At 62.4% G+C, this 55,366-nt stretch carries 57 protein-coding genes (1 of these 57 only partly in view); 25 read left to right on the top strand and 32 right to left on the bottom strand.

What is annotated here, in order from left to right:
• Positions 1–219 precede the first annotated feature (219 nt).
• A complete protein-coding gene (locus GR197_RS14125) occupies positions 220–642 on the top strand; it encodes a SufE family protein (RefSeq protein WP_164010490.1) in 423 nt (140 codons plus the stop codon).
• A 203-nt stretch (positions 643–845) separates the two neighbouring features.
• Here GR197_RS14125 and GR197_RS14130 read toward each other — a convergent pair whose 3' ends face one another.
• The 9 genes from GR197_RS14130 to GR197_RS14170 all read right to left on the bottom strand — a co-directional run bounded on the left by GR197_RS14130 (position 846) and on the right by GR197_RS14170 (position 8,222).
• Positions 846–1,277 carry a MucR family transcriptional regulator gene (locus GR197_RS14130; protein ID WP_007626776.1) on the bottom strand — a complete coding sequence of 144 codons (432 nt, stop codon included), beginning with the start codon at positions 1,275–1,277 and terminating at the stop codon, positions 846–848.
• 438 nt (positions 1,278–1,715) lie between these two features.
• Complete coding sequence (gene mnhG, locus GR197_RS14135) at positions 1,716–2,048, bottom strand: monovalent cation/H(+) antiporter subunit G (RefSeq protein WP_164010494.1); 333 nt, start codon at positions 2,046–2,048, stop codon at positions 1,716–1,718.
• Entirely contained in the window at positions 2,045–2,398 is a 354-nt protein-coding gene (locus tag GR197_RS14140; protein ID WP_164010497.1) for a cation:proton antiporter, read from the bottom strand. Before GR197_RS14140 ends, mnhG begins: the two co-directional genes overlap by 4 nt.
• Positions 2,395–2,868: a Na+/H+ antiporter subunit E gene (locus GR197_RS14145; RefSeq protein WP_164010499.1), complete on the bottom strand. Its 474-nt coding sequence runs from the start codon at positions 2,866–2,868 to the stop codon at positions 2,395–2,397. The genes GR197_RS14140 and GR197_RS14145 overlap by 4 nt, the downstream gene beginning before the upstream one ends.
• Positions 2,865–4,439 carry a Na+/H+ antiporter subunit D gene (locus GR197_RS14150; RefSeq protein ID WP_164010502.1) on the bottom strand — a complete coding sequence of 525 codons (1,575 nt, stop codon included), beginning with the start codon at positions 4,437–4,439 and terminating at the stop codon, positions 2,865–2,867. Before GR197_RS14150 ends, GR197_RS14145 begins: the two co-directional genes overlap by 4 nt.
• Positions 4,440–4,698: 259 nt before the next feature.
• Positions 4,699–5,076: a Na+/H+ antiporter subunit C gene (locus tag GR197_RS14155; protein WP_164010504.1), complete on the bottom strand. Its 378-nt coding sequence runs from the start codon at positions 5,074–5,076 to the stop codon at positions 4,699–4,701.
• Entirely contained in the window at positions 5,076–5,516 is a 441-nt protein-coding gene (locus GR197_RS14160) for a Na(+)/H(+) antiporter subunit B (RefSeq protein WP_164010507.1), read from the bottom strand. The genes GR197_RS14155 and GR197_RS14160 overlap by 1 nt, the downstream gene beginning before the upstream one ends.
• Entirely contained in the window at positions 5,513–7,879 is a 2,367-nt protein-coding gene (locus GR197_RS14165; RefSeq protein WP_164010510.1) for a putative monovalent cation/H+ antiporter subunit A, read from the bottom strand. The genes GR197_RS14160 and GR197_RS14165 overlap by 4 nt, the downstream gene beginning before the upstream one ends.
• Positions 7,880–8,006: 127 nt before the next feature.
• Positions 8,007–8,222 (bottom strand): hypothetical protein, encoded by a 216-nt coding sequence (locus GR197_RS14170; protein ID WP_164010513.1) that lies wholly within the window; start codon positions 8,220–8,222, stop codon positions 8,007–8,009.
• A 189-nt stretch (positions 8,223–8,411) separates the two neighbouring features.
• Between GR197_RS14170 and msrB the strand changes: the two genes are divergently transcribed.
• Both msrB and GR197_RS14180 read left to right on the top strand, forming a co-directional pair.
• Positions 8,412–8,825, top strand: coding sequence for a peptide-methionine (R)-S-oxide reductase MsrB (gene msrB / locus GR197_RS14175; RefSeq protein WP_164010515.1), 414 nt, complete (start codon positions 8,412–8,414; stop codon positions 8,823–8,825).
• A gap of 84 nt (positions 8,826–8,909) precedes the next feature.
• Positions 8,910–9,437, top strand: a complete 528-nt coding sequence (locus GR197_RS14180; RefSeq protein ID WP_164010518.1) for a GNAT family N-acetyltransferase — start codon at positions 8,910–8,912, stop codon at positions 9,435–9,437.
• A 316-nt stretch (positions 9,438–9,753) separates the two neighbouring features.
• Here the strand turns inward: GR197_RS14180 and GR197_RS14185 are convergent, their stop codons facing one another.
• The 4 genes from GR197_RS14185 to GR197_RS14200 form a co-directional block, all read right to left on the bottom strand.
• The gene (locus tag GR197_RS14185) at positions 9,754–10,455 is read right to left on the bottom strand and encodes a pentapeptide repeat-containing protein (protein WP_164010521.1); all 702 of its coding nucleotides are present in this window, start codon (positions 10,453–10,455) and stop codon (positions 9,754–9,756) included.
• Positions 10,456–10,584: 129 nt separating this feature from the next.
• Positions 10,585–11,094 carry a GNAT family N-acetyltransferase gene (locus tag GR197_RS14190; RefSeq protein ID WP_164010524.1) on the bottom strand — a complete coding sequence of 170 codons (510 nt, stop codon included), beginning with the start codon at positions 11,092–11,094 and terminating at the stop codon, positions 10,585–10,587.
• 203 nt (positions 11,095–11,297) lie between these two features.
• Positions 11,298–11,966, bottom strand: a complete 669-nt coding sequence (gene trhA, locus GR197_RS14195; RefSeq protein ID WP_164010527.1) for a PAQR family membrane homeostasis protein TrhA — start codon at positions 11,964–11,966, stop codon at positions 11,298–11,300.
• Between the two features lie 127 nt (positions 11,967–12,093).
• The gene (locus tag GR197_RS14200; protein WP_164010529.1) at positions 12,094–12,513 is read right to left on the bottom strand and encodes a universal stress protein; all 420 of its coding nucleotides are present in this window, start codon (positions 12,511–12,513) and stop codon (positions 12,094–12,096) included.
• 186 nt (positions 12,514–12,699) lie between these two features.
• On the opposite strand from GR197_RS14200, the gene GR197_RS14205 reads away from it, so the two are divergent.
• From GR197_RS14205 to GR197_RS14220, 4 genes are all read left to right on the top strand, one after another.
• Positions 12,700–12,786 carry a twin-arginine translocation signal domain-containing protein gene (locus GR197_RS14205; protein WP_246724586.1) on the top strand — a complete coding sequence of 29 codons (87 nt, stop codon included), beginning with the start codon at positions 12,700–12,702 and terminating at the stop codon, positions 12,784–12,786.
• Positions 12,787–12,816: 30 nt separating this feature from the next.
• On the top strand, positions 12,817–13,677 hold the full coding sequence (locus tag GR197_RS14210) for a VOC family protein (RefSeq protein WP_164010535.1): 861 nt from the start codon (positions 12,817–12,819) through the stop codon (positions 13,675–13,677).
• 175 nt (positions 13,678–13,852) lie between these two features.
• Positions 13,853–15,019, top strand: coding sequence for an AI-2E family transporter (locus tag GR197_RS14215; protein WP_164010539.1), 1,167 nt, complete (start codon positions 13,853–13,855; stop codon positions 15,017–15,019).
• A gap of 18 nt (positions 15,020–15,037) precedes the next feature.
• Complete coding sequence (locus GR197_RS14220) at positions 15,038–16,330, top strand: FAD-dependent oxidoreductase (RefSeq protein ID WP_164010555.1); 1,293 nt, start codon at positions 15,038–15,040, stop codon at positions 16,328–16,330.
• A 231-nt stretch (positions 16,331–16,561) separates the two neighbouring features.
• Here the strand turns inward: GR197_RS14220 and GR197_RS14225 are convergent, their stop codons facing one another.
• Positions 16,562–17,359 (bottom strand): polysaccharide deacetylase family protein, encoded by a 798-nt coding sequence (locus GR197_RS14225; protein ID WP_164010558.1) that lies wholly within the window; start codon positions 17,357–17,359, stop codon positions 16,562–16,564.
• Between the two features lie 101 nt (positions 17,360–17,460).
• Positions 17,461–17,850: a DUF930 domain-containing protein gene (locus GR197_RS14230; protein ID WP_007626817.1), complete on the bottom strand. Its 390-nt coding sequence runs from the start codon at positions 17,848–17,850 to the stop codon at positions 17,461–17,463.
• 252 nt (positions 17,851–18,102) lie between these two features.
• Here GR197_RS14230 and GR197_RS14235 point away from each other — a divergent pair, with 252 nt between their 5' ends.
• Together GR197_RS14235 and GR197_RS14240 are read left to right on the top strand one after the other, a co-directional pair.
• Positions 18,103–20,211, top strand: coding sequence for a S9 family peptidase (locus tag GR197_RS14235; protein ID WP_164010561.1), 2,109 nt, complete (start codon positions 18,103–18,105; stop codon positions 20,209–20,211).
• Between the two features lie 229 nt (positions 20,212–20,440).
• Positions 20,441–20,959, top strand: a complete 519-nt coding sequence (locus tag GR197_RS14240) for a DUF1697 domain-containing protein (protein ID WP_164010565.1) — start codon at positions 20,441–20,443, stop codon at positions 20,957–20,959.
• A gap of 62 nt (positions 20,960–21,021) precedes the next feature.
• Here the strand turns inward: GR197_RS14240 and GR197_RS14245 are convergent, their stop codons facing one another.
• On the bottom strand, positions 21,022–22,473 hold the full coding sequence (locus GR197_RS14245) for a DHA2 family efflux MFS transporter permease subunit (RefSeq protein ID WP_164010568.1): 1,452 nt from the start codon (positions 22,471–22,473) through the stop codon (positions 21,022–21,024).
• Between the two features lie 256 nt (positions 22,474–22,729).
• On the opposite strand from GR197_RS14245, the gene GR197_RS14250 reads away from it, so the two are divergent.
• Both GR197_RS14250 and GR197_RS14255 read left to right on the top strand, forming a co-directional pair.
• Positions 22,730–24,232: a protein adenylyltransferase SelO gene (locus GR197_RS14250; protein ID WP_164010571.1), complete on the top strand. Its 1,503-nt coding sequence runs from the start codon at positions 22,730–22,732 to the stop codon at positions 24,230–24,232.
• A gap of 203 nt (positions 24,233–24,435) precedes the next feature.
• Entirely contained in the window at positions 24,436–26,775 is a 2,340-nt protein-coding gene (locus GR197_RS14255) for a glucose/quinate/shikimate family membrane-bound PQQ-dependent dehydrogenase (RefSeq protein WP_164010574.1), read from the top strand.
• Between the two features lie 471 nt (positions 26,776–27,246).
• On the opposite strand, the gene bla is transcribed toward GR197_RS14255, so the two are convergent.
• From bla to dmeR, 3 genes are all read right to left on the bottom strand, one after another.
• Positions 27,247–28,137, bottom strand: coding sequence for a class A beta-lactamase (gene bla, locus GR197_RS14260; RefSeq protein WP_164010577.1), 891 nt, complete (start codon positions 28,135–28,137; stop codon positions 27,247–27,249).
• A gap of 127 nt (positions 28,138–28,264) precedes the next feature.
• Positions 28,265–29,275 (bottom strand): CDF family Co(II)/Ni(II) efflux transporter DmeF, encoded by a 1,011-nt coding sequence (gene dmeF, locus GR197_RS14265; protein WP_164010579.1) that lies wholly within the window; start codon positions 29,273–29,275, stop codon positions 28,265–28,267.
• Positions 29,276–29,298: 23 nt separating this feature from the next.
• Positions 29,299–29,571 (bottom strand): Ni(II)/Co(II)-sensing transcriptional repressor DmeR, encoded by a 273-nt coding sequence (gene dmeR, locus GR197_RS14270; protein ID WP_164010582.1) that lies wholly within the window; start codon positions 29,569–29,571, stop codon positions 29,299–29,301.
• Positions 29,572–29,847: 276 nt separating this feature from the next.
• Between dmeR and GR197_RS14275 the strand changes: the two genes are divergently transcribed.
• The gene (locus GR197_RS14275; RefSeq protein ID WP_164010585.1) at positions 29,848–30,342 is read left to right on the top strand and encodes a GNAT family N-acetyltransferase; all 495 of its coding nucleotides are present in this window, start codon (positions 29,848–29,850) and stop codon (positions 30,340–30,342) included.
• 12 nt (positions 30,343–30,354) lie between these two features.
• Here GR197_RS14275 and GR197_RS14280 read toward each other — a convergent pair whose 3' ends face one another.
• From GR197_RS14280 to GR197_RS14290, 3 genes are all read right to left on the bottom strand, one after another.
• Positions 30,355–31,269 carry a cytochrome c gene (locus GR197_RS14280; protein ID WP_164010588.1) on the bottom strand — a complete coding sequence of 305 codons (915 nt, stop codon included), beginning with the start codon at positions 31,267–31,269 and terminating at the stop codon, positions 30,355–30,357.
• Between the two features lie 141 nt (positions 31,270–31,410).
• Positions 31,411–31,851, bottom strand: a complete 441-nt coding sequence (locus GR197_RS14285; RefSeq protein ID WP_164010591.1) for a c-type cytochrome — start codon at positions 31,849–31,851, stop codon at positions 31,411–31,413.
• A 132-nt stretch (positions 31,852–31,983) separates the two neighbouring features.
• Positions 31,984–32,619, bottom strand: a complete 636-nt coding sequence (locus GR197_RS14290) for a LysE family translocator (RefSeq protein WP_164010593.1) — start codon at positions 32,617–32,619, stop codon at positions 31,984–31,986.
• A gap of 129 nt (positions 32,620–32,748) precedes the next feature.
• Here GR197_RS14290 and GR197_RS14295 point away from each other — a divergent pair, with 129 nt between their 5' ends.
• On the top strand, positions 32,749–33,441 hold the full coding sequence (locus GR197_RS14295) for a helix-turn-helix transcriptional regulator (RefSeq protein ID WP_164010596.1): 693 nt from the start codon (positions 32,749–32,751) through the stop codon (positions 33,439–33,441).
• A 371-nt stretch (positions 33,442–33,812) separates the two neighbouring features.
• On the opposite strand, the gene GR197_RS14300 is transcribed toward GR197_RS14295, so the two are convergent.
• Together GR197_RS14300 and GR197_RS14305 are read right to left on the bottom strand one after the other, a co-directional pair.
• Positions 33,813–34,658 carry a metallophosphoesterase gene (locus tag GR197_RS14300; protein ID WP_164010598.1) on the bottom strand — a complete coding sequence of 282 codons (846 nt, stop codon included), beginning with the start codon at positions 34,656–34,658 and terminating at the stop codon, positions 33,813–33,815.
• A gap of 116 nt (positions 34,659–34,774) precedes the next feature.
• A complete protein-coding gene (locus tag GR197_RS14305) occupies positions 34,775–35,377 on the bottom strand; it encodes a superoxide dismutase (protein ID WP_018484355.1) in 603 nt (200 codons plus the stop codon).
• A 210-nt stretch (positions 35,378–35,587) separates the two neighbouring features.
• Between GR197_RS14305 and GR197_RS14310 the strand changes: the two genes are divergently transcribed.
• Entirely contained in the window at positions 35,588–35,914 is a 327-nt protein-coding gene (locus tag GR197_RS14310; protein WP_164010600.1) for a hypothetical protein, read from the top strand.
• Between the two features lie 162 nt (positions 35,915–36,076).
• Positions 36,077–36,808, top strand: coding sequence for a sulfite exporter TauE/SafE family protein (locus GR197_RS14315; RefSeq protein ID WP_164010601.1), 732 nt, complete (start codon positions 36,077–36,079; stop codon positions 36,806–36,808).
• A 16-nt stretch (positions 36,809–36,824) separates the two neighbouring features.
• Here GR197_RS14315 and GR197_RS14320 read toward each other — a convergent pair whose 3' ends face one another.
• Positions 36,825–37,166 (bottom strand): nuclear transport factor 2 family protein, encoded by a 342-nt coding sequence (locus GR197_RS14320; protein WP_164010602.1) that lies wholly within the window; start codon positions 37,164–37,166, stop codon positions 36,825–36,827.
• Between the two features lie 217 nt (positions 37,167–37,383).
• Here GR197_RS14320 and GR197_RS14325 point away from each other — a divergent pair, with 217 nt between their 5' ends.
• Positions 37,384–38,670 carry an MFS transporter gene (locus tag GR197_RS14325; RefSeq protein ID WP_164010865.1) on the top strand — a complete coding sequence of 429 codons (1,287 nt, stop codon included), beginning with the start codon at positions 37,384–37,386 and terminating at the stop codon, positions 38,668–38,670.
• Here GR197_RS14325 and GR197_RS14330 read toward each other — a convergent pair.
• Positions 38,629–39,249: a TetR/AcrR family transcriptional regulator gene (locus tag GR197_RS14330; RefSeq protein WP_164010603.1), complete on the bottom strand. Its 621-nt coding sequence runs from the start codon at positions 39,247–39,249 to the stop codon at positions 38,629–38,631. The two genes, GR197_RS14325 and GR197_RS14330, sit on opposite strands and share 42 nt — an antisense overlap.
• A gap of 128 nt (positions 39,250–39,377) precedes the next feature.
• On the opposite strand from GR197_RS14330, the gene GR197_RS14335 reads away from it, so the two are divergent.
• From GR197_RS14335 to GR197_RS14345, 3 genes are all read left to right on the top strand, one after another.
• Complete coding sequence (locus tag GR197_RS14335) at positions 39,378–40,061, top strand: glutathione S-transferase N-terminal domain-containing protein (protein WP_164010605.1); 684 nt, start codon at positions 39,378–39,380, stop codon at positions 40,059–40,061.
• Positions 40,058–40,417: a nuclear transport factor 2 family protein gene (locus tag GR197_RS14340; protein WP_164010607.1), complete on the top strand. Its 360-nt coding sequence runs from the start codon at positions 40,058–40,060 to the stop codon at positions 40,415–40,417. The genes GR197_RS14335 and GR197_RS14340 overlap by 4 nt, the downstream gene beginning before the upstream one ends.
• Positions 40,418–40,551: 134 nt before the next feature.
• Positions 40,552–41,502, top strand: coding sequence for an NADP-dependent oxidoreductase (locus GR197_RS14345; protein ID WP_246724570.1), 951 nt, complete (start codon positions 40,552–40,554; stop codon positions 41,500–41,502).
• Between the two features lie 136 nt (positions 41,503–41,638).
• Here the strand turns inward: GR197_RS14345 and nadE are convergent, their stop codons facing one another.
• From nadE to GR197_RS14365, 4 genes are all read right to left on the bottom strand, one after another.
• Positions 41,639–42,472 (bottom strand): ammonia-dependent NAD(+) synthetase, encoded by an 834-nt coding sequence (nadE, locus tag GR197_RS14350; protein ID WP_164010609.1) that lies wholly within the window; start codon positions 42,470–42,472, stop codon positions 41,639–41,641.
• Between the two features lie 81 nt (positions 42,473–42,553).
• Entirely contained in the window at positions 42,554–43,759 is a 1,206-nt protein-coding gene (locus GR197_RS14355; protein ID WP_164010611.1) for an adenylate/guanylate cyclase domain-containing protein, read from the bottom strand.
• 110 nt (positions 43,760–43,869) lie between these two features.
• Entirely contained in the window at positions 43,870–45,483 is a 1,614-nt protein-coding gene (locus GR197_RS14360; protein ID WP_164010613.1) for an MDR family MFS transporter, read from the bottom strand.
• Between the two features lie 78 nt (positions 45,484–45,561).
• Entirely contained in the window at positions 45,562–46,803 is a 1,242-nt protein-coding gene (locus GR197_RS14365) for an HlyD family secretion protein (RefSeq protein ID WP_164010616.1), read from the bottom strand.
• A 138-nt stretch (positions 46,804–46,941) separates the two neighbouring features.
• Here GR197_RS14365 and GR197_RS14370 point away from each other — a divergent pair, with 138 nt between their 5' ends.
• The gene (locus GR197_RS14370; protein WP_164010617.1) at positions 46,942–47,844 is read left to right on the top strand and encodes a LysR family transcriptional regulator; all 903 of its coding nucleotides are present in this window, start codon (positions 46,942–46,944) and stop codon (positions 47,842–47,844) included.
• 299 nt (positions 47,845–48,143) lie between these two features.
• Here the strand turns inward: GR197_RS14370 and GR197_RS14375 are convergent, their stop codons facing one another.
• A complete protein-coding gene (locus GR197_RS14375; protein WP_164010619.1) occupies positions 48,144–49,031 on the bottom strand; it encodes a branched-chain amino acid aminotransferase in 888 nt (295 codons plus the stop codon).
• A gap of 250 nt (positions 49,032–49,281) precedes the next feature.
• Here GR197_RS14375 and GR197_RS14380 point away from each other — a divergent pair, with 250 nt between their 5' ends.
• On the top strand, positions 49,282–50,325 hold the full coding sequence (locus GR197_RS14380; RefSeq protein WP_164010621.1) for a zinc-dependent alcohol dehydrogenase family protein: 1,044 nt from the start codon (positions 49,282–49,284) through the stop codon (positions 50,323–50,325).
• 24 nt (positions 50,326–50,349) lie between these two features.
• Here the strand turns inward: GR197_RS14380 and GR197_RS14385 are convergent, their stop codons facing one another.
• Positions 50,350–51,168 (bottom strand): sugar phosphate isomerase/epimerase family protein, encoded by an 819-nt coding sequence (locus GR197_RS14385; RefSeq protein WP_164010623.1) that lies wholly within the window; start codon positions 51,166–51,168, stop codon positions 50,350–50,352.
• Between the two features lie 341 nt (positions 51,169–51,509).
• Here GR197_RS14385 and GR197_RS14390 point away from each other — a divergent pair, with 341 nt between their 5' ends.
• The 4 genes from GR197_RS14390 to zwf all read left to right on the top strand — a co-directional run.
• Positions 51,510–51,974 (top strand): cupin domain-containing protein, encoded by a 465-nt coding sequence (locus GR197_RS14390; protein WP_164010625.1) that lies wholly within the window; start codon positions 51,510–51,512, stop codon positions 51,972–51,974.
• A gap of 567 nt (positions 51,975–52,541) precedes the next feature.
• Positions 52,542–53,816 carry a CNNM domain-containing protein gene (locus tag GR197_RS14395; protein WP_164010627.1) on the top strand — a complete coding sequence of 425 codons (1,275 nt, stop codon included), beginning with the start codon at positions 52,542–52,544 and terminating at the stop codon, positions 53,814–53,816.
• 56 nt (positions 53,817–53,872) lie between these two features.
• Positions 53,873–54,643, top strand: a complete 771-nt coding sequence (tam, locus tag GR197_RS14400; RefSeq protein WP_164010629.1) for a trans-aconitate 2-methyltransferase — start codon at positions 53,873–53,875, stop codon at positions 54,641–54,643.
• 286 nt (positions 54,644–54,929) lie between these two features.
• Positions 54,930–55,366, top strand: partial view of a glucose-6-phosphate dehydrogenase gene (gene zwf, locus GR197_RS14405; RefSeq protein WP_164010631.1) — the start only. Its footprint extends 1,078 nt past the window's final position; 437 of the gene's 1,515 nt are visible here — the first part of the coding sequence; it begins with the start codon at positions 54,930–54,932; its stop codon lies off the right edge, out of view.

The following is a 55,366-nucleotide window of genomic DNA, read 5'->3' on the forward strand; positions in this document are numbered from 1 at the left end:
TAATTCAGCATTTGCTGCGCCGTGAGGATGCCCATCCCTCACGGCGTTTCTTTTTAATGCATGTCCTCAGGAAGTGTGCCGCGGTTCTGAGATAACGACATGCATGAAAACAAAGAATTGAAGCGTGTCGCATGAATCCTGTTCGACGCGACGCGCTTTAACGGTTCAAATCCGCCGGTCTTTCACCTATATGCAGGTTTAAGATTGAAAGGCTTTCCCATGGCATCCCTCGACCAGATCATCGACGACTTCGCCTTCCTGGACGATTGGGAAGACCGTTACCGCTATGTCATCGAACTCGGCAAGGCGCTGCCAGACCTCGCCGACGAGAAGCGCACGTCCGAAAACAAGGTGATGGGCTGTGCCAGTCAGGTGTGGCTGGTGACGCATACCACAGGCGATCCCGACAACCCGGTGATGAGCTTTGAGGGTGATTCGGATGCCCATATCGTGCGCGGCCTCGTCGCCATCGTGCTCGCCACCTATTCCGGCAAGACGGCAGCCGAGATCGCCGGGCTCGATGCTTTCGAGATTTTCTCGAAGATCGGTCTGGTGGAGAACCTGTCGTCACAGCGCTCGAACGGACTGCGGTCGATGGTCAACAGGATCCGGGAAGAAGCAACGATTCGCGCCGCGGCCTGAAGTGTTTGACCGGCTTTGACAGATCCCCGGCCAAGCGATTCGCACAGCCCGGCTCGGCGGATCAGTATATTAACACTTGCTGATAGTACAGGAATACAGTCTGCGGCCGCCGGCAAAGCATAGAGCGGCGCCCCCGCCTTACGCGCATACAGAAAAGCCGGGCACAAGACCCGGCTTTTGTCGTTGGTGGCTTTCGAAAAACCTCAGCCGCGGCCGCGCTTGCGGCGCTGACCCAAGCCCATCTCCTTTGCCAGGCGCGAACGCGCTTCGGCATAAGCGGGCGCTACCATCGGGTAGTCGGTCGGCAGGTCCCACTTCTCGCGGTAGTCTTCCGGCGAGAGGCTGTGATGCGTCATCAGGTGACGCTTGAGGGACTTGAAGTTGCCGCCGCATTCCAGACACGTGATCTGCTCGTCCTGTACGGACTTGCGGACAGAGACTGCAGGCTTCTGTTTTTCGACGATGGCCGCAGCAGGCTGCGGTACGGACGTGTTGCTCAGTGCCGAATGCACGTCGGAAATCAGATTTGCCAAGTCGCTGACCGGGACAACATGGTTGCTGACATAAGCCGCGACGATGTCGGCCGTCAGTTCCACAAGCAGCTCCGGCGCATTGCCGGTCGCCATTTCCGTCATATTTTTTCTCCTGTTAGCATGCTCAAACGGCCTTTGACTGTTACGTCAAAGACCCGCCTCGTAGAAGCGAACAGCAAAAGCACATGACCGACCTTCTGTTTCGAAAAACACGAAATCCACCCCTAGATTCCGAAGAGCGAGACCTATTCTTATACTGCCTGACTGGAAACCACTACGTCATGCCCCAGGCGATGGCCCCAGTTTAGACATAAAAAATCAAAACTGAGGGACTTGGAAGCAGTACGATTGTGATTCACAATCAGAACTCTACTTGCATTTTCAAATACCATCGTTTGGTCGAAAGGCCAATTATTATTTGTCGTTTTTCTTGAGAAAAAATGACAGATGAAGAATTAAGGCACCTAAAGGCAAGCTTTACTCACAGGTTCCTGTGCATAAGTTTTGCATAAATCTGGTAAAGCAGCGAACAGCACAGGCTCAGCGTTTGTGCATATCGTCACGGACCGAAACAGCACCGAGCGCGTATCCTGAGAGGTGGGCGGCTCTGGCCAGCAGATGGGCAGAGACCGGCGCCGTCAGCAACAGGAAGACGAAGCCGGCAATGGCGCGGGCGAGAATCGCCAGGTCCTGCGAATAGAGGCCGGCGGCAAGGAGCAGCAGGCCGGAGCCGACGGTACCCACCTTCGAGGCCGCGTGCATACGGGTATAGAGATCGGGCAGCCTGATCAGGCCGATCGCCGCCGAAAGAGCAAAAAACGCACCTGATATCAGCAGCAGAGCGACGATGGCAGCGACAACATAATCCCTCATCGTTTCTTTCCTCCCGCATGACGCCTTTTCGCGGCAGCCTTTGCCGGAGAGGCAGACGCCGGCGATTTGATGTTGCCGCGCGACAGCACGAATCGGGCGAAGGCGACCGTCGCCAGGAAGCCGACGAGGCCGAGCGAGATGGCGATATCGATATAGAGAAAAAAGCCTGTTTTGATCGCGATGACGGCGATGAAACCGATAGCGATGCCGGTCAGCATATCCAGGGCGAGGATGCGATCCGGCAATGTCGGGCCGTCAACGACGCGCCAGACAGTGAGAATCAGCGCCAGGCCGAGGATGACCAGGGCAGCCGAGGATGCGACCGTGATGATGGCGGCAGGTGTGATCACCGGAACGCCTCCATGATTTTGCGTTCGAAACCATTGGCGATATCCCGCTTGGCGGTCTCGGGATCGGAACAATCGAGCGCGTGGATATAGAGCGTGCGGCGATCCGTGGAGACATCGACCGAAAGCGTGCCGGGTGTCAGGGTGATGAGGTTTGCGAGCAAAGTGATCTCGAAATCGCTCGTTACCGTCAGAGGGAAGCCGAAGATGCCAGGCTTCAGCTTCATATCAGGCGAGAGGATGGTGAGCGTCACCTTCCAGGCCGACAGCGACAATTCCTTCAGGAACAGGGCGGCGAGCGAGAGCACCCGGCGGGCGCGGCGAAGGTATTCCATGCTGCCGAAGGGTTCGCGGATGACGGTCAGCGCCAAGGCGCCAAGCAGGAAGCCGAGGACGAGATTGTGCAGCGAGGCGCTCCCGGTGACCGCCACCCAGGCAATGGCAAGCAGCAGGTTGAAGAGAAAGGCGATCACCTGAAGCCTCCGGGAAAGACCGAATGAAGATAGGCCGCTGGATCGACAAGACCGGCGGCCGCCGATTGCGACAGCGCCAGCAGATGTTCCGGCAGAATGCCGAAGCCAATGGTGAGCGCCGTCAGTGCCGCCAGCGGCAGGCCGGTGCGCCATCTGGCCTTGGTCGACATCAGCTCTACCGGCGCCGGGCGCCAATAGGCGAGCAGGAAGAGGCGGCCAAAAGCGATCGTCGTCAGAAAACCGCCGACGAGGATAACGGCCGCCAGCCACCAGTCACCGAGATCGAGCGCGGCCTTGACGAGAATGACTTTCGGCCAGAAGCCGGAAAAGGGCGGCAGGCCGCAAGCGGCAAGGAAGAGCACAAGGGAGAGCGCGGCGAAGCCGCCGCTTTGCCGATAGAGCCCGCCGAGTTCCGACAATAAAAAGCCACCGCCCCGCCGGGCGATCTCGCCGGCAGCCAGATAAAGCGCCGTCATCAGCACCATGGAATGGAGCGCATAGAAGACGGCGCCGCTGACGCCGTCAATGCCACCGCCTGGGCCACTGCCTGGGCCACCAAGGGCGACGCCGGCGAGCATGTTGCCGATGCCCGATATGACGACATAGCCGAACAGCCTGCGGATATCGTTTTCGGCAAGGGCGCCGAGCGCGCCGACGAGGATGGTCGCGGCGGCGGCAAGCGCGATCAGCAGGCTCAATTCCTGGCGCTCCACCGGCAGCAGCATGACCATCACCCGGATCAGTGCGTAGATGCCGACCTTGGTGAGCAGGCCGGCAAACAGCGCGGAGACCACGATGCGCGGCGTATGGTAGGCGGCGGGCAGCCAGAAATTGACCGGGAAGGCTGCCGCCTTCATGCCGAAGGCGAGCAGGAAGAGGCTGGCCAGGGTCATCAGCGGTGCGGTACCGCGCAAATCCTTCGCCCTTGCGGCGATATCGGCCATGTTGAGCGTGCCGAAGGCGGCATAGAGGATGCCGACGCCAATCAGGAACAGCGTCGTGGCGATGAGGTTCAGCACCGCATATTTCAGCGCGCCGTCGATCTGTTGACGTTCGGAGCCAAGGATGATCAGCCCGAAGGAAGAGATCAGCAACACCTCGAACCAGACATAGAGATTGAAAACATCGCCGGTCAGAAAGGCGCCGGTGACACCGGCCATCAGCAACATGAGCAGCGGGAAGAAACCGTATCGCCTGCCGCTTTCGCCGATATCGGCGAGCGCATAGATGCCGGCGGCGAGCGCCACAAGGGCTGCGGTGAAGGCCATCAGCGCACCCAGAAGATCGACGGTGAAGGCGATGCCGAAGGGCGGCAGCCAGCGGCCCATGACCATGGTGAGCGGCCCTTCGGCCATGACCTTGGCGAGCAGTGCCGCATCGATCAACGCCAGCGCCGCAAGGCCTGAGATGGCGAGCCATGCCTGCAGGCGGGGATGGCTGCGCAGCATCAGCAGAACGGCACCCAGCGTGATGCAATGGGCAACCGGCAGGATCGCCAGCCAATGGCCGATGGGCACCGGGGCGGTGATTAGTGCGGCGGCGAGATCAATGGTGGAGGTGGGAGCGGCCATCAGGCGTGGCCTTTGGGAACGGTGGGGGTGTGCCGTGTGATACCCCCCTCTGCCCTGCCGGGCATCTCCCCCACAAGGGGTGAGATCGGCATGCGGAAACGGCTTCTCCAAATTATGCCGCCCTCGCTCTGAGAAGCGTATTGTCGCCTAGTCTGAGGTTGCAATGATGCGCGAGACCTGGCCACCAGCCGATCTCCCCCCTTGTGGGGGAGATGCCCGGCAGGGCAGAGGGGGGTAACCACCAACGCCGACATCCGCCTCAATACCCCAATGGCGGCAGCGGCCGGTCGTCGGGCTCGGCGGCGCGCATCTCGCTGGTGTCGTCGGTGCCGAGGTCTTGGTAGGCGCGGTAGGTCAGCACCAAAAGGAAGGCGAGGAAGGAGAAGGAGATGACGATCGCCGTCAGGATGAGGGCCTGCGGCAGCGGGTTGGCCGTGCCTGCGGGCAAGGCGTCGAGACCGGCCGGGATGATCGGCGGCACTCCACGCGTCAGCCGGCCTGATGTAAACAGCAGAAGGTTGACGGCATTGCCGAGGATGGCGATGCCGAGCATGATGCGGATCGTGAATTTCGACAGCATCAGATAGATGGCGGCGGCGAAGAACAGACCGACGAGGATCGCTAGCAGCGGCTCCATCACTCCACCTCCTTTTCTTCCGATGTCACTTCCTTCTCTTCCAATGTCAGGGCGATCGAGGCAAGGGCGCCGAGCACGACGAGATAGACGCCGATGTCGAAAAGCATGACGCTCGACAGCGGCACTTCGAGACCGAAGAGGTTCGGATAGATCCAGAGGCCGGTCATGAAGGGAACCGCGAAGAGAATGGAGAGGAGACCTGCTACCGTCGACAGCAGCAGGCCGAAGCCGGCAAGCGACAGCGGATGGAAAAACAGCGCCCGGCGAACGGCGGCAACCCCGCGGGCAATGCCATAGATCGCCAGTCCCGAGGCGGCGATCAGCCCGCCGATGAAGCCGCCGCCCGGCTCGTTGTGGCCGCGCAGCAGCACGAAGACGGAAAACAGCAGCATCAACGCGGTGAGGAACGGCGCAACCGTGCGGAAGATCAGGGTGTTCATCGGCCCTCTGTCTCCACCGCAGGGTCATTGGCCGCAAGCTTGCGCTCGGTGCCGGCGCGGATGCGGATCAGCGCCAGGATGGCAAGGCCGGTGACGGCGACGACGGCGATTTCGCCGAGCGTGTCGGTGCCGCGGAAATCGACGATGATGACGTTGACGACATTGGCGCCGTGGGCAATCGTTTTCGAATAGGTGTTGAAGAACACAGTCAGCGCGTCGTTGAACGGCGCCTGCGTCGCCCGCAGCAGCAAGAGCGTGAAGCCGAGGCCGCAGGCAAGCGCAAGCCCGCCGTCGAAGAGCCTGCGGCCGAGCGGGCGCCGATCGTCCGGCGAAAGGCGAAGCCTGGTCATGACCAAAGCGAGGATGACCACCGCCAGGGTTTCGACCATGAACTGGGTGAAGGACAGATCCGGCGCCCCGAACAGCAGGAAGATGATGGCGACGGCAAAACCCTGGATGCCAAGCGAGACGATCGCCGTCAGCCGGTCGCGGGCGACGAGCACGGCGACAAGGCCGACGGCGGCAATCAGCAAAACCGCCCATTCATAGAGCCTGACATCGGCCGGCCAGGCGGGAAGGTGCGGCAGCTCGCCATAGACGATGGGCGGAATGATGAGGACGGCGGCGACGCACAGGAAGGTGCAGGCGATATAGATCTGCAGCCGCCCCGGCTGGAGGACACGCATGAGGTGGCCGGCAAAGCGGACAAGGCCTGAAATAGCGAGGTCGAAGCCGTGGTCCGGCCCGCGCCCGGCGGCGCGCAGGAAGATCGCCATCAAAAAGCGGGTGCGATCGAGCTGCCAATAGACGCCGACGCCGAGCAGCGCGGTAAGGGCGGAGAGCGCCAACGGCCCGCCGAGATGCGGCATCAGCGAAATATCGATCTCTACAGGTTCCTGGCGGATGGCGGCAGCGATCGACGAGGACAGGACGGCGTGAGTGACGTTGGAAAAGATCGCGCCAAGCAGGCCGAGGGCGGCAAGAACGGCCGGCCCGAGCCAGAGCAGGAAGGGCGCTTCGTGCGGACGTTTCTCCGTCTCCACCGGCCGGCCGAAAAAGGGTTTCAGAGCCACGGCGAAGGCGACGGCAAACATCAGCGCATTGCCGAAGACCGTGATGGCGGTGAAGGTGAGCGCGCGTATATCGCCGCCGGTTAGTGCCGTATAGATCTCTTCCTTGGCGAGGAAGCCGAAAAAAGGCGGCAGGCCGGCCATGGAGAGGGCCGCCGCAAGGGCGATGACCCATGTCAGCGGCATCGCCCGCCCCAGGCCCCCGAGCGTGGTGACATCGCGCGTGCCGGTCTCGTGATCGATGATGCCGGCGACCATGAACAGCGCGCCCTTGAAAAGGCAATGCGCCACCAAATAGAGCGCTGCCGCCTGTACCGCATGTTCAGAGCCGAAGCCGATCAGCATGACGAGCAGGCCGAGCGAGGAGACGGTGGTATAGGCGAGCTTGAGCTTCAGGTCGGTCTGGCGGATGGCGAGCGTGGCGCCGACCACCAGGGTCAGCCCGCCGAAGAAAGGCAGCAGGATTTCCCAGGCAGGTGTCGCCCCCATGACCGGATTGAGCCGCATCAGCAGATAGACGCCGGCTTTTACCATGGTGGCCGAATGCAGGTAGGCAGACACCGGCGTCGGTGCTTCCATGGCGTTCGGCAGCCAGAAATGAAAGGGAAACTGCGCCGACTTGGTGAAGGCGCCGCCCAAAACCAGGATGAGGGCAGCAAGATAGAACGGGCTTTCGCGCACGGCATCGCCGAATCCCATGAGCTGCGACATCTGGGTGACGCCCGAGATGTTCCAGAGCAGCAGCAGGCCGGCCAGCAGGCAGAGCCCTCCCCCGCCGGTGACCACCAGCGCCTGCAGCGCGGCGCGCCGCGCCGCCTGACGCTCGTGATCGAAGCCGATCAGCAGGAAGGAGGTGATCGATGTCAGTTCCCAGAAGATGAAGAGCATCAGGAAACTGTCGGAAACGACGACGCCGAGCATGGCGCCCATGAACAGAAAGATGAAGGAGAAGAAGCGGCCTTGATCCTTGTGTCCTCTGAGATAGCCGCCGGCATACAGCACGATCAGGGTGCCGATGCCGGTGATCAGCAGCGCGAAAGCCAGCGACAGGCCATCGAGGAACCAGGAGAAGGAGAGATTGTAGCTCGGCACCCAGGAATAGCCGCCGGTGACGACCTCGCCGCGCGCGATCGCAGGAACGAAACGCAAGAAATGCAGGAAGGCGAGCAAGGGAGCGATCGCCAGGAACCAAGCGCCGTTGGCGCCGAAGATGCGGATGACGAAGGGGGCGACAAGAGCGCCGGCGAGCGGCAGACACAGGGCCAGAAATGTCAGAGCCGTGACATCGGCCATGTCTCCTCCTCTACCGGCAACAGACGAAAGCCAGAGAAAACCGGCTACCCTCTGACTTAGGCGAAATGGTAGAGCGTCTCAAGCAATTTCGATCGGAGGGCGAAGCGGCGCAACGGTGGTGGGATGATCAGGCCGCCGATCGGGAACGACGCGTCAGCAGCCGGGCGACGACACCGTGCAGGATGAAGACCAGAAGCGTCAGCGGCCAAAGCAGGCATGCGAAAAGCCCGGCAAGACGATGGAGCGTCAAGCCATCATGGTTGGCCCAGCCTTCCAGCAGTGTTACCGCCAGGGCGGCCACGGCTACGAGGCCGTAGAGCAGGACGATTGCTGCTTCAAACACCGGTGATTCCCCAATAGACATAACATTAACCCTAACAGGAAATCCCTAACGGATGTAAGAGCAAGCGTCCTCCCCAAAAAGCGGTACATGGCGAATGGGGCGGGATGGTGCCCAAGTCTTGATGAACTGACAATGGCACACCACATTTCCTCGCGAAACGGAACCGCCCCTCGGCGAAAGGAGCATGGCATGTCCGAAACTGCAACCACCGCCAAGATCCATAAGACCGATGCCGAATGGAAAGAACAGCTCACCCCCGAGCAGTACCGCATTACGCGCCAGCACGGCACCGAGCGCGCCTTCACCGGCCCCTATTGGGATTCCTTCGAGACAGGGCTTTATCGCTGCGTCAGCTGTAATACCCCGCTTTTCCGCTCCGACACGAAATTCGACGCCGGCTGCGGCTGGCCGAGCTATTTCGAAGCGGTGTCGCCCGATGCGGTGACCGAGCATCGCGATACCGCCTTTGGCATGGTGCGCACCGAAATCCGCTGCGGCCGCTGCGAAGCCCATCTCGGCCACGTCTTTCCAGACGGCCCGCCGCCGACCGGTTTGCGCTACTGCATCAATGGCCATTCCATGGTGTTCGAGCCGGGGAAGTAAGCGTCCGGCCAGCAATCGGAAAGCGGCTCATCCCGACGCGATGGGCCGCTTAAGGACGGCGATCCAACAGGCAGGAGAAGGCCGATGGCGCCAGATATTCTCAAGACCGACCGGCTGACGCTACAGGAGATCACGCCTGCCGATCTGCCGTTTCTCCACCGCATTTTCGGCGATGCCGAATGCATGCGTTATTACCCCGGCATCAAGAGCTTCGACGAAACCGCCAGCTGGCTTCAGAGGCTCGCCTTCGACAGTTATGCCAATCACGGTTTCGGCCTCTGGGCCGTGACGGACCGGCGGAGCGGCACACTGCTCGGCGATTGTGGAATCACGCTGCAGGAAACGTCCGCAGGCCTGGAACCCGAGATCGGCTACCATCTGTGGCGCGATCATTGGGGCAAGGGATATGCAGCCGAGGCGGCCTCCGCCTGCCGGGACCACGCGCTCGATGCTCTTGGCTTCGCGCGAATCGTCTCCATCGTCAGGCCCGACAATTTGCGCTCGCAACGCGTCGCGGAGCGGGTGCATCGGCGGCGGGAAACCTTCTCCAAGGCCGCAGGCACCGATGGCGGCAGGGTGGAATTTCACCTCTACATCACGGACAAAGCATAGGGCCTTTCTGGTTCTCCGTTTATTTTCAGATGCTTCCGGAGAAACCCGATGCGGCACTGCTGGAATTGCGCCAGGGACTCCGCGCTTCGCCCCTAACCTCCGTCATGCTCGGGCTTGACCCGAGCATCCATGCGCGGTGGCGGATGTCTCGACGATCTTGGTTCGATATTCAGCCTCGGCTGGATGCCTCCGCCTTTCCTGCGGTGCTCGTCGCGTGGATCCTCTGGTCAAGCCCGAGGATGACGGAGAGTGGGGAAATCTAGAGAATTCCACAAACCGGTGCCCAACTCGACGATGCGGCCAAAACCTTGCCCAATCACTCGTGCTCAGCAGGACATGGCCAGCTCGTCGGCGCCGATAGGCCGGACGGCAGCTTGGTCGAGTTATCGCCGCAGGCAAGGTCGATCTGTGCCTGTTCGAGCCCGGCTGCGGTCGAGAGGTCAAGGCCTTCGATGTGGGTCAGGAACATGAAGGCGCGCTCGAAGATCGGCGGGCCTTCGAAGGTAGCGCTGGAGAGATCGGCACGGGAAAGATTGGCGAAAGAGAATTTCGCGCCGGTCAGCACCGCCTTGTCGAAATCGGCGCGGCCGAGCTCGGCCTTTTCGAAGCTGGCGCCGGCAAGCTTGGCACCGGCGAAATTGGCCCGCTGCAGTTCGGCGCCGGCGAAGGAGGCGCCGTCGGCGGCAATATTGGCGAAGCTGGCGCGATAGGCCTCGATCTTGGCGAAGTTGGCGCCTTCGGCGTGGGCTCCCTCGAGTGAGGCACGCACCAAAGTCGCCTTTTCGAGATTGGCGGATTTGACGTTGGCGCCAGCGAGATCCGTCAGCGAGAAATCGGTGCCGGCGAGGTTGGCGCTTTCGAGATCACTGCCCTGCAGCATCAGGTTCTTCTTGGTGCATTCCTGCCAGTCGAGCTTCGGCGAGGCCAGGCTGCCGCAATCGGCGGCCCTGGCGGCAACCGGCGGAAATGCCAGAAGGACGAGGGCAAGGAGACCGAGCGACGATCCGTGCATTGCCATTGAACTGTTCACCTCCATACCATTCTGAGCCGCCTCGCGCGAAGCAGGCTGCTTCCCCTTTCTTACACAGCTCAGACTACAATAAAAAGATGGCGCGCGCCTTCACTATGGGTTGCCGGGGGTGCCGGATCAATCCAGAGGCAGGCGAAGCTCCATGCAGGTGAGGTCCAGCCAGCGGCCGAACTTGGTGCCGACCTCGGAAAATCTGCCGGCAATGCGGAAACCAAACTTTTCATGCAGCCTGATCGAAGCGGTATTTTCAGCCTCGATGCCGGCGATCATCACATGGATATTTCCTGCCGCAGCACGGCTGACCAGTTCCCGCATGAGGCGCTCGCCGATGCCGGCGCCGCGGCAATCCTTGTCGACATAGACGGAATGCTCGACGGTGTGGCGGTAGCCGTCGAAGGCCCGCCAGTCGCCATAGGAGGCATAGCCGGCGACCCTGCCTGCCAGCTCGGCGACGATGACCGGAAAACCGCGGCCCTTGCGCGCCTTCATCCATTCCTGGCGGTTTTCGAGATCGACCAGCGTGTCGTTCCAGATCGCCGTCGTGTGCTCGACGGCGTGATTGTAGATATCGCGGATGGCGGGGAGATCGGCTTCGGTGGCATCGCGGAGGAGCACAGCGTCTGTCATGATTGCCCGTTCGTATTGTCTGGGAAAGGCGGCTTACGCCCGGCCTCGAACGATGTAAACGGCGGATGCGAAATACCGACGCTTTTGGGCACGGCCGCCGTCAAAGCGCGTCGCGATCTTTCAGATTCGCTCCTTGCGCTTTGGGCCATTATTTTCTCGCATGTCGTTACCGCAAAACCGCTGCACACTTTGCGCGACATGCTTTAAAGCCCAGGCCCCGGCAGGCTGAAACAGGTGAAGACGGCCGAATAATGCACCGCCGCGGCGGTGACGACGAAACCGTGCCAGATGGCGTTCTGGAAGCGCAGCTTCTCCCAGACATGGAAGATGACGCCGAGCGAATAGATGACCCCGCCGATGACGATCAGCAGCATCGAGGCGGAGGGAATGCGCGCGGCGACAGGCCCGGCCACCAGCACGCCGCTCCAGCCCATGGCGAGATAAAGCAGGATAGCAACGCGGTCGTAACGGCCGGGAAAGACACATTTCAGGATAATGCCGGCGGCAGCGAACAGCCAGATCGCGACCAGCATGATGAGGAGCAGCGGGTCGTCGGCGCCGCGTTCGAGAAAGGGCGTGTAGGTGGCGGCGATCAACAGGAAGATCGCCGAATGATCGAAGCGGCGCAAGTACCATTTGGTGCGCGAGACCGGCCAGGCGTTGTAGGAAAAGGAAATGGCCAGCGTCAACACCAGCCCGACGCCATAGATCCAGGCGGCGGCGAGCGCACCGTAGGAGCTCCAGAGCGTGGCGTAGACGATCAGCACGGTGGCCCCGATCAGCGCCAGTACGAGACCGACGCCATGGACGATGCCATCGGCGATCAGCTCGTATCTGTCATAAGCCCAGCGAATGCCGTTGAATTCGGCCATGCCCGCCAATCCGTTTCAGACCCCGATTGCAATCGTCGCATCGAACCGACGGGCGCGCAACTGCGGCAAAGCGCACGGTCGGTAAATCTTCGTGACAGGCTGATGGAGGGCGGAGCAGCTGCGCACATCAAACCTTCTGCCGGTCGACCAGCACCGAGCATTTGGCGTGGCGCACGACCCGGTCGGCAGTGGCGCCGATAAAGTAATTAGAAAAGTCCGGAACATGCGAAGCGACGATGATGAGGTCGGCTCCGTGGTTTTCGGCGGTCGAAATGATCACTTTGGCTGGTGGGCCGTTGCGGATCTCGACGGTTGCCGCAATCCCGGTTGCGGCGATCAGCGCCTTCAGCTGGTCGCGGCTGTCCTGCATGGCGTCCTCGACCATATTGGCCGGCAGTTCGATCGCCACATAGGTCGGCACATCTTCGATGACGTTGAGTGCGACGATCTCGCCGCCGTCGTCGAGTAGGGATGCGGCCTTGCGGAGGATTTTCTCTCCCTTTTCGATGCCGCCGAGCGCGATCGCAACGATGATCTTTCTGTACATGGCTTCCCTCCATGACTGAGCTTCATAAGCTCTCTCTAAAGAAGATATGGACGCTTTGAGCGCGATCAAGTGGATGTCATCGTCAACACCTGCTCAACGCTTCATCGTCAAAAACGGATCTTCTGTGAACAATCGCAATACGCCATATAGGGGTTGGCTACGGCAGCCCAGAAGAGGCAGAGACGGATGAATCGACGAAACTTTCTCGGCCTTGCCGCGGGCGGCACATTCGCCGCCACCGCCGGCACGCCGTCCATTTCACAGGCCAGATAAGCGGCCAGATCAGGGGCAGGAGAACAATCCATGACGACCGAAACTTCCTATGCGCTGACACGACCCGCCTATGTCGACCAGTCGCATCTCGTGGTGACCGACCTCGCTGTCGTTTCCGGCTTCTATCAATCGATGCTCGGCCTGAAGGTCATCGAGAAGACGGCGAGCGGGCAAGTGCTGGGTGTCGGCGATCTGCCGCTGCTGACGCTGACGACCGCCAAGGACGCGGCGATCGCGCCGCGCAATGCCGCCGGCCTTTTTCACACAGCCTTCCTGATGCCCGACCGGGCGGAACTCGCACGCTGGCTGCGCCATGCCGCCAACAACAACGTCGTGCTCGACGGCGCCTCGGACCATCTCGTCAGCGAGGCAATCTATCTGTCCGACCCCGAAGGCAACGGCATCGAAATCTATGCCGACCGGCCGCACGAACGATGGAAGTTCGATCAGGATGGCATGGTCGACATGGCAACGCTGCGGCTCGACCTGCAGGCGCTTTATGACAGCGCGCCCGACGGGGACTGGAGCGGCATGGCTGTGGGAACGGCGATCGGCCACTTGCACCTGCAGGTCGGCGACATCCCTCGGGCCGACGCCTTTTATCGCGATGTCCTCGGCCTCAAGCTGATGGCGAGCCGACCCGGCGCAAGTTTCTTTGCGACCGGCGGCTACCATCATCACATCGCCGCCAATATCTGGAACAGCCGGGGTGCTGTCGCACGCGCCGACAATATGACCGGACTTTCGGACTACAAGGTCCGTTTCAACGACAAGGCGACGCTGGATGCGGCGATCTCCAAGCTAGATACACTTGAGATCAACAGCGAGAAGCGCGACGGCGGCGTGTTTCTCAGGGACCCGTGGGGGATCGGCCTGACGCTTTCGGTTTAATATCCGAGGCGCGGATGAGGCCGAAAAGGCCGAGAACATTCGCGCCATGCGGGCAGAATCATGCGGATGAAGAGGTGCCGCGATCGGTTTTCCGGATCGCCCTACCCCCCACGGAACCGGAACCGCATCGGCGCGTTTCCGTGACGAAGCAATGGGGCTTCGGGGACCTCACCGCATGGGAATCGCCACTGGCATCCGCAAACAGGCAAAGAAGATCGCGATCGGCGAACGCCGCACCAGCGCCTGGGCGCAGACGCTGAAGGAGGCAGCCGAAGAGCTGCCACCGCCACCGCTGCACCGGCTGGAAAAGGACGGTCTCGATATCAGCATGGCCTGGGCGATCATCGGCATCTTCGGCATTCTCGGCCTTGCCGCCGTGTATATGATGTCGCTTATCCTCATCCCGATCACGCTTGCCGTCGTCGTCGGCATGATCCTTGGCATGGCCGCGGAAAAACTCAGCAAGATGGGCGTGCCGCGCCTTGCCAACGCCTTCATACTGTCAAGCAGCGTGGCGCTGGTGATCTTCCTGGTGATCAACTCGCTCGCGGGGCCGCTGATAACGTTTGCCAATGAGGGGCCGGCCTTTGCCGAGCGGACCATAGACCGCGTCATGCCTTATCTCGAGCGCATCGAATGGCTGCATATCACCCCCGCAACATTCGAAAGCGGGCCGATGTCGATCGGTGCGCTGCTCGAAAATACCGGCAACGTGCTGCACGTGGTGACAACCAGCCTGACGCCGGCTGTCGTGCAGGGAATGATCTTCTTTGCGGCGCTGCTGCTCTTCCTTGCCAGCCGGGTCAACCTGCGCAAGACGATCATCATGACCTTCCGCACCCGCACGCAACGCCTGGCGGCAATCCGTGTCATCAATGCCGTCGAGCAGGTGCTCGGTTTCTATTTCGCCACAGCCTCACTGATCTATATCGGCCTCGGCGTCGTCATGACCGTTATCGCCTATGCAGGCGGGCTGGCGGCGCCAGTGCTCTGGGGCTTCTTCGCCTTCCTGTCGAGTTTCATTCCCTATCTCGGCATCACCATGATGACGCTCGCCGTCGCCATCGCCGGCATTCTCACCCATGATGACCTCGTCATCGGCCTGATCCCGGCCGCAGCCTTCTTTACCGTGCATCTTCTCATGGAAAACCTGATCTTCCCGGCGGTAATGGGACGGCGGCTGGAAATCAATCCCTTCGTCGTCTTCCTCGCCATCCTGTTCTGGACGTGGATGTGGGGCGCCGTCGGCGCTATGCTGGCGCTGCCGCTCTCGCTGATCGTCATCACGATCATCGAGGAATTGCTGATCGAGGAAAAGCCGCAGCCGCAATTGCCGAAATGATCAACCGGGGAGACATGCGTGGCCTCTGATCTCGATCTCAACGAATCCGATCACGACCAGATGGTCAGCGGCCGCTCTCTTTGGGGAAAAAGCGGTGTACGGCCGGAATGGCGGCCGATCGAGCAGAGCCTGTCCACCGACGTCGCCGTAATCGGCGGCGGCGTCACCGGCGCGTTGGTCGGCGAACATCTGACGGCACGCGGTTTTTCCGTTGTTATCATCGACCGGGAGGAGCCCGGTTTCGGCAGCACCGCGGCGAGCACGGCGATGCTGCAATGGGAAATCGACAGCACACTTACCGAGCTTGAGGACTATTACGGCTTCGAACGCGCAGCCGGCATCTACCGCCGCAGCGGTGCTGCGGTCGCCGGCCTTTCCAAGCTGATCGCCGCGAACGGGATTGCCTGCGGCTTCCGGCCGCGCAACACCCTCTATCTCGCCGCCAACCAGGAAGGCGCGCGCGAGCTTCTGGAGGAGCGCCAGCTTCGCCGCCGGGCCGGCCTGCCCGGCGTCTATCTCGAACATCCAGATCTCTTCACGCAATTTGAGCTCGACCGGGATGGGGCAATCTATTCGCCGGGTTCGGCGGAGTGCGACCCGCTGCTTTTGACCTGGGCATTGATCGAGATGTCCGTCCGGCGCGGCGCGCGGCTGGTCAATGCTTCCGTCACTGCGCTTCACAGCGAAGGCGATCGGGTCACGGCAGAGACGGACGGAGGCCACGTCATCGAGGCGCGGCATGCCGTGCTTGCGACGGGCTATTCGATGCCGGGCCTCGACATGCCGAAGCTGCACCGCACCAGTTCGAGCTGGGCGCTCGCCACCGTAGCCCAGGACCCGGCAAATTTCTGGCGCGACAGGGCGCTGATCTGGGAGGACAGCCACCCCTATCTCTACATGCGCACGACCGAGGACAATCGCATCGTCGCCGGCGGCGAGGATGACGGCACGACCGATCCCGAAGCCCGCGACCGCCAACTGCCGGCAAAGATCATGGCAATTCGCGAGAAGATAAAGCGGCTATGGCCGAAAGCCGATACGCGGGTGGAACACGCCTGGTGCGGAACCTTCGGCGAAACGGCCGACGGCCTGCCGCTGATCGGCCCGGTGCCCGGCATGCCGCATGTGCTCGCCGCCTACGGCTATGGCGGCAATGGCATCACCTTTTCCTATCTCGCAGCCCAGATGATCGGCGCCATGCTCGCCGGCATGCATCGCGACTGGTTCGAGGATTTCGCGCTCGACAGGGATGGGCCGGGGCTGCGGCGGTTTGGAGAGGATAGGTTTCGGGCTGGGGATGAGTTGCGGTAGAGGCTTGGGATTGACTGTTGTGCCGTGGTAGCCCCCCTCTGCCCTGCCGGGCATCTCCCCCACAGGTGGGGAGATCACAAGTAGCCCGAACTTCGCACCCGTTTACCGTTCCAGCCGGCTGCAACGATAGTTGTTTGGGGAAACCAATGCGCCCAGCCAATCTCCCCACCTGTGGGGGAGATGCCCGGCAGGGCAGAGGGGGGCAGCCACGGCATGCCCTTAGCTTAAAAGCTACTCCGTCGTTTTGTCGTCACCCATATCCTCGACGTCCTCCAGACGAACGAATTCCGTGCCCTTGGCTTTCAGGTCGACCAGCGCCTTCGCCACCCCCTCGCCCGCCGCATGGGTCGGCTGGTTGACGTGGGAGATGACGACATCGCCGTCTTTGGCCGAGGCGATGCGCTTTTCGGTAATCGCAGCCCCGAGCAGCGAACCACCGTCGCCGTTTACCGAATAACCGGCGATGCGATAGCCCATGGCGCGGATCTGGCCGATGGCGGAAAGGTCGTATTTGGCGGTCGAGCCGCGGAACCAGCGCGGCGCCGGAATGCCGGTCGCGACCATGGCGGCAGCGCCGCCTTCGACCTCCCGCCTTACCGCCTGCGGCGAGCCGGCCGAGGCGATACCATAGATCAGCGTCGGCGTGTCGACGGCTGGGATATGGTTCTCTCCGTGATTTTCGAGTTCGAAGAGATCGGGGTTCTGCAGGAAGACGGCAACCGCTGCAGGGTTATGTTTCAGCCAACGGGCAGTGACGAAGATCGTCACCGGGATGCGTTCGCGCACCAGGGTCGACAGGATACGCTCGTCCGCCTGCCCCATGCAGGCATCGAAGGTCAGCGCAATGCGGGCATGGCCGGCAGCGTTGGAGCGAGCGATATGCAGATGCGGCTCGACGAGCTTTACTTCAGGCGCTCTCGGGGCCGGGCTGACGGCGGCCGAGGCGGGCAGCGCTGACGACAGCGCGTCCGCCAATACGGGAGCAATGGTGCTCAGCAGGAACGCCGAAGCGGGCAGGATGCGGTTCATATGAGGCTTCTACAAGTCGGTTTCGACAGATTTAGCGGATGCTTTTGCATGGCGCCATGTGGCCGGATGTCACCGCCGCCGCCCGAACAAAGCCAAGGGCATCAATCGTAGAGATAATACTTGTCCCACTTCTCGCGCGGCACCTTGTCGCCAATCTGGTAGTCGAGTTCGCGCACATTGATATGCTGCGGGCCGGTGATGCAATTGTACGAGAGATGATACCAATCGCCCTTGCTGCGGAAGACCGCGCCCGGGGCCTGCAGCGAATTGTCGCCGGGGATCGGGTCCTTGAAGGTATAGGCGATCACCTTGTCGGGCTTGAAACCGGCGCTTTCCTGGTTGATGCGGCTCATCGCCTCGGTGTCGCAGCTCTGTTCCAGACGGGTCGAGGGATCGAGTTTTTCAAGTTGCTTCTTGATGGCGGGATCGACGGCAAAGGCAGGGGCAGCAAGGCTGACGAGGGATACAAACAGGAGCAGACGTTTCGGCATTGCGGAGAAATCCCTTGCTGTTGTCCATTCTTCACCCTGCCGCAGGCAGCTTGCCGGAGGCTTGGCGCGTGCAATTTTCGCTCTGTGATAGCGGACATTCTTAAATATTGTGGTGACATCAAGGCAAGGCGGGCAAAGCCGCCTCCTTGCTTGTGGAAGGCCGCCCGCATCCTTGGCGCAGCTTTGACGCTTGATCCGGGACCGGGGCGCCTCTATCTCTTGCCAACCCGACATTCCCACCGGAGCCATTCCTTGTCCGTTTTCAAAAACCTGCCGACACCGCCTGCCGCACCGAAGAAGCCGATCTCCGATACGCGCCACGGCATCACCCGCACGGACGACTATGCCTGGCTGCGCGCCGACAACTGGCAGGCAATGTTCAAGGATCCGTCGATCCTCGATCCTGACATCCGCCGGCATCTCGAAGCCGAAAACGCCTATATGGATGCGGCGATGGAAGACACCAAGGCGCTGCAGAAGGTGCTGTTTTCCGAGATGCGCGGCCGCATCAAGGAAGACGACAGCTCGGTGCCGATGAAGGACGGCGCCTATGCCTATGGCACGTTTTATGTCACGGGCGGCGAACAGCCGCGTTTTTTCCGCATCGCCCGCGACGGCAACGTCGCCGACGAGACGATCCGCACCGTGCTGCTCGACGGCGACAAGGAGGCGTCAGGCAAGGCCTATTTCCGCCTCGGCGGTCTCGACCATTCGAGCGACCATAGCCGCGGCATCTGGGGCTATGACGACAAGGGCTCGGAATTCTTTACGCTGAAGGTGCGCGACCTTTCGACCGGGCAAGACCTCGAAGACCGGATCGAGAATACCGGCGGTGGTGGCGTCTGGGCGCCCGACGGCAAGAGCTTCTTCTATTCGGCGCTCGACGAGAACCACCGGCCTTCGAAGGTGTTCCACCATATTCTCGGCCAGCCGCAATCGGCAGACCGGCTGGTCTACGAGGAAGCCGATGCCGGCTTCTTCATGGGCGTCGGCGGCTCGCTGCTCGACGACTTCATCTATATCGACATTCACGACCACGAGACCAGCGAATATCGGCTGCTGTCGACCAAGAATCTGACCGCCGAGCCGAAGCTGGTGGCGGCGCGCGAGGACGGCATCGAATATTCGCTGACCGAGGGCGGCGAGGTCTTTTACATCCTGACCAATGACGGCGGCGCCAAGGACTTCAAGATCATGCAGGCGCCGGCGGACAATCCGGTCAAGGAAAACTGGCGCGAAGTCGTCGCCCACAAGCCCGGCACCCTCATCATCAGCCACATGGCCTATGCCCGCCATCTCCTCTGGCTGGAGCGCAAGGACGGGCTGCCGCAGATCATGATCCGCGACCGGAGGACCGGCGAGGAACATGCGATCGCCTTTGCCGAGGAAGCCTATTCGCTCGGGCTTTCAGGTGCTGCGGAATACGACTCGGATGTCATCCGTTTTTCCTATTCGTCGATGACGACGCCGTCGCAGCTCTACGATTACAACATGGTGACGCGCGAGCGCACGCTCTTGAAGACGCAGGAGGTACCGTCGGGTCACAATCCCGACGATTATATCACCCGCCGTGTCTTTGCGCCGGCATGGGACGGCGAGACTGTGCCGGTCACCCTGCTCTATCGCAGGGATACCCCGCTCGACGGCACAGCACCCTGCCTGCTCTACGGCTACGGCGCCTACGGCATCACCATCCCGGCCGGTTTCAACACCAACTGCCTGTCGCTCGCCGACCGCGGCTTCGTCTATGCCATCGCCCATATCCGCGGCGGCAAGGACAAGGGATTTTCCTGGTACGAAGACGGCAAGATGGACAAGAAGACGAATACCTTCAAGGACTTCGTCGCTGCTGCCGATTATCTGAATCAACAGAAGTTCACCTCTTATGCGAAGATCATCGCCGAGGGCGGCTCTGCCGGCGGCATGCTGATGGGCGCGGTTGCCAACATGGCGCCGGAGAAGTTTGCCGGCATCATCGCCGCCGTTCCCTTCGTCGACGTGCTCAACACGATGCTCGACGATAGTTTGCCGCTCACCCCGCCGGAATGGCCGGAATGGGGCAACCCGATCGACAGCCGGGAAGAATACGAGCAGATCGCCTCATACTCGCCCTACGACAATGTCGGCGCCAAAGCCTACCCGCCGATCCTGGCGCTCGGCGGCCTGACTGATCCGCGCGTGACTTATTGGGAACCGGCCAAGTGGGTGGCGAAGCTGCGCGAGGAGACGACGGGCGCGGCACCGATCCTGCTCAAGACCAACATGGACGCCGGCCACGGCGGCGCGTCGGGGCGGTTTCAGCGGCTTGAGGAGATTGCGTTCGAGTATGCATTTGCGATCAAGGTGGCCGGGAAGATGTGAAATCTTTGAGGGGTGTGACGTGTGAACCCCCCTCTGCCCTGCCGGGCATCTCCCCCACAGGTGGGGAGATTGGCTGGGCTCACTGGCTTCCCCAAACAACTGACGTCACAGCCGGCGAAACGATAGACGGATGCGAAGTTTGGGCCACTTGTGATCTCCCCACCTGTGGGGGAGATGCCCGGCAGGGCAGAGGGGGGCTTACACGGCACAACAGCCGAGGGAGATACAAATGCCCGTCTACATCGCCCTCCTCCGCGCCGTTAATGTGGGCGGCACCGGTGCCTTGCCCATGGCCGAACTCAAGACCATCTGCGAAGGCCTCGGCTTCGCGGATGTGAAAACCTACATCCAAAGCGGCAATGTACTCTTCCGCTCGGACGAATCCGAAACGACCGTAGAGGAAAAGCTCGACGCGGCGCTGGGGCAGAAGATGGGCAAGCGGCCGGGCGTGATGGTGCGGAGCCGCAAGGAGTTCGACGCGATTGCCGCTAACGCGCCCTTCCCTGATGCCAAGCCGAACTTGCTGCTCGTCTATTTCCTCCCCGAAAAACCGCCCGCCGATGCGCTTGATAAAATGGTGGCGCCTGATGGCGAGGAGGCAAAACTCGGGACCTGCGAAATCTATGTGCATTATCCCAATGGGTCCGGCCGCTCGAAGCTGAAGCTGCCGGCGCTGAAGCCAGGAACGTCGCGCAACCTCAACACCGTGCGCAAGCTGGCCGACATGGCGGCAGCGATGGAGGGCTGACCTCCGGCGCAGAATCTGATTCAAGCGAGGGGCTTCAAGCCCTTGATTTTATGCAAATCGCGTCAGCATTCAGCGACACCTTTCGTCCGTTTCACCTTGTAACCGCTGATCTCCTCGCCGGCGGTCTTGGAGAAGCGCAGGTTCCAGAAAGTGGCGGTGATCGAGATGATCGTGACGACGATGAAGGCGGCCGAGAAATCGCCAAGCGCCGGTGTTTCAGCCCCGCTAAAGGCCATGGAACCGTGCAGCGCCAAGGCCCCGATGCAGATGCCGAGCGACAGCATCAGCTGCTGGAATGTGGTGTAGAAACTGGTGGCCGAACTCATCCGTTCCTTGTCGATCTCGTCATAGGCAATGGTGTTATAGGCGGTGAACTGGAACGACAGGAAGAAGGCGCTGAGGATCAGAACGACGAAGATCAGCGGCATCGGCCAATCCGGCCGGAAGGCGGCGCAGAGGCCATAGCCGACCGTGCCGAAGATGCCGTTGAGGACCAGGCTTCGGCGGAAGCCCAGCCGGCGGAAGACGAACTTCGCCATCGGCTTCATGGCGAGCGCGCCAAGTGCTGTGGCAATGACGATCTGGCCGGCCGCCGCCGCAGACAGGCCGAAGCCGATTTGGAAGAGCAGCGGCAGCAGGAAAGGCTGGGCGCCCTGGGTGATGCGCGTCAGCGACCCGGCGATCACCGAGGTGCCGAAGCTCGGCACTTTCATCAGCGAGAAATCCATGATCGGCGACGGATGCCTGCGGGCGTGCCGGAGATAGGCGATGCCGAAGAGCAGGCCGAGGGCGATCAGGAAGATCGAGAAGGCGCCCTCGCCTTCGTGGCTCGACATTTCGAAGCCGAAGAGCAGCGAACCGAGCGAGATGCCGGAAAGGACGAAGCCGAGCGTATCGAACGGCCCGCTCGCCTTGCCCTTCACCTCGTCGATGTAGATCGACACGAAGATCATGCCGATGATGCCGATCGGCACGTTGATGTAGAAGATCCAGCGCCAGTCGAGATAGGTGACGAAGAAGCCGCCGAGCGGCGGGCCGACGATCGGGCCGATCAGCGCCGGCACCAGCAGCCAGGACATGGCGCTGACCATATCCTTGCGGGCGACGCTGCGCATCAGCACCAGGCGCCCGACCGGCATCATCATCGCACCGCCTATGCCCTGAAGCAGCCGCGCCAGTACCAGCAACGACAGCGTCGGCGCCAGCGCACAGAAGATCGAGCCGATCACGAAGACGGATATGGCCGCGCGGAAGACGGTGCGGGAGCCGAAACGGTCGGCCATCCGGCCGCTGGCGGGAATGAAGATCGCCAGGCTGAGGAGATAGGAGGTCAGGGCGATCGACATGGCCGGCGCGCTGACGCTGAAATCGCGCGCCATGGTCGGCAGCGCCGTCGCAAGCACGGTCGCATCGATATTTTCCATCAGCATCGCACTCGCGACAATCATCGCGATCACCCGGAAATTGGGCGCGGCGCGCCGAACCATCGGCGCCTGGTAAATCTGATCCGACATCGTCCGGAATCACTCGCGGTGGCGCGGCGGAGCACTGAAGGCAGCAAGGCCGCGGGGGATGACATGGCGCAAGGCCAGGGGAGACGATTTGCTATACGCCTGCGATCATGGCGGCGCTATGTCCTTTATGGCAAAGCAGCTTTGACGAGAGGTAAAGGCAGATCACGATTACTTGCATCGGGCGGTGCTTCGTGAAGGTCATTCCCTCCGGCCAATTCGGCTTGCGCCGCGGGCACCCCGGCCCTACCTATGAAGCATGACCTCCACCCTGCAGAAAAACCGGGCCGGCGCGGCCTTTCCGTTCGACAACAGCTATGTCGGCTTGCCCGAGCGCTTCTTTGCGGCGCAGGCGCCGACTTCGGTGGCGGAGCCCTGGCTGATCAAGCTCAACGAACCGCTCGCCGCCGAGCTTGGGCTCGACGTCGAGGCGCTTCGCCGCGACGGTGCGGCGATCTTTTCCGGAAATCTTGTTCCCGAAGGCGCCGAACCGCTGGCGATGGCCTATGCCGGCCATCAGTTCGGCGGCTTCTCGCCGCAGCTCGGCGATGGGCGGGCGATCCTGCTTGGCGAGGTGATCGACCACAGCGGCAAGCGCTTCGATATCCAGCTGAAGGGTGCCGGACCAACACCTTTTTCGCGCCGCGGCGACGGGCGAGCGGCAATCGGGCCGGTGCTGCGCGAGTATATCATCAGCGAAGCGATGTTTGCGCTCGGCATTCCGGCCACGCGGGCGTTGGCGGCAGTGACCACAGGCGAGCCGGTCTACCGCGAAGAAGTGCTACCGGGTGCGGTCTTCACCCGGGTCGCGGCAAGTCATATCCGCGTCGGCACTTTCCAGTATTTCGCGGCCAGGGGTGACACCGACGGCGTGCGGGCGCTGGCCGACTATGTGATCGACCGGCACTATCCCGACCTGAAAGAAGTTGACAATCCCTACCTCGCGCTGCTTTCGGCGGTCTCCGAGCGCCAGGCGGCGCTGATTGCCCGTTGGCTGCATGTCGGTTTCATCCATGGGGTAATGAACACCGACAATATGACCGTTTCCGGCGAGACGATCGATTTCGGCCCCTGCGCCTTCATGGATGCCTATGATCCCGCCACCGTCTTCTCGTCGATCGACCAGCAGGGGCGCTATGCCTATGCCAACCAGCCCGGCATCGGCCAATGGAACCTCGCAAGGCTCGGCGAAACGCTGCTGCCGCTGATCGACGAAGAGCCGGACGGCGCGGTCGACAAGGCGAATGCGGTGATCCGCGCCTATGGCGAACGGTTCCAGGCGCATTGGCTGGCCGGCATGCGAGAGAAAATCGGCCTTGCCGGCGAAGAGGACGGCGATCTCGACCTGGTGCAGGCGCTACTGTCGCTGATGCAGGCGCAGGGCGCCGATTTCACCCTGACCTTCCGGCGGCTGTCGGATCTCGCCGGCAATGAGACCGCGGAGACCGCCTTTGCCTCGAGTTTTCGCGAGCCGGAAGCCTGCGGCACATGGCTCACGCAATGGCGCGACAGGCTGTCACGCGATCCGCAGACGGCGGCTCAGCGCGCGATCGCCATGCGCAGCGTCAATCCGGCTTTCATTCCACGCAATCACCGCGTCGAACAGGCAATCGAGGCCGCGGTCGAGAACGGCGATTTCTCGCTGTTCGAGGCGCTGTTGAGCGTGCTTTCGCAACCCTATGAGGATCAGCCGGGTTTTGCCGCCTATCGGGAACCGCCGCAGCCCAACGAACGGGTGCTTGCGACCTTTTGCGGGACGTGAGCGCGGCTTTGCCGTTTGGCTACGGCCATCGCCCGAAATCGAGTTAGATTCGACACGGCGGCCCGGTTCAATGCAACCGTACCGTGACATCAGCCTGCGGCAAATATGGCCGTTGAAAGGCATCTCCTTCGCGCTATCTGTCTGATCGGCGGGACTTTTCCGCCGATCCTTCACCCCGGCTAAATCAAGCGGGAGACAGCCTTATGGCGATCGTCATCACCTCCATCTTCTTCATCATCATCGGGCTTACGCTTAGCGGCGGCGGGCTCTGGCTCGTCACGCTCGGCGGCAGCATGTTCTATCTGTTCGCCGGGCTGATGTTCCTCATCACCGCCGGGCTGCTGTTGATGCGCAAGGCGGTGGCGCTCTGGGTCTATGCGGTGCTGGTCGTCGCGGCACTCGCCTGGGCGATCTGGGAGGTGGGTTTCGACTGGTGGCAGCTCGGCCCGCGCGGCGGCATGATCATCCTCCTCGGCCTCTGGCTGCTGACGCCGTGGATCCGCCGGCCGCTCGGCTTTCGTAGCCCGACGGGCATCACCTACGGCGCCAATCCATGGCCGCTCGCCGTGCCCGTCATTCTCGCCATCCTCGTCGCTCTCTACTCGATGACCACGGATCCGCACGATCTTGCCGGCGAGCTGCCGAAGGATCAGGTCGCCGCCAACCCCGCCTTCGGCGGCAGCGTTCCCGACGGCGAATGGCATCAGTACGGTCGCACGCCCTTCGGCCAGCGTTATTCGCCGCTCGACCAGATCACGACCGCGAATGTCTCCACCCTCAAGGAGGCTTGGCGATACCAGACCGGCGACGTCAAGCGGCCGGACGATGTCGGCGAGACGACCTATCAGGTGACGCCGCTCAAGGTGAAGGACACGCTCTATCTCTGCACGCCGCATAACTGGGCGATCGCGCTCGACGCCAAGACCGGCAAGGAGAAATGGAAATACGACGCCAATTCCGGCATGAACCCGGATCGCCAGCACCAGACTTGCCGCGGCGTCACCTATTATGCCGATCCCACTGTGGCCGCCGGCCAGCCCTGCGCCGAGCGCGTCTACCTGCCGACATCGGACGCCCGACTGATTGCGCTCGACGCGGCGGACGGCAAAATCTGCACCAGCTTTGCCGATCAGGGGGTGCTGCACCTGGAAACCGGCATGCGCTACAATCCGGCCGGCTATTATTACTCCACCTCTCCGCCGGTCGCGGTGGCGGGCAAGATCATCGTCGGCGGAGCGGTGAACGACAATTATTCGACTGAGGAGCAATCCGGCGTCATCCGCGCCTTCGACATCAAGACCGGCGCGCTGCTCTGGAACTGGGATTCCGGCAATCCCGATGTGACGACGCCGCTCCCCGCAGGCCAGACCTATACGACCAACTCGCCGAACAGCTGGTCGGTCTTCAGCGTCGACGAGGCGCTCGGCATGGTCTACATCCCGCTCGGCAACCAGGTGCCAGACCAGCTCGGCATCAACCGCAGCGACAATGTCGAGAAATTCTCCTCCTCGATCGTCGCTCTCAATATCGCCACCGGCCAAATGCGCTGGGTGCGCCAGACGGTGCATCACGATCTCTGGGACATGGACGTGCCCGCCCAGCCGGCGCTGATCGACCTGACGAAGCCTGATGGCAGCGTGGTTCCGGCCCTGGTCGGCCCGACCAAGCAAGGCGATCTCTATGTGCTCGACCGGCGCAGCGGCGAGCCGATCATCCCGGTCAAGGAGGTTCCGGCGCCCGGTGGTGCGGTCTCCGGCGACCACACCGCGCCGACGCAGCCGATCTCCGATCTTACCTTCTCGCCCGAGCCGCTGAAGGAAAAGGACATGTGGGGCGTGTCGCTGTTTGACCAGCTCGCCTGCCGCATCGATTTCCATCGTTACCGCTACGAGGGCCGCTACACGCCGCCGTCGCTTGTCGGCACGATCGTTTATCCCGGCAATTTCGGCACCTTCAACTGGGGCTCGGTGGCGGTCGATCCGGAGCGGCAGATCATGTTCGGCATGCCGACCTATCTCGCCTTCACTTCGCGCCTGGTGCCGGCCGCCGATATTCCGCCGCGCGGCCAGGACGAAAAGGGCAGCGAACAGGGGCTCAACCGCAATGACGGCGCGCCCTATGGCGTGTTCATGGGCCCGTTCCTCGGGCTGATGAAGATCCCCTGCCAGGCGCCGCCATGGGGCTATGTCGCCGGCGTCGACCTGCGCACCGGCAAGATCGCCTATATGCACAAGAACGGCACCGTGCACGACATGACGCCATTGCCCCTGCCCTTCAAGGTGGGCGTGCCGGGGATCGGCGGACCGATGCTGACCAAAGGCGGCGTCGCCTTCCTGGGCGCTGCGGTCGACAACTATCTGCGCGCCTACGACGTGACCAACGGCAGAGAGCTCTGGCAGGCCCGGCTTCCCGCCGGCGGCCAGGCGACGCCGATGACCTATACGGCCGATGACAACAAACAATACGTCGTCATGGTCGCCGGCGGCCACGGCTCTGTGGGTACGAAACCCGGCGATTATGTGATTGCTTATACGCTGCCTTGATGGAGGAGGTGCCCTCTCAACGCAGTGCTTTTGGCTGTGGGTCCTCGGGTCAAGCCCGAGGACGACGGAGGGTTGGGGAGCCCGTAGGGCAAGGACCGCAAGCGAGCGGTGATTTTGTTGGAGTTGCCGCCTATTTTTTACGCGATCCCAACGCAAAATCGCTGGCGCTGGAATTTCTCCAGGCGATCTCGCCTCTTGCCCATACACTCCCCCACCCTCCGTCGTCCTCGGGCTTGACCCGAGGACCCATGGCCGCAAGCGCTTCGTTTTGTTGGACTGATCAGGCGACCACCGTCGGACAAATTCAAGCGAAGTGCTTGCGGCGTGGATACTCGGGTCAAGCCCGAGTACGACGGAGAGTGGGGAAAGCTATGCGGCAGGAGCCGAGACGCCTGGAGCAATTCCCGATCCGTATGCAACCGGCCAGGGGTTTTCCCGTGGGCACCGATCCGGCCCTCGCACCTCCCCGATTCACACCATCTCCACAATCATCCGCCCGACCTCGGCGAAGACCGGATTGAGATCCTTCGCCGGCGCGGTCGCCTCGGCGATATAGACGGCGGCGACGATCGGGCCGCGGTTGGGGGGCCAGATGACGGCGATGTCGCCGAGGGAGCCGTTCGGGCCGGTGCCGGTCTTGTCGCCGACGTTCCACTCCTTCGGCAGGCCGGCTCTCAGCCGTTCGCCGCCGGTGGTGCTGGCCACCAGCCAGGCGATCAATCTGTCCGAAGAGGCTTCGGTGAGGATCGAGCCAAGCGTCAGGTTGCCGAGCGTGTCGAGCATCGCATCCGGTGCCGTCGTGTCGCGCGGATCGTCCTTCCGGCCCTCGTTCAGCGTCGGTTCGGTGCGGTCGAGACGCGTGGTGCCGTCGCCGATCGAGCGCAGCCAGTCGGTCAAACCCGCCGGGCCGCCAAAACTTTCGAGCAGCAGGTTGCCGGCCGTGTTGTCGCTGACGGTCACCGCCGCCTCGCAGAGTTCGGCCACCGTCATGCCATCGGTACCGGCGTGTTTCTCGCTGAGCGGCGAATAGTCGACCAGCTTGTCCTTGCCGTAGGTCACCCGGCGGTCGAGGCTTTCCTCGCCCTTGTCGACACGGGCGAGCACGAAGCCGGCGGCCAGCGCCTTGAAGGTGCTGCACATCGGAAAGGCTTCGCTGCCGCGATAGTTGAAGGAAATGCTTGTGTCCGTGTCGAGCACCGAGACGCCGAGACGGCCGCCGGTGCGTTTTTCCAGCGCGGCAAGGCGGCGCTCGATGTTGTCGTTGTCCTCCTCACTCTTCTCTTGGGCCCTGACAGGAAGCGTTAGCGCAGGCAGGCATAATGCCGAGCCTATCAGCATGCGGCGGGTAAGACTGAGATCCATGATTCCTCCGGCGGTGAGGAAGACAGAGCTAAGCGGCGATTACGGCAGCATCTCGTCCCCGCGGCGACTTCGTCGTCCGCCGAGCAATCTTGTTGTCCGCCGAGCGACCATGTCGTCCGCACGCCGCTCACGCGGCGCGTGTGACCTCGACGGTCACATGCGACAATTCCGTCAGCGCCGAAAGCCTGCCTTTGTAGAAGGCCGGCTCGCGCGGCTCAGAGGTGACGACCGCGACGATCGCCGCATGGTGGCCGGGGCCGACCTGCCAGACATGCAGATCGGTGATCCGGTCTTCCTCCGTCTCGATCGCCTGGCGAATCTCCGCAGGCAAAGTCTCGCCCTGCGGGACGATGTCGACAAGGACGCCGCCCGAGGATTTCATCAGGCTCCAGGACCAATTGGCGATGACCAGGCCGCCGACGATGCCGATGATGGGATCGAGCCAGAGCCAGCCGTAGAGGCTGCCGAGCGTCAGCGCCGCGATGGCGAGCACGGAGGTCAGGGCGTCGGCGATGACATGCAGATAGGCAGCGCGGATATTGTTGTCGCCGGGTTTTCCGTGATGATCGTGGGCGTGGTGGTGGCCGTGATCACCATGACTGTGATGGGCATGGTCGCCGTGATGGTGCGCATGGTGACCATGCGCGTGATGGCCATGCCCGGCATGACCGCCGCCGGAAAGCAGCCAGGCGCTGACGAGATTGACGGCAAGGCCGATCACCGCGACGGCGATCGCCTGGGCAAAGCCGATCGGCACCGGATTTGAAAGGCGCAGCAGGCTTTCCCAGGCCATCAACAGGGCGATCAAAGCCAGGACGATGGCGCTGGCGAAGCCGGCGAGATCGCCGAGCTTGCCGGTGCCGAAGGTGAAACGCGGATTGCGCGCCTGCCGGCGGGCGAAGAGATAGGCGAGCGCCGAAATCAGCAGGGCGCTGGCATGGGTCGACATGTGCCAGCCATCGGCGACCAGGGCCATGGAGCCGTAGACGGTGCCGGCGGCGATTTCCGCCACCATCATCACCGCCGTCAGCGCGATCACCAGCCAGATGCGCCGCTCGTTGCGCTGATGATCGGCGCCGAGGAAGACATGGTCGTGTTCAGAGCTATTCATTGCGGCTTTCCCGATTCCGGCACTCATTACAGGCTCCTTCGTCACGGCACTCAGCGGATATAGGTTCGCAAGACTTCCGATATTTCCTCGACCGCCTCGGCCCTTGCCGCATCATCGGCGGCATTCAGCACATGTTCCCGCAGGTGATCGTCGAGCACCTCGCCGGTCAGCCCGGTCAGGGCGCCGCGGACGGAGGCAAGCAGCTGCAGGATTTCGCCGCAGGGGCGCTCGGCCTCCAGCGCCCGCTGGACCGCCTCCATCTGCCCCTTCAGGCGGCTGACACGGGCGACGAGCTTCTTCTTCTGCAGGGTGGTGTGCGACATCGTTAGCCCTCATATAGCATAGGGGGGTATACTATCAAGAGAGCTGGCCAGCATCAAGGCGGATGGCGTGTTTCAGCGTCCCTGACGCCATTGACAAACGCCGCGTTTCCGACAATTGATGGCCCATGATCAAAAACGCGCACCAGAGCCGCTCGTATTTTTGGCTGTACCTGTAAAGGGCGGCCGGACAAGATCATATTGTCAACAAGCCGCCGTCAGGCGGCTTTGTTGTATCGGCAGCGTCCTGACGGCAGACTATCAAAGGACGCGAAGACCATGACCGAAATCGAAGACAGCGAAATTTCATTGATGCGCCCATCGGTGGTGACGATCCGCGCCGCCAAGCCGCGCGACCTGCCCGAGCTCAACGCGATGATCGCCCTGCTTGCCGCCCATCACGGCGATGCGGCGGGAACGACGCCGGAGCAGCTGGAGCGCGACCTGTTCGGCCCGCTGCCGTGGATCACGGCGCTCGTTGCCGAAACCGGCGAAGGGCTGATCGGCTACGCCATTCTGGTGCCGCTCTACAGGGCGCAAGAGGGAAAGCGCGGCATGGACCTACACCATCTCTTCGTGCGCGACGGCCACCGCGGTCATGGCACAGGCCAGTTGCTCGTCGACCGCGCCCGCGAGACCGCCCGCAATGCCGGCTGCGGCTACCTCTCCGTCAGCGCCGCGACCGGAAACGTGCTGGCGCACCGCTTCTACGAACAGATGGATTTCACCCCACGTCCGGTGACCGGCATGCGTTATATGCAGTCGATCGCTTGAGGCAGGCCTGTCCTACCGTCCCGGCACGGCCTTCAGATAAGCGGCGATCGCCTCGCGGTCGCCGGCCGGCAGACGGGCAATGTTCTGCTGCACATCGACCATCGAGCCGCCGGCGGTATCGAAATCTGGCGTGAAGCCGGTTTCGAGGTAGCTGGCGATATCGGCCTCGCTCCAGCCGCCGATGCTTTTGGAGGCCGGGGTGATATCGGGTATGCGGCCCTTGCCTTCCGGATTGGGGGCGCCGGCAAGCCACTGATCTGCCTGGAAGCCGCCAAGCGCATCGCGCGGCGTATGGCATTCGCCGCAATGACCGGGGCCTTCGACGAGATATTGCCCGCGCTTGATCTTGTCGTCGCTCTTGGCGAGCGCAACACGCGGCTGGTCGTTGAAATAAAGGAATTTCCAGCCGCCGAGCACCAGCCGGATGTTGAAGGGGAACGGCAGTTCATGCGGGGCCGCGACGTTTGCGCTCTTCGGCAGGGTTTTCAGGAAGGCGAAGAGATCGTTGACGTCCTTGTCGCTCATGCGGGAATAGGAGCCATAGGGAAAGGAGGGGTAGAGATGCTCACCATCCCGGCCGACGCCGCGCTTCATCGCATTGCCGAACTCGGCCAGCGTCCAGGCGCCGATGCCGGCCTTTTCATCGGGTGAGATATTCGGCACGTGGAATGTGCCGAACGGGCTCTTCAACGCCAGCCCGCCTGACAGCGTCAGTTTTGCGTCACCTTCAGAACCGGGCGCTGAATGACAGCTGACGCAGCCGCCGGCCCAGAAGACCATCTGACCGTTGGCCGTATCCGGAGCGTCAAGACCGGCCCAATGGCTTTCCGGCAGCGGATCGGGCGCGGTCACCAGATAGAAGGCGCCCCCGCCGAGCACGGCGACGCCGATCAGACAGAGCAGAAACCGGATGAACCTGCGGATCATGCCCCGCCTCCCCTTTCGCCGACATTTATCCGCCGGTCGATCCCACATAAGGCGATCCGCGCCAGCGGCAAGGCTGGCGCGGATCGCGGTTTATCTGTTGTTTGCGCAATTCCGGACGCAAACCGCTGCACGGCCTATCGCTCACTTCTTGATGCGATAGGCCTTGTGACAGCCGCCGCAGCTGGCGCCGAGCGTGTTGACGGTGGCGTCGACAGCCGCGGGATCGGCCGGAAGCTGGGCGAGCGCGGTTTCGGCATCAGCGGAGAGCTTCGCGGCGCGCGCCTTGAAATCATCCATGTTTTCCCAGATCTTCGGGCTCGCCTCGTCGTCGCCGGTTTCCGTGCCCGGCTTGAACTGGTCGGGGAAAACCTTGGCCGTTGCGGCAATCGTCGTCAGCGCCGCCTTCACCGCTTCGGCATCATAGGGCTTGGTGCCCTTGGCGATGGCTGCCAAGGCGCCTGCCGAACCACCGATCTGCTTCATCAGCGCGATGCGCGCATCATGGGTGCCATCGGCGGCGGTCACCGAACCGAAGGCCATGCCGGCGATCGCTAGGGCCGCAGCTACTGCTTTCCAATTCATATTCCTCTCCATTTTTCCTCGACCTAGAGCGGCCGATCGCCAATCTGCACCGGGAGGATGACAAAATCTACGTGTCCAGCTAGTCACAATTTGCCGGATCACCATAAAAACAACGTGATACGTACAGACGTCTCAAGCGGTTTTCCACCCCTCCCAGAGGCTGAAGGCGGAGACCGCAACCAGCAGCAGCCCGGCGAAGCGGCCGACGAAGGCCGTGACGTCGGGATTTGCGACAAGCAGGTCGCGGCTGCGGCCGGCCGTCATCGCCAGCGTGCCGTAGATGGCGAACTGGGTGGCAACCGTCATGGCGCCCATGATCAGCCCCTGCATCCAGACCGGGCCATATTCCGGCTTGAGGAACTGCGGATAGACGGCGAACATGAAGATATAGGCCTTGGGATTGACCAGACAGGTGACGGCCCCCTGGCGGAAGGCGCGCCAGCCGGAGCGTGCCGTGCCCGGCCCGACCGCTTCGACGGTGATCGAACTGCGGATCAAGGAAATGCCGATCCAGATCATATAGGCGACGCCGGCAACAAGCAGCACGTTGAAAAGCTGCGGCAGCATGGTGACGAGCACGCCGACGCCGGCCGCGCCATAGGCCGAATGCACGGCGCCGCCGGCCATGATGCCGCCGGTTGCCGCAAGCCCCCGCCTGACGCCGCCGGTCAGCGAATTGGCGAGCACAAAGAGCATGTCCATGCCCGGCACGATGATGATGCCGAAGAGAAGGATGAAGAAAAGCCAGAGGTTTTCGTGGTAGTTCATGTCAGTTACCGCCTTGAGTTCTGCGAGCCGTTTTCAGAGACCCTGATTGATTTCAACTCGATAGGCGGCTCTATACGGGAACCCAACTGACAGTGTATTGTCAGGAGCGTAAGGGATGGGAGAGGCAAAATGCGCAAGGCCTCGCGGCTTTTCGAGATCATTCAGATCCTCAGGCTCGCCAGAAAGCCGATGACGGCGGCTGTTATGGCCGAGACGCTCGAGGTGACCGTGCGTTCGATCTATCGCGACATCGCCGCCCTTCAGGCGATGCGCGTGCCGATCGAGGGTGGGCGCGGCATCGGCTATATTATGCGGCCGGGCTTCGACCTGCCGCCGCTGATGTTCTCGATCGAAGAGATGGAGGCGATCGTGCTGTCGCTGGCGCTGCTCGAACGGACGGCCGACGAGGAGTTGAAACAGGCGGCGCGCCGGGTCAACCGGAAGATATCAGGCGCCGTACCGGCGCCGCTGCGCCAGGCAATGGACAGCAAGGCGCTCTATGCCTGGGGCTCGATCGCGCAGCCGGCGGGCTTCGACCTTGCGATCGTGCGCCGGGCGATCCGCGACGAACGCAAGCTGATGCTCGACTACCGCGACGAGGTTGGCCGGGCGACGGAACGAACGATCCGGCCGATCGCGCTGATCTATTATTCGCAGACCGCCAATATCGTCGCCTGGTGCGAATTGCGCCAGGCGATCCGCAATTTCCGCAGCGACCGGGTGGAGCGCTGCGCGGCAAGCGAAGATTTCTTCAAAGGTGATGGCGACCGGCTGCGGGAATTGTGGACGAGCGGTTGGACGGAGAAGGCTGTGCCGGTGTGAAATGTGAGGGCATTTATGCGAACAGGTTGGCAGCGTTTGAGGCACGAGCGGGAGATCAGCGCCATGCGGCCCCGGGGAAGCGCTTTCATCCTGGCACATTTTCGACGCCGCCAAAGGACCGCCGACATCTGCCCCACCTTCCGTCATCCTCGGGCTTGACCCGAGGATCCACGCCGACCTCCATCAGCAGCGGGCATGGATCCTCGGCTCAAGGCCGAGGATGACGGAGGGTGGGGTTGCGCTCCGCCAAACTCACCGTTGGTGGGTTGGGCGCTTCTTCGGGGGGGCACCCCGCAATCTCGGTCAATTTCTGTTATAGAGTCGGTAAAGGCCGAGCATGACAGAAGCAGCAATTGGCAGTCTCTCCCAGCCTAATAGGCCAGCGTCCGACTCTCTTCGCGGCCGAAGCCGCGGATTTCGATGTGGTCGGGGTGGACTTCGACGATGGCGAAGGCGTTTTCGGTCTCGGTGTCGGCGACGCCCTTGAAGTTGACGAAGTGGCAGGCGCCGGCCTTGCCGTAATTGCCGACGTGGTTGTGACCGTTGAGATAGGCGACGACGTTGTCGTGCGAGGCGAGCGATGCAACGATGCGGTCGCGATCCCACATGTCGTGCGCGCTGGGGGGATGGACCGGATAGTGGTTGAGGACGATCACCTTCTCGCCGGCCTCGGCTGCGCTTGATATTTCATCGCCGAGCCAGGCGAACTGCTGGTCACTCAGCGCACCGTTCCACCGATGGGCATTCGGGGCACCCCTGGCCTGCAGCTCCGCCAGCATCTGTGCGGCCAGCGCCCGATGCGGATGGCCTTCGGGCGGCGCGAAGGTGCTGACCTCGTTGCCGTCGAGCACGATGAAACGCCAGCCGTGGCGGCGGAAGCTGTAATAGGGCGACGGCATGCCGAGGCGGGTGGCGATTTCGGAGAGATGGCCGGAGGAGACCGAGAAATCGTGATTGCCGAGCAGGAAGAGCGCCTCGTGCCTCAGTCTGTCATAGACCGGCAGGATATCGTCGAAGCTTGCGAAGCTGCGGTCGATGACATCGCCGAGCGTCATGACGAAGCTCAATTCCTCGCCATTGAAGACCTCGATCGCCGCGGCGACTTTGGCGAGGCTGTTGGCGTAATAGCGGTCCATGGCCGCATGCGGCTGGATTGCCGCATATTGCGGGTCGGCGATAATGCCGAAGCGGAACAGGGGAAGAGCGGAGGAAGACATGGAGCGTGATTAGAAGCGGCCGATGACAGGGATGTGACGGCTCGTCTTTCAAAACGAAACACCCGGCGTTTGGGCGCCGGGTGCCTAATTCAGCGAGGCGGCAAGTCGGATGCCGCTTACTTCGTGGCTTCTTCGTAGCGTTCCAGGACGTAGTCCCAGTTGATCAGGCTATCGACGAAGGCCTCGAGATATTTCGGGCGGGCGTTGCGATAGTCGATGTAGTAGGAGTGTTCCCAGACGTCGACGCCGAGGATCGGAGTGGCGCCATGGACCAGCGGGTTTTCGCCGTTCGGGGTCTTGGAGATTTCGAGCTTGCCGTTCTTGACGGAAACCCAGGCCCAGCCGGAGCCGAACTGGGTGGCGCCGGCAGTGGCGAAATCGGCCTTGAACTTGTCGTAGCCGCCGAGATCGGAGGTAAAGGCCGCTTCGAGCTTGCCCGGCAGCTTGTTGCCGCCGCCGCCCTTCTTCATCCACTTCCAGAAATGGATGTGGTTGTAGTGCTGGGCAGCGTTGTTGAAGAGGCCGGCATTGGTGCCGAACGACTTCTTCACGACGTCTTCGAGCGAGAGATCGGAAAGCCCGGCTTCGGCGGCAAGCTTGTTGCCGTTGTCGACATAGGCCTTATGGTGCTTGTCGTGGTGAAACTCCAGCGTTTCCTTCGACATGAAGGGAGCAAGCGCTTCGTAATCATAGGGAAGTTCAGGCAATTCGAAAGCCATATCAGATCTCCTCTTGCAATAGATTGCGTCATCGGCAGGTGAGGCGGAACATAGGAGGGGAAAGGGGGAGAGGCAACCGGCGAAATATCAAAAAACGATCCGTCGGAGGAAAATTTGCCTCAGTTGCCGGGCTGGAATCGCGCCTGCAATTGCTTGGGATACCCGCCCCGAAAACCGCTTCCCCACGATAGACATCAATGGAGACCCAATATGAACAGGAATATAATCCCACTGCTGGCCATGGCCACGTTTCCTTTGCTGTCAGCTGCGGCGTTCGCCTCCTCGGATGACGCCTGGAAACAGATGGCAGCCGATGTGGAGGCGAAGTGCAAGAAGGCGGCTGTGGCCATCGACAATCCGAATGCCGCCGTCGATCCCTTCGGCACTTCGCATTACGGGCTTGCCCTGCTGACGGGGAAACCGAAGGGCGCCAAGGGCCTGATTGCGCAGATCTGCGTCTACGACAAGCAAAAGAAAACCGTCGAGATCGGCAGCGAGATGGATGCCAAAAAGCTTGGGCTCATGCCGGCAAAATAGGCCGCCGCGGGACCGCCTGCCAGGCAACGCCGTCGAAATCCTGCCGGTCTTTCCGAACGGCTTCTTCAAGATCGCCCGGCTGAAACAGCGGATTGTCCGCCTGATATTAAAATTTTTTCCGCATCGCGGGTTCTGATGCTACCGTTCGTCTGAGGGGACCGCATGACATCGGATATCTTCTTTTTCATCGTGGTAGGCTTTTGCGCGCAGATCGTCGACGGCGCACTCGGCATGGCCTTCGGCGTGCTGTCGACGACGAGCCTTCTGGCCTTCGGGGTGCCTGCGGCCAATGCCAGCGCCATGACGCATGTGGCTGAGATGTTCACCACGGCCGCGTCGGGCATTTCGCATGCCTATCATCGCAATGTCGACTGGCGCCTGGTGGCGCGGCTGGCACCGGCCGGTATGATGGGCGGCGCGATGGGCGCCTATCTGCTGGCCAATATCGACGGCAAGGTGATCGCGCCGTTCGTGTCGGCCTATCTGGTCGCGATCGGCCTGTTGATTCTCTACAAGGCTTTTCGGCCGCCGGCAAAACGCGAGGTGCGCGACTGGGCCGTGCCGCCGGTTGGGTTTTGCGGCGGCGTGCTCGATGCGATCGGCGGCGGCGGATGGGGACCTGTGGTCACCAGCACGCTGATTGGGCGCGGCCACGACCTGAAGCGGGTGATCGGCTCGACCAATTTCACCGAATTCGCGGTGACGCTGACGATTTCGCTGACCTTCATCCTGACGCTCGGCTGGTCGGAGCTCAATTCGGCGATCGGCCTGATCATCGGCGGCGTCATTGCCGCGCCTTTCGGCGCCGTCCTCGTCAAGCGGCTGCCGGTGCGGCCGCTGATGGTGGCTGTCTCGATGGTCATCATCGTCACGTCGGCAATCCGGATCCTGTAAGCCGTGCCAACCGCGATCAGAGATTGCGGCCGAAATAGACTTCCACGGCGGCGATCTTGTCGCCGCGGAAACGAACGCTTTCGATGTTGCCGAAGCTGCCGCCGTCGCGCTTTTCGGCACGGTAGCGAACAACCGCTTCGTCGCCGTCGAGCGCCAGGAACTCGATGTGGATAGCGCGGAAGAACGGTTCCTTCGGCCAGCAGCGCTCGAAATAGGTGGCCCGGTCGATATGGTCGTCGCGCGGACTGGAGAAGGTGAAATCTTCCGTCAGCATGGCGCCGACTTTATCCTTGCGGTCTTCGAGATAAGCGGCGTAGAGATCGCGGACGGTCCGTTGCCTCGTGCGCATATCGTTCATGGCAATATCCTCCGATTAACCGATTGCATCACGCAATCAGTACGTCTAGCACTTTTACCCGAGATGATCCAGATTGCCGCACAACTGCGCCTTCATGATCGACGCCGAGGCATGGAATGACCGATACGCAATTGGACGCGGCGAGCGCGAACAGGATGATTTTAGGCCGAGCCGGCCTAAAGTCTGAATCCTGTTCTCAATTAAAGAGTAGAGCATGATGTCGTCCGAAAACCGCTCACACTTTTCGGCATCATGCTCCAAGACAGGCTCGATCCACTGGAGGCGCAACCTCGCGATCTCGCTGATCGGCTCCTTCACCACCATTGTGGCGATGACGCTGCTTCTGCCTTTCCTGCCGCTTTATGTCGAGGAGCTCGGCGTCAGCGACCATGCGGCGATCGTGCAGTGGTCCGGCATCGCCTATGGCGCTACCTTCCTGGCCGCGGCGCTGGTTGCGCCGATCTGGGGACGGCTCGGCGACATTTACGGCCGCAAGCTGATGCTGGTGCGCGCCAGCCTCGGCATGACGCTGGCGATCTCGCTGATGGGCATGGCCGGCAATGTCTGGCAGCTGGTGGCGCTGCGCCTCTTCGTCGGGCTTGCCGGCGGTTATTCCTCCGGCTCGATGGTGCTGGTGGCGACGCAGACGCCGAAAGACCGCTCGGCCTGGGCGCTCGGCGTTCTCTCTTCCGGTATCATGGCCGGCAATCTCGTCGGGCCGCTGATCGGCGGGGCGCTGCCGCCCGTGATCGGCATTCGCGGCACATTTCTCGCCGCCGGGGCGATGATCTTCCTCGCCTTTCTCGCCACGACCTTTTTGATCAAGGAGGAGAAGTCGCCGGCCCGCAAACAGGCGGCCAAGGCGAGCGGCGGCTGGAAATCCATTCCCGACAAACGGCCTGTCATCGCCATGCTGGCGACCGGCATGCTGTTGATGTTCGCCAATATGTCGATCGAGCCGATCATCACCGTCTATGTCGCGCAGATCGTGCCGGTGGCGGACCAAGTCACGATGATTTCGGGCATCGTCATGTCGGCCGCTGCCCTCGGCAGCATTCTTTCCGCCTCGCGGCTCGGCAAGCTCGCCGACCGGATCGGCCATTGGCCGGTGATTTCAGGTGCGCTCGCCGTCGCCGGACTGCTTCTGATCCCGCAGGCCTTTGTCACCAGTTCCTGGCAGCTGATCGTCCTGCGCTTCCTGATGGGGTTGGCACTTGGCGGGCTCCTGCCCTGCATCGCCGCCGTCATCCGCCACAGCGTGCCGGATAGCGCGGCCGGCAGCATTCTCGGGCTTTCCATCTCCTCGCAATATATTGGCCAGGTCGCCGGTCCGGTCCTTGGCGGTTTTGTCGGCGGCCATATCGGCATGCCGGCGGTTTTCCTCGGCACCTCGGTGCTGCTTCTCGGCGGTGCTGCCTATGCCTGGATGGTGCGGCCGCGGGATGCCGAGACGGACCCCCAGTCAGCTTCGCTGAACGCTCCCGCAGATCAGCTCGACGCCTGAGCTGGCGATCGCTTCCAGCGTCTCGCGGCTGTCGCCGGCGCGGGCGCGGACGGCGAGCGAATGCATGACGGCGGAAGCAAGCATTGCCAGCATCTGCGGATCGGCGCCTTGCGGAAGCTCGCCGCTTTCGACGGCAAGGCGCATACGCTTTTCGATCTCGCCGTCGAAATCGTTGAGGCTGCGGCCAAGCACCTCGCGGACCCGCTCATGCTCGACCGCCTCGACCGTTGCCGTGCCGATCAGCAGACAGCCGCGCGCGGCGGTTTCACCATGCAGATACACCGCCAACGCGCCAGCATAGACGCGGGCGAGATTGTCGCGCAGCGGCAATGACGGATCGAGCGCCTCAGCCAGCGCATCCATGCCGTCCTGCCGGTAACCCTCCAGCGTATCGAGATAGAGATCCTCCTTGTCGCCGAAGGCGCCATAGAGGCTCGGACGATTGAGCTTGGTCGCGGCACTCAGATTGTCGAGCGAGGCGGCGGCAAAGCCCCTGTCCCAGAAGACATCCCGCGCCTTGGCGAGTGCGGCCTTGGCGTCGAAACCCCTCGGCCGGCCGCGCTTCTTTTCATCCTTCATATTTTGTACCGTTTCGCATTAAATTCTTGACTAAGGTTATTTTATGCGGAACAGTACAAATGTTCAATGGCATTGACAGCCGGCATCGGCCGGCTGCGCCAAGAGAGGAACCGAGAGAGGAAATCGCCATGAAACTCTATATGAACGCCGCTGCCTGCTCGCTGTCACCGCACATCGTCTGCCGGGAGCTGGGGCTTGATATCGAACTCATCGAGGTCGACCGGCAAACCAACAGGACGAGCGACGGACAGGATTACCTTTCGATCAACGGCAACGGTTATGTGCCGGCGCTGCTGCTCGACGACGGCAAGGTGCTGACCGAGGGGCCGGCGATCGTGCAGTTTCTCGCCGACAGCGTGCCGCAGGGATCAGCCATGCTGCCCGAGGTTGGCAATATCAGCCGCAACGAGGTGCAATCCTATCTGAATTTCATCACCGCCGAGCTGCACAAGCCGATGGTGATGCTGTTCAACCCGCTTTACTCAAGCGTGCATGCGGAGATCCGGGCGCTGATCTCAAAGCGGCTCACCTGGCTGAACGGCCGTCTCGCCGGACCCTATCTCACCGGCGATGCCTTCACGTTGGCGGACGCCTATCTCTTCGTCTGCCTGAACTGGTCGCCCTGGATCGATGTCGATCTCAGAAAATGGCCGGCGCTGCTTGGCTTCACGGCCCGCGTGGCGGCGCGTCCGAAGGTGCGCGAGGCGATGCAGATCGAAGATCTCGAAGCCTTCGATGCCGACGGCGTCTATTTCGCGCCGCATGCCTATGTCGCCTCTTCGGGGCGAACGGGCTCGCCGGTGCGGCCATGAACGCGGCTTCGACCGAGACGATCCTGCGGCGGTTCAACGATGTGTTCCTGTCGCATAATCCCGCGGCACTCGATGAACTTGTCGGCGAGGACTGCATCGTCGAGAACACGCAGCCGGCGCCGAACGGATCGCGCCATGTCGGACGGGCGGCCTGCATCGAACTCTGGAGCGGGATCGCAACCACACCCGGCACATGGTTCGTTTCCGAGGACCTGATCGTCACCGGCGAACGCGGCATCCTTCTCTGGCGCTTCTGCTGGGGAGAGGACGAAGGGCAATCGGTACGCGGCGTCAACCTGATGCGGGTGGCCGACGGCAGGATCGTCGAGGCGCTCGGCTACGTGAAAGGCAATTGACGGCATTGCCGGCGCCGGCGATTATCCGCCGGCGCCGGATGATCCTTCCCGAACTTCCCGGATTATCGAAAGGCTGCGCCGACTGCATCTTGCCTCCCGTGAAAGCCGAAGAGCCGGCTCCCCAAGAACAGGAGATGACAATGCGCCAGACGATGACAGCCTATAGAGTGCATGCCTTTGGCCCGCCGCAGGCAATTGTACCAGAAGAAATCGAACGCCCGATGCCTGGTCCAGGCGAGGTGCTGGTAAAGGTGAAGGCAGCCGGTGTCGGACCGTGGGACGGCTGGATCCGCTCCGGCCACAGCGCCCTGCCCCAGCCGCTGCCGCTGACGCTCGGCTCCGACCTCTCGGGCACCGTCGAAGCCGTCGGGCCCGATGTCACCCATGTGGTGCCGGGCGATGCGGTCTACGGCGTTACCAATCCGCGCTTTGTCGGCGCCTACGCAGAGTATGCCATTGCCGCCGCCGGCATGATCGCCCGCAAGCCGGCAACGATCAGCGACATCGAGGCGTCGTCGATCCCGGTGATCGCGGTGACGGCGCGCCAGGCGCTGTTCGACCATGCGAGGCTTGTGGCCGGGCAGACCGTGCTGATCCATGGCGCGGCCGGCAATGTCGGCGCCTATGCGGTGCAATTTGCCCGCAAAGCCGGGCTTACCGTCATTGCCACGGCCAGCGGCGGCGACGTCGAGGTGGTCGGCAAACTCGGCGCCGATACGGTGATCGATTTCCGCAGCCAGCGTTTCGAGGATTTGAGCCCCGCGGTCGACGCCGTCATCGATCTGGTCGGCGGGCAAACCCAGGCGCGCTCCTTTGCGGTGCTGAAGCGCGGCGGCAGGCTGGTTTCGGCGGTATCCCAGCCGGACCAGGAGCTTGCCAAGGCGCACGCGGTCGAGGCCCTCTTCTTCCTGGTCGAGGTAACGACGGCAGAGCTCACCGACATCGCGGCGATGGTGGAATCAGGCGCGCTCGTGACCCAAGTCGGCACCGTGCTGCCGTTATCCGAAGCCATTGCTGCGCATGAGATGCTGGAGGGAACCCGACCGCACGCCAAGGGCAAGATCGTTCTTACCGTTGTCGCCTGAACCAAACAAAGGCCGGGCGGTCCCGGCCTTTTAGATAGTCAGAGCATGATGTCGTAAGAGAACCGCTGACAGTTTTCGGCATCATGCTTTAGCCGTGTCAATCTCCCGGGTCGGGCTTGCCGGCTGGGGCCTGCCCTCACAGCGCGTTGACGGCCACCGGCAAAGCGCGCTTGTGGGCGGTTGCGCGATAGGCGGCGAAGATGCGCCGGCGGGCGATCTCGCCGACCGGCTTGCCTTCGAGAAAATCGTCGATCTCGTCATAGCTGACGCCATAGGCCTCCTCGTCGGGGCGCAGCGGCCGCTGGTCCTCGAGATCGGCTGTGGGAACCTTGAACACCAGCTCATCCGGTGCGCCAAGCCGTTTTGCCAGCAGGCGCACCCGGCGCTTGTTGAGGCCGGCAAGCGGCAGGATATCGGCTGCGCCATCGCCGAACTTGGTGAAAAAGCCCATGACCGCCTCGGCGGCATGGTCGGTGCCGATCACGAGACTGCCGAGCGCGCCGGCAAGGGCGAACTGAGCGATCATGCGCTGACGGGCCTTGATGTTGCCGAGGATGAAATCCTGGCGACCGGCATCGGCGAAGGCAAGGCCGCCGTTTTGAGCGGCCGCCAGCATCGCATCGGCCGGCTCCTTGATGTTGACCACCATCGAACGATCAGCGCCGATCGTTGCCAGCGCCCGCGTCGCATCGGCCTCGTCGGCCTGGACACCATAGGGAAGGCGCACGGCAATGAACTCTGCCGTATGGCCGCTGTCCCGCAGCTCGCGCACGGCCTTCTGGGCGATCAGCGCCGCCGTCAGCGAATCGACGCCACCGCTGATGCCGAGCACATAGCCGCGCATGCCCGAGGCCACGAGATAATCCTTGAGAAAATCGGTTCGCCGCTCGATCTCGTGATCAGGATCGATATCGGCGGCGACGCCCAACTCGCGGATAATCTCGCCTTGTTCGTCGGACAGTACGGTCATGGGTTCCTCGGTGCTGTGGAGTTCGTTGGCACTATGGCCGAAAGATAGGGGAAGGGTAAAGTGTGTGGTGCCGCCGCGCACCTACCTAACGATCGTAAACAACTCCACCGGCTCCGCAAACCCCTTCAGCCCATGCGCGCCGACCGAGACCACATCCCCTGCCCCGGCCTCTTGGCGGAACGGCTCCGACATCAGCAAAGCCTCTCCCAACTCGCTGCAGGCGGTCTGGATGCGGCTGACGAGGTTGACGTCGCGGCCGATCAGGGTGAAGTCGAGGCGGCGGCCGGAGCCGATATTGCCGTAGCTAACCTCACCGTAATGCAGGGCGATGCCGGCCTTTACGCCGATGCCCTCATACTGGAAATGGTCGATCTCATCGAGGATGGCGCGGGCCGATGCCAGCGCCGCGCCGCAGGAATGGGCGGCATCGTAACCCGGGAAGAAGGCGAGCACGGCATCACCCATGAATTTCAGCAGTTCGCCGCCCTCGCGGGTGATGGCCGGCACGATCCTGTCGAAATAGGCGTTGAGCAGGCCGAGCACGGTGCTGCCGGGCAGCTTATTCGACAGTTCGGTAAAGCCGCGCAGATCGCAGAGCAGCAGGGCCGCCTCCATCGATTCGATCTCGTCGCGGCGTATGCGGCCGGCAAGAATACGGCTGGCCGTCAGCGGGCCGATATAGGTATCGAGCAGGCTGAGCTCGACCTGGCGAAGGATGCGCAGCTCGCTGGTGTTGCGCAGCGCCGGCAGGATGCGCTCGATCAGCTGCCGTTCCGAGGCGGTGAAGCCGCCCGGCCGCCTGGTGCCGAAGACGGCGGCACTGACCGGCCCGTCCACATTGCAGAGCGGCGCGATAACGAGCTGCATCAGGCCGCGATCGGCAAAGACATCGATATGCTGCCAGCGGCCATGCACGCTGTCTCTGGTATCGACGACCAGCGGTTCGCGGGTTTCCATGACCTTGCGCAGCGGCGTGTTGGCGATGGCGACCCGGGCGCCGTGTTCCCGATCGTGGATCTCGACCGGCTCGCCCGGCGCCCAGGCGATGGTGCGGCCGATGAACTCGGGATGCAGCGTCATCAGATGCAGGGTCAACCGGTCGACCGGCATGCCGAGCGCCTGCAGCCGGCGGCCGAGGCCGGAGACGAGACCTGCTTCGTCGAGCGCATGGCATTCATCGCCGGAAAGCCATTCGATAATCGAGAGCGGCGCCCCGGCGCTGACGACATGGCCGGCAGCCTTTGGCTGAAACCGATCGAGATCGGGAGCATGGATCGCTGATATCATGGCGTTGTCCTCCTTGAAGCAGGTGGGACTAGACCGGTTCAAACCGCTCTAGGCTTTGTTTTTACGCAATTCCGGACGGAAAACCGCTTCGCACTTTTCCTGGAATTGCTCTAGTGAGCACCGCCACCTGAGAGCTGACCGGGTTTCCTGAGAAGCAGGCTTGCAACCAGGGCGACGACGAGGGCGACGCCAAGCAGAAAGAAGGTGTCGCTGAAGGCCATGATATTGGCCTGCTTGCGTATTTTGAGCGCGATGGCGACAATGGCCTTGTGGCCGGCGAGCGCCTGGTCGCTGACGCCATGGCTCATGAAGTAGCCGGTGAGCCTGGCGATGCGATCACGCGTGGCTTCCTCGAAGACCGAGACGGAGTTGGTCAGGATGTTCGAGTGGAACTGTTCGCGCTTCGACAGGAAGGTCTGCAGCGAGGCGATGCCGACGGCGCCGCCGAGATTGCGCATCATGTTGAAGAGCGCCGACGCCGAACCGGCATTCTCCTGCTCGATGCCCGATGTGGCGATCGCCGAGAGCGGCGTGAACACCAGCGCCTGGCCGACGGCACGGACGATATTCGGCCAGAACAGCTGGTCGCTGGCATAATCGCCGGTCATATGCACGTTCATGAAGTTCGAGGCGGCAAAGAGGGCAAAGCCGACGATGATCAGCAGGCGGACGTCGAACCGTTTCATCAGCCGCGGCACCAGCGGGATCAGCAGCAGCTGCGGGATGCCGGTCCAGGCGAGAACCATGCCGATCTGCTCGGAATTATAGCCCTGGATGCGGGTCAGATAGATCGGCAGCACGAAGACCGAACCGTAAAGCGCGATGCCGAGCAGGAAGTTGGCGACGATGCCGAAGCCGAAGTTGCGGCGCAGCAGCAGGCGCAGGTTGAGGAGTGGATGGGCCGCCCTCAGTTCGATGACGATGAACAGGGTTAGCGAAACGGCGGCGATAACCGACAGGCGGAGGATGAAATCCGAGCCGAACCAATCTTCCTTGTTGCCTTCTTCCAGCACGGTCTGCAGGGCTGCGAGCCCGATCGCCATGGTGGCGATGCCCGGCCAGTCGCCCTTGGCAAGCAGTTTCAGGTTCATCGGCGCCCGGTCGAGCGAGGCCCACAGCATGCCGACCATCAGCGCGCCCGGTACCAGGTTGACGTAGAAGATATATTCCCAGCCCCAGTTCTCGGTGAGATAACCGCCGATCGTCGGGCCGATCGCCGGTGCAAAGGTGGCCGACAGGGCAAAGAGGGCAAGGCCGATCGGCTGCTTGGCCTTAGGCAGCAGCGTGATGATGATGGTGAAGGCCATCGGGATCAGCACGCCGCCGGAAAAACCCTGAATGGCGCGCAGGATGATCATCTGCTGCAGGTTGGCCGCAAAGGCGCAGGCGACGGAGAAGATCAGGAAGAGGATGGCGTTGACAAGCAGATAGTTGCGCAGGGAAAAGACCCGCGCCAGCCAGGCGCTCAAGGGGATGACGACGATCTCGGCGATCAGATAGGAGGTCGAGATCCAGCCGCCGTCATCGCTGCCGGCGCCGATGGCGCCCTGGATATCGGCAAGCGAGGCATTGACGATCTGAATGTTGAGCACCGCCATGAAGGCGCCGAGCGTCGAGCCGACAACAGCCGTCCACATCCGAAGCGGGCTCATGGCTGCGGGCACGGGCGCTGCAGCGGCGGGCTTGCGCGAATTGCTGTTGGCGGCGATCTGAAGAGTGGCCATGACATATCTCCTTCCGGCTCTTGCGGAAAACTGTCTCATGACAGGGCTCGGGTGATAATTCGGGAAATAAGAGAAGGATCATCCAGCGTGGCTGGATAATCCCCGCTCGGCTGCCCCAGAGGCCTGCGAAGCCTCGCTCTGAACAGCCTTGGTGTCGATTTCGGGCTCGACCGACATGCCGGAACGCAACAGGCCGCTCAGCGCCTGGTCGTCGATGACGATCTTGACCGGAATGCGCTGGACGATCTTGGTGAAGTTGCCGGTGGCATTGTCAGGCGGCAGCAGCGAGAATTCCAGGCCGCTTGCCGGCGAAACGCTGTCGACATGACCTTTGATTGATATATCGGGAAAGCTGTCGACCTTGATCTCGACCGACTGACCGGGACGGACATAGGTCAGCTGCGTTTCCTTGAAGTTGGCGACGACATAAACGGCATGCAGCGGCACGACCGCCATCAGCTGGGTGCCCGAGGTGACATACTGGCCGACGCGGATCGACCGGGCGCCGACCGTCCCGTCGACGGCGGCGACGATATCCGTATAGGACAGGTTGAGTTCGGCCTGCTGAACGGCCGCGGCTGCCCGGTCGCGCTCGGCAACCGTCTGTTCGCGCTGGCTCTGGAGCACCGGCACCTTGTTCTGCGCCGCAACGAGAGCCGCCCGGTCGCGCTCGACGGCGGCAGCTGCCTGGTCGCGGGCCGACTGGGTCTGATCGGCGCGCGACTGGGTGCCGGCGCCATTGCTGATGAGGCGGGCCGAGCGGGCGGCGTCGGAGACAGCAAAATCCAGCGAGGCCTGCGAAGCATCGATCGTCGCCCTCGCCTGCCCGATGACCGACTGCTGCAGGGCGATCTGGGCATCAATACTGGTGATGGCGGCTTCGGCCGCCTTCAGATTGGCTCTCGCCTGCGAAAGCGCGGCCTGGAAATCACGATCGTCGATGCTGGCAACAACCTGGCCCGCCTTGACCGCGTCGTTGTCGTTGACCAGAACCTGCCTGATATAGCCGGCGACCTTCGGGGCGACGGTGGTGTAATCCGCCTTTACATAGGCATCGTCGGTGGATTCGATGAAGCGGCCGACCGTCCAGTAGCGGTAGCCGAAATCACCTGACAAGGCGACGCCGGCAAGCAGCGCAGCGGCAATGACGGCGCGCTTGAATATCGCGCGGCCGGTCTTTTTGGGAGCGTCGGCAATCGGCGCTTCGGCGACCCGCATGGGAGCCGCCTCGGCGGCGGGCGCCCGGGCGGTTTCTTCGGCCAAAATCGACTCGGCCTGCCCGGCACTTTCGAAAACATCCTTGCGGGGTAACTCGACCATCGTCCTTCTCCTTCGTCTGTCGCCCCGTTTCTGCGGGGCCCTGTTCGATGCGAAGGAAAATGCACCCTGCCAATCATTCTGATAATCTGCTTATATCGGGAAGGATCATCAACTCTCAGCGGATAATCCGGAGACAATATGGATCGACTGACAAGCCTCGCCGTCTTTGGCCGGGTGGTGGAATGCGGCGGGTTTTCCGCTGCCGCGCGCCGGCTCAACATGTCCGTGACCATGGTCGGCAATCACGTGCAATCGCTGGAGGAGCGGCTCGGCGTCAGGCTGCTCAACCGCACGACACGCAAGGTCAGCCTGACGGAAACCGGAAAATATTACTATGAGCGCTCGTCGCAGATCCTCGCCGAACTGGATGAGGCGGATCGGACGGCCGGGGCGCTGAACACGACGCCGCGCGGCACGCTGAAGGTCTATACCAGCAGCGCCATCGTGCGGTTCCTGCTGCCTGTCGTCAGCGAATATATGGAACTCTACCCGTCGATCGCGCTCGATTTCAGCGTCGGCGAGCGGATGGTCGACATGATCGAGGATGGCTACGACCTGGTGATGCGCACCGTACCGCCGCCGGATTCGTCGCTGGTCGCCCGCAAGCTGACACCCTGGCGCCACATGCTGGTCTGCTCGCCGGCCTACTTCGAGAGCCATCCGATGCCGAAAAGCCCGGCCGAGGTCGCCGATCACAATTGCCTGCAATATGCCTACTACCCCTATGGCGAGGAATGGCGTTTCGAGGATGGCGAGGGCAAGCAGGAGAGTGTCAAGATCGGCGGCAACGTCGTCTCCAACAGCGCCGAGATGCTGCGTTTCCTGACGCTGAACGGACAGGGCATCTTCCTGGCGCCGAGCTTCGTGGTCTTCGACGACATCGCCGAAGGCCGGCTGGTGAAGATCATGCCGGACTACCGGCCGGTAGAATTCAACATCAACGCCGTCTACCCCAACCGCAGCCACCTGCCGACCAAAGTGAGGTTGTTCATCGATCTCCTGGCGGAGAGATTTGCGGAGCATCGGAAATGGATGACGTGAGGGGGCGTGAAGGTTCAGCGTCTGACCTCGACGCCAGAAAGCTGCCCCTCACCCTAGCCCTCTCCCCGTAAAAGACAGGGAGAGGGGACGTGCCCCGCGAAAGGTCTGCGGGGAACGAGAGGCCACGGCATGTCCCCTTCGCCCCGCAAGCGGGGAGAGGTGCCGGCAGGCGGATGAGGGGCCGGCGCAGACTTGGATTTTGCTACGCCGAACCGCGCCAGCCCTTCGCTCGCGCTCCGGGCGTTCGTCGTTGCAATCGATTCACAGGATCGATTGCTCCCGCTTTGCGGGACCGCGGCTCACTCCTCACTTTCGCTTCGGCCATGGGCCCAGTCCATGTAAAGGTCCAGCGCCTTGCGGGTGACGGCACCTTGCTGGAAGTCGCGGCTGTCGAGGCGGGTGACGCCGACGACTTTGGAGTAGTTGCCGGTGGTGAAGATTTCGTCGGCTGCGAGGAAATCTTCGACGGACAGCGTTGCTTCGACGACGTCGAAACCGGCCTTGCGCAAGAGGCTGATGACGCGGGCGCGGGTGATGCCGGCAAGGAAGGTGCGGTTGGCAGCCGGGGTCATCACCACGCCGTCACGCACCATGAAGACGTTGGACGAGGCGGTTTCGACGACATTGCCGTTGAGATCGCGCACCAGCGCATTGTCGAAGCCGCGGCTGCGGGCCTCGGCGATCATCCGGCCGCTGTTCGGATAGAGCGAGCCGGTCTTCGCCTCGGTCATCGCCGTCTCAGGCGACGGGCGGCGATACGGCGAGACGGTGAGGCTGGTGCCGCCATGGCCGCCCATCGGCGCCTCGAACAGGCAGAGCGCGAAGCGGGTCGATTCCGCATCGACGGAGACGACGCTGCCGGGCGAACCATGTTCGCCCCAATACATCGGCTTGATGTAGATCGGCGTGGCGCCGTCGAATTTCCCGACGCCCTCCCAGGCGAGCGCGGCGATTTCCTCGGCTGATTTCACCGGCTTCAGCCCCATGGCAAGCGCGGAGCGGTTGATGCGCTGGCAATGCAGGTCGAGATCCGGCGCGATGCCGTCGAACCAGCGGGCACCGTCGAAGACCGTCGAGCCCAGCCACATGGCATGCGAGGTCGGCCCGATCAGCGGCGGATTGCCCGGAAGCCATTCCCCGTCGACATGAGTCCAGGTGGTTGAACGCGGTGATGTATCAACGGCCATATTGCCCTCCCCTCTCAAGTCGAGACAGCAAAAGCCGCCGCGGCAGGCGGGGTCAAGGACAAATCCGGGCGGCAAATGCAGAAGCAAGAATATGCCGAAGGATGCGGCCGGGCCGCAATATTCGTGCGCGACGCCTCTGGCTGAAGCGATGGGTGCATCAGCAAAAATGATCGAATGGACCGTTGGAACGGAGGCATGCCGCATGCGATCATAGGGGCAAATCGCCGGACAGCAGCAAGGGAAGACGCCGATGAAAGCCATGTATTATGAAGCCTTCGAACAGGCGCCCGAGATCCGCACCCTGCCCGATCCGACGCCTTCCGAGGACGGCGTCGTCATATCGGTCGGCGCCAGCGGGCTCTGCCGCAGCGATTGGCACGGCTGGATGGGACACGACCCCGATATCCGCCTGCCGCATGTGCCGGGGCACGAGCTTGCCGGAAAGATCGTCGCCACCGGCCGCGGCGTGATGCGTTTCAAAGTGGGCGACCGGGTGACCGTGCCGTTCGTTTCCGGTTGCGGCCATTGCAGCGAATGCCATTCCGGCAACCAGCAGGTCTGCCCCAACCAGTTCCAGCCGGGCTTCACCCATTGGGGATCCTTCGCCGAATATGTGGCGATCGACTATGCTGACACCAATCTGGTGCACCTGCCCGAGACGATCGACGATGCGACGGCGGCAAGCCTCGGCTGCCGCTTCGCCACCTCGTTTCGCGCCGTCGCCGACCAGGCCCGCACCGGGCCTGGCGAATGGATCGCCGTGCATGGCTGCGGCGGCGTCGGCCTGTCGGCGATCATGATCGCCACCGCGATCGGCGCCAATGCGATCGGCATCGATATTTCCGAGGAGAAACTAGCCTTCGCCAGGGAGTGCGGGGCGGTGGCGACGGTCAATGCCTCAGGCGTTGCCGACGTGGCCGAGGCGGTGCGCGAGATCACCAAGGGCGGCGCGCATGTCTCGATCGACGCGCTCGGCCATCCCGCCACCTGCTTCAACTCGATCAAGAATCTTCGCCGGCGCGGCCGGCATGTGCAGGTGGGGCTGATGCTCGGCGAACATGCCACGCCGCAGATCCCGATGGCGCAGGTGATCGGCCACGAGTTGGAGATCTACGGCAGCCACGGCATGCAGGCCTGGCGCTACGACGCCATGCTGTCGATGCTCGCCGCCGGCAAGATCGCGCCGCAGAAGCTGATCGGACGGCGAGTCAGCCTGGAGGAAGCCGTCCCGGCGCTGATGGCGCTCGACAAGGCGGAGGCGACGGGGATCAGCGTGATCACGCGGTTTTCATGAGGCAGGCAGGATGGCCAAGCGGCCTTATTCAGCCACCCCAATCGAGGCGAGATAGGCTGCGGAAGCCGGGATCTTCGACTTGTCCTTGATCTCGATGATCAGGCGCGGATTGCTTTCGAGCTTGGCAAGGGCTGCGAAGACGGCGCGCCAGTGGATCGAGCCCTCGCCGAGGCTCCAGTGGCGATCGGCATAGCCATCGGCATCCTGCAGATGGACATGCTGCAGGTGGTTGCCGGCGGCCTTGACGTAATAATCCACAGGCGGCGCGCCGGTATAACCATGGGCATAATGGGCGTGGCCGGTATCGATCGAGACGGCGACGGCGGGCGAATTGAAGCTGTCGGCGAGCGCCACGCGGATATGAGGATCCTTGTCCTCGATGTTTTCGATGACCATGGTGCAGCCGATATCCTCGGCGCGCCTGACGGCGTCGCGCAGGGTTATGTGCGTGCGCTCGATCAAAGCTTCGCGGGCGCCGTCATTGTTGTCGAGATTGTTGTAAGACCACGAGGTGTAAGGGCTGTGGACGACCATCTGTGTCGCGCCGATGGCGGCGCAGACGTCGAGGCCCTGCAGCAGGCGCCTGGAGACGACGGCGCGTATATCGGGATCTTCCGAGGCGATGGTAAAACCCCAGAACGGGCCGTGAATGCCGAGACGGCCGGTATGGCCGTCGAGAAGCTTGCGGGCGCGCGCAGCAAGCGGCGCCCAGTCGCCGTTCAGAACCTCGGCATCGACGAAGCTCTGCAATTCGAGATCGCGGGATTTTTCGAACAGCCAGTCCCGGTGAAGCTCGACGTCATCGAGCGTCATGGCGGCGCCGACGACGGGAAGAGAAGTCATGGGTGTGCTCCATCGATGAACGCCGTGACGGCATGGGGATGGCCGGAACAGCCGCCGCGTTCTATGCGCCCCTTCTGTGTCGGCGGTATTACAGGCTGGGGGCCTTTCGAAACGCCGCAGCCCTGTCATTTCCGCACGGCTGGCACAGCGCTGGCGGACCTTGCGAAATAGATCCGCCACACCGATATCAGCCTCTCAGCTTCATGAGGCATGTCCCATGCCCGAGCTATGTGGCGACGGTGCCTTCGGTAACAAGGCTGTTGTCAAAGGTGGTGCAAAGGTCTAACGGCTGCGCCCGCAAGAAAAAGCCCCGGGAGAAAAGCCCGAATAAAGAAAGGGACATGATGTCCAACTCATTTGTGACAATGCCTGCCGGCGAAGAGGCGAAGCGCTTTTTCGTCCTCGGCGACCGGATCGAGCGACAGGTCCGTATCCGCGGAACCTGGCTCAACATCTTCGACGTCACCGTACCATCAGGCAGCCGCACGCCGAAACACGCGCATGCGAGCCCGGAAGTGTTTCGCATCCTCAAGGGACGTTTGACGATCTGGCGGCTCACCGACAACGGCCCTGAGGAGATCGAGGCCGGCGCAGGCGACATCGTCACCATCCCGCCCTTCATGGTGCACGGCTATTCCAACCGCGGGACGGCCCCGGCTGTCTTTTCCGCGATCGTCGATCGCGACATGGCGGAATTTATCGAAGCGGAAGGCACGACCGAGCCGCTGAAAGCCCCCTCGCCTGAGACTATCGCCCGCATGACGGCGGCGGCCAATGCTTACGGGATCACCATTCTGGCGGCTTGATGGCGCGAGCGCGTGATGCCGGATCGCTTCGAGCGGCTTTCGGCATCATGCGGAAACACGAACAATACTGTTAAAACCTTCAATCAGAATGCCGCATTGCCGCCGTTTTCAAAACTGTCACATCAGTAGGCTATGAGGATTTTTGCCCGGCGCCTCTTGCGCCGGCATCGTTTCACCGCCAAAATTGCGACATGCCCGACAGCGACCCATCCAGTACAAGCTCCGCCCGTTCCAGCCGGGATCTTCCGGCCGAGGAAGCTGGCGACCATTGTAGACGGCGCGATGACCTCCGCCTCACCTCGGGTAGATCCCGCAGAGCGCGGCCTTCTTCCAGATCATTGCGAATGACGCGCCGCCACATGGGCGGCTCCTGCCGAATCACTAATGTTTTTCGACCGCATTCCCGACCCTTCCGCCGCCTCACGGAATTCTGAAGACCGATGAAAGCGACACTGATGTGATACGATGACGGAATGACGATGGGTGACGCTGATTTAGCGTCGCTTCGAACACCTCGCCGCGCCGCCTTGTCGATGCGGCATTGAAACCTCAACGAATAGGGTCCCTGTGTTTCTGGAAATTGGAATTGTGGCGTTTCTCACCATCGTCAATGGTGTGCTCGCCATGTCGGAGTTGGCTGTTGTGTCTTCTCGAACAGCCCGCCTAAAAGTTCTCTCCGACCATGGGAGCAAGGGGGCAGCTCAAGCCATCAAACTTGCCGAAAACCCTGGTCGTTTTCTCTCGACGGTTCAGATCGGCATTACGCTGGTCGGTGTTCTCTCGGGCGCTTTCTCCGGGGCCACGCTCGGCAGCCGCTTGACCAGATGGCTGGAGACACAGGGGATGTCATCGACGTTAGCCGACGCGATCGGCGTCGGTTCGGTCGTCGTGGCGATCACCTATCTTTCTCTGATTGTCGGCGAACTTGTTCCAAAGCAGATCGCGTTGCGAGAACCCGAAGCCGTTGCGGCGAAGGTCGCACCGGCCATGGCAGTGCTTTCAAAAATTGCGCTGCCGCTCGTGTGGCTTCTGAACGCCTCCGGAAATCTTGTGCTGAAGCTCCTGGGCCAAGCCGGAAAAGGTGGCGACAACGTTTCTGACGAAGAGATCAAAACCGTTCTGGCCGAGGCGCAGTCGGCCGGCGTTATCGAAAGCGAAGAGTCCGCGATGATATCAGGCGTCATGCGCCTGGCGGACCGCACCGCTCGAGCGCTTATGACGCCCCGACGCGATGTCGAAATTATTGATATCGACGACAGCCTTGATGAAATTCGCACTCAATTGCACCGGACGAAACGGTCTCGGCTGCCCGTTCGCAAAGGCAGTTCGGACGAGGTGATCGGCATCCTTCCGGTCAAGGACTTTTACGACTCGATGTCGGAACACGGCAGTGCCGATATCAAGGCCCTGACGCAGGACGTCCCGGTGGTTTCAGACCTTTCGACCGCGATCAATGTGATTGAAGCCATCAGGAAATCGCCAGTCCACATGGTGCTGGTTTTTGACGAGTACGGCCATTTCGAGGGAATTGTCTCGTCAGGCGACATTTTGGAAGCGATCATGGGGGCGCTTCAGGAGGGACCTATCGACGAGCAGGCCATCGCGCGTCGAGACGACGGTTCGTACCTGGTGTCCGGCTGGACCCCGATCGACGAATTCGCCGAGTTCCTGAATCTCAAGCTCGATGACGATCTCGAATATCAGACCGTGGCCGGCCTGGTGTTGGAAGAGTTGAAACATCTGCCGGAGTTGGGTGAGAGTTTCACGAGAGGCGGATGGCGCTTCGAAGTCGTCGATCTCGACGGCAGGCGCGTGGACAAGATACTTGTGTCCGCGGAGTAAAGCTCGGCGGGCGCCTCGAAGCTGCTCGACGGCCACAACATCAGGAGGTACCGCCCATGGCATGGTCCGCCAATCAATATGTGAAATTCGAGGATGAGCGCACACGACCGGCGCGCGATCTTCTGGCGCAGGTGCCGCTGCAAAGCATCGGCCGCGCCGTCGACCTCGGCTGCGGGCCGGGCAATTCGACCGAACTGATCATCGAGCGCTATGGCGCCGACGGCGTCTCCGGCCTCGACAGCGACATGAACATGCTGGAGGCGGCCCGCAAGCGGCTTCCAGGCACGGCCTTCGTCGAAGCCGATCTCGGCAGCTGGCAGCCGATGGAGCCGGCCGACCTGCTGTTTGCCAATGCCGTCTTCCAATGGCTGCCCGATCATCTCGATATTTTCGACCGGCTGATGGACGGGCTTTCCGCAGGCGGCGTGCTGGCGGTGCAGATGCCCGACAATCTCGGCGAACCCTCGCATCTGATGATGGAAGAGACCGCGCATGCAGGCCCCTGGAAGGCCGCCTTCGAGGAAAAGAGCGTGCGCCGGCAGGCCTTGCCCCCGCCTTCGGCCTATTATTCCAGGCTGATCGCCAAGGCCGCGCGCGTCGATATCTGGCACACCATCTACAATCACCCGATGGCGGATGGCGCGGCGATCGTCGAATGGGTAAAGGGCACCGGGCTGATGCCCTATCTCGCCCACGCCGGCGAAAAGCATCGCCAGGACTTTCTGGCGGATTATCTCGCGCGGGTCGAAAAGGCCTACCCGAAGATGTCGGATGGGCGGGTGCTGCTGCGGTTTCCGCGGATTTTCATGGTGGCGGTGAAGGGGTAGTCGGTTGCTGCCGACGGGCTCGGTTTGCGTCGATAGCTGCCCCTCACCCTAACCCGACCGGGGGCGAGCGGACGTCCCATACGAGAGTTCGATGGGGAATCGAGAGGTTGCGGCTATCCCCCCTTCGCCCCGTTTGCGGGGGGAAGCTGCCGGCAGGCGGATGAGGGGCAGGCCGCCCTCGGCACGCCCCAGATAATGTCAAATGCCTGTTATCCCCCGCCCGCATATGTTGCGGCGAAATCGATGCGCACTATAGTCGGCCGGAAATTCTCAGGAGATGACACACATGGACGCTGCCCCTACCCCGCCGGTCACCCTCGTCATCTTCGGCGCGACGGGAGACCTGACGCGCCGTCTGCTGGTGCCCGCGATCATCAATCTGACGCGTGAGAGCCTCGTCGGCGACGATCTCCACATTCTCGGCGTCGGCATAGAACCGGGCGACGACGAGTTTCTGCGCGGGCGGCTCGACGAATTTCTCAATCATCTGAGCGGCGAACAGCCGACGCTGAAGGATAAGGCCTGGGAAAGCCTGCGCCGGCGCATTTCCTATATGGCGGGAGATTTCACCAAGGACGATATTTTCCTCGAAATCGGCAAGCGGCTGGGGCCCGATGCCAATGCCGCCTTCTATCTGGCGGTGCCGCCATCCTTTTTCGGATCGATCGTCGAAAAGCTCGCCGCCCATGGCCTGACCGATGAAAAGGACGGCACCTTCCGCCG

The sequence above is a fragment of the Rhizobium phaseoli genome (assembly GCF_010668805.1).
GTDB classification, from domain to species: Bacteria; Pseudomonadota; Alphaproteobacteria; order Rhizobiales; family Rhizobiaceae; genus Rhizobium; species Rhizobium phaseoli_A.

Coding starts and splice junctions, on each gene's coding strand:
- GR197_RS14125 (WP_164010490.1), top strand. CDS start 220: ATGGCATCCCTCGACCAGATCATCGACGACTTCGCCTTCCTGGACGAT.
- GR197_RS14130 (WP_007626776.1), bottom strand. CDS start 1,277: ATGACGGAAATGGCGACCGGCAATGCGCCGGAGCTGCTTGTGGAACTG.
- mnhG (WP_164010494.1), bottom strand. CDS start 2,048: ATGAGGGATTATGTTGTCGCTGCCATCGTCGCTCTGCTGCTGATATCA.
- GR197_RS14150 (WP_164010502.1), bottom strand. CDS start 4,439: ATGGCCGCTCCCACCTCCACCATTGATCTCGCCGCCGCACTAATCACC.
- GR197_RS14155 (WP_164010504.1), bottom strand. CDS start 5,076: ATGGAGCCGCTGCTAGCGATCCTCGTCGGTCTGTTCTTCGCCGCCGCC.
- GR197_RS14160 (WP_164010507.1), bottom strand. CDS start 5,516: ATGAACACCCTGATCTTCCGCACGGTTGCGCCGTTCCTCACCGCGTTG.
- GR197_RS14165 (WP_164010510.1), bottom strand. CDS start 7,879: ATGGCCGATGTCACGGCTCTGACATTTCTGGCCCTGTGTCTGCCGCTC.
- msrB (WP_164010515.1), top strand. CDS start 8,412: ATGTCCGAAACTGCAACCACCGCCAAGATCCATAAGACCGATGCCGAA.
- GR197_RS14180 (WP_164010518.1), top strand. CDS start 8,910: ATGGCGCCAGATATTCTCAAGACCGACCGGCTGACGCTACAGGAGATC.
- GR197_RS14185 (WP_164010521.1), bottom strand. CDS start 10,455: ATGGCAATGCACGGATCGTCGCTCGGTCTCCTTGCCCTCGTCCTTCTG.
- GR197_RS14190 (WP_164010524.1), bottom strand. CDS start 11,094: ATGACAGACGCTGTGCTCCTCCGCGATGCCACCGAAGCCGATCTCCCC.
- trhA (WP_164010527.1), bottom strand. CDS start 11,966: ATGGCCGAATTCAACGGCATTCGCTGGGCTTATGACAGATACGAGCTG.
- GR197_RS14200 (WP_164010529.1), bottom strand. CDS start 12,513: ATGTACAGAAAGATCATCGTTGCGATCGCGCTCGGCGGCATCGAAAAG.
- GR197_RS14205 (WP_246724586.1), top strand. CDS start 12,700: ATGAATCGACGAAACTTTCTCGGCCTTGCCGCGGGCGGCACATTCGCC.
- GR197_RS14210 (WP_164010535.1), top strand. CDS start 12,817: ATGACGACCGAAACTTCCTATGCGCTGACACGACCCGCCTATGTCGAC.
- GR197_RS14215 (WP_164010539.1), top strand. CDS start 13,853: ATGGGAATCGCCACTGGCATCCGCAAACAGGCAAAGAAGATCGCGATC.
- GR197_RS14225 (WP_164010558.1), bottom strand. CDS start 17,359: ATGAACCGCATCCTGCCCGCTTCGGCGTTCCTGCTGAGCACCATTGCT.
- GR197_RS14230 (WP_007626817.1), bottom strand. CDS start 17,850: ATGCCGAAACGTCTGCTCCTGTTTGTATCCCTCGTCAGCCTTGCTGCC.
- GR197_RS14240 (WP_164010565.1), top strand. CDS start 20,441: ATGCCCGTCTACATCGCCCTCCTCCGCGCCGTTAATGTGGGCGGCACC.
- GR197_RS14245 (WP_164010568.1), bottom strand. CDS start 22,473: ATGTCGGATCAGATTTACCAGGCGCCGATGGTTCGGCGCGCCGCGCCC.
- GR197_RS14250 (WP_164010571.1), top strand. CDS start 22,730: ATGACCTCCACCCTGCAGAAAAACCGGGCCGGCGCGGCCTTTCCGTTC.
- GR197_RS14255 (WP_164010574.1), top strand. CDS start 24,436: ATGGCGATCGTCATCACCTCCATCTTCTTCATCATCATCGGGCTTACG.
- bla (WP_164010577.1), bottom strand. CDS start 28,137: ATGGATCTCAGTCTTACCCGCCGCATGCTGATAGGCTCGGCATTATGC.
- dmeF (WP_164010579.1), bottom strand. CDS start 29,275: ATGAGTGCCGGAATCGGGAAAGCCGCAATGAATAGCTCTGAACACGAC.
- dmeR (WP_164010582.1), bottom strand. CDS start 29,571: ATGTCGCACACCACCCTGCAGAAGAAGAAGCTCGTCGCCCGTGTCAGC.
- GR197_RS14275 (WP_164010585.1), top strand. CDS start 29,848: ATGACCGAAATCGAAGACAGCGAAATTTCATTGATGCGCCCATCGGTG.
- GR197_RS14280 (WP_164010588.1), bottom strand. CDS start 31,269: ATGATCCGCAGGTTCATCCGGTTTCTGCTCTGTCTGATCGGCGTCGCC.
- GR197_RS14285 (WP_164010591.1), bottom strand. CDS start 31,851: ATGAATTGGAAAGCAGTAGCTGCGGCCCTAGCGATCGCCGGCATGGCC.
- GR197_RS14290 (WP_164010593.1), bottom strand. CDS start 32,619: ATGAACTACCACGAAAACCTCTGGCTTTTCTTCATCCTTCTCTTCGGC.
- GR197_RS14295 (WP_164010596.1), top strand. CDS start 32,749: ATGCGCAAGGCCTCGCGGCTTTTCGAGATCATTCAGATCCTCAGGCTC.
- GR197_RS14300 (WP_164010598.1), bottom strand. CDS start 34,658: ATGTCTTCCTCCGCTCTTCCCCTGTTCCGCTTCGGCATTATCGCCGAC.
- GR197_RS14305 (WP_018484355.1), bottom strand. CDS start 35,377: ATGGCTTTCGAATTGCCTGAACTTCCCTATGATTACGAAGCGCTTGCT.
- GR197_RS14310 (WP_164010600.1), top strand. CDS start 35,588: ATGAACAGGAATATAATCCCACTGCTGGCCATGGCCACGTTTCCTTTG.
- GR197_RS14315 (WP_164010601.1), top strand. CDS start 36,077: ATGACATCGGATATCTTCTTTTTCATCGTGGTAGGCTTTTGCGCGCAG.
- GR197_RS14320 (WP_164010602.1), bottom strand. CDS start 37,166: ATGAACGATATGCGCACGAGGCAACGGACCGTCCGCGATCTCTACGCC.
- GR197_RS14325 (WP_164010865.1), top strand. CDS start 37,384: ATGTCGTCCGAAAACCGCTCACACTTTTCGGCATCATGCTCCAAGACA.
- GR197_RS14330 (WP_164010603.1), bottom strand. CDS start 39,249: ATGAAGGATGAAAAGAAGCGCGGCCGGCCGAGGGGTTTCGACGCCAAG.
- GR197_RS14335 (WP_164010605.1), top strand. CDS start 39,378: ATGAAACTCTATATGAACGCCGCTGCCTGCTCGCTGTCACCGCACATC.
- GR197_RS14340 (WP_164010607.1), top strand. CDS start 40,058: ATGAACGCGGCTTCGACCGAGACGATCCTGCGGCGGTTCAACGATGTG.
- GR197_RS14345 (WP_246724570.1), top strand. CDS start 40,552: ATGACAATGCGCCAGACGATGACAGCCTATAGAGTGCATGCCTTTGGC.
- nadE (WP_164010609.1), bottom strand. CDS start 42,472: ATGACCGTACTGTCCGACGAACAAGGCGAGATTATCCGCGAGTTGGGC.
- GR197_RS14355 (WP_164010611.1), bottom strand. CDS start 43,759: ATGATATCAGCGATCCATGCTCCCGATCTCGATCGGTTTCAGCCAAAG.
- GR197_RS14360 (WP_164010613.1), bottom strand. CDS start 45,483: ATGGCCACTCTTCAGATCGCCGCCAACAGCAATTCGCGCAAGCCCGCC.
- GR197_RS14365 (WP_164010616.1), bottom strand. CDS start 46,803: ATGGTCGAGTTACCCCGCAAGGATGTTTTCGAAAGTGCCGGGCAGGCC.
- GR197_RS14370 (WP_164010617.1), top strand. CDS start 46,942: ATGGATCGACTGACAAGCCTCGCCGTCTTTGGCCGGGTGGTGGAATGC.
- GR197_RS14375 (WP_164010619.1), bottom strand. CDS start 49,031: ATGGCCGTTGATACATCACCGCGTTCAACCACCTGGACTCATGTCGAC.
- GR197_RS14380 (WP_164010621.1), top strand. CDS start 49,282: ATGAAAGCCATGTATTATGAAGCCTTCGAACAGGCGCCCGAGATCCGC.
- GR197_RS14385 (WP_164010623.1), bottom strand. CDS start 51,168: ATGACTTCTCTTCCCGTCGTCGGCGCCGCCATGACGCTCGATGACGTC.
- GR197_RS14390 (WP_164010625.1), top strand. CDS start 51,510: ATGATGTCCAACTCATTTGTGACAATGCCTGCCGGCGAAGAGGCGAAG.
- tam (WP_164010629.1), top strand. CDS start 53,873: ATGGCATGGTCCGCCAATCAATATGTGAAATTCGAGGATGAGCGCACA.